This is a genomic window from Xanthomonas sp. LMG 8993 (genome assembly GCF_009835065.2).
Lineage (GTDB): Bacteria > Pseudomonadota > Gammaproteobacteria > Xanthomonadales > Xanthomonadaceae > Xanthomonas > Xanthomonas arboricola.
This window is the reverse complement of the sequence record NZ_QVIF02000002.1, coordinates 57,672-115,342: the sequence shown is the minus strand read 5'-3', so window position 1 is coordinate 115,342 and position 57,671 is coordinate 57,672. Positions and strand designations below refer to the sequence as shown.

Sequence of the window (57,671 nt, the reverse complement as noted above, 5' to 3'; positions counted from 1 at the left end):
TGCGCGCATGAACCACACCCGCTCCCACGCCCTGTTCGCCCAGGCGCAGACGCTGCTGCCCGGCGGCGTCAACTCACCGGTGCGTGCATTCAAGTCGGTCGGCGGCGAGCCGTTCTTCGTGGCGCGCGCCGATGGCCCGTATCTGTACGACGTGGACGACAACCGCTACATCGACTACGTGGGCTCGTGGGGGCCGATGATTGCCGGCCACAATCACCCGGCAGTACGCGAAGCGGTGGAGCGCGCGATCCGCGACGGCCTGTCCTTCGGTGCGCCGTGTGCGGCCGAAGTCACCATGGCCGAGACGATCCACCGGCTGGTGCCGTCCTGCGAGATGGTGCGCATGGTCAATTCCGGCACCGAAGCCACGCTGTCGGCGGTGCGCCTGGCGCGCGGCGCCACCGGGCGCAACCGCATCGTCAAGTTCGAAGGCTGCTATCACGGCCATGGCGACTCGTTCCTGGTCAAGGCCGGCAGCGGCATGCTGACCCTGGGCGTGCCGACCTCGCCGGGCGTGCCGTCCGGCCTCAGCGAGTTGACCGCCACCCTCAGCTTCAACGACTTCGAAGGCGCCACCGCCCTGTTCGACGAGATCGGCGCCGACGTGGCGGCAGTGATCATCGAACCGGTGGTCGGCAACGCCAACTGCATTCCGCCGCAGGCCGGCTACCTGCAGCATCTGCGCACGCTGTGCACCCGGCATGGCGCACTGCTGATCTTCGACGAGGTGATGACCGGTTTCCGCGTCGCGCTCGGTGGCGCGCAGGCGCATTACGGGGTCACGCCGGACCTGAGCACCTTCGGCAAGATCATCGGCGGCGGCATGCCGGTGGGTGCGTACGGCGGCCGGCGCGACTTGATGGAGCAGATCGCTCCGGCCGGCCCGATCTACCAGGCCGGCACCTTGTCGGGTAACCCGGTGGCGATGGCGGCCGGCCTGGCGATGCTGGAGCTGGTGCAGGAGCCCGGCTTCCACGCCCGCCTGAGCGAGGCCACCAGCGTGTTGTGCGAGGGACTGGAAGATGCCGCGCGCGCGGCCGGCATTGCCGTCACCACCAATCAGGTCGGCGGCATGTTCGGGCTGTTCTTCACCGACGAGATCGTGGAGAGCTACGCGCAGGCCACTGCCTGCGACATCACCACCTTCAATCGCTTCTTCCACGCGATGCTGCAGCGGGGCGTGTATCTGGCGCCGTCGGCGTACGAGGCCGGCTTCATGTCCAGCGCGCACGACGCGGCAGTGATCGAGGCCACACTGGCCGCCGCGCGCGAGGCGTTTGCGGAAGTGGCGCACTGAGGCGTCTTTAGATGTGGCGTTGCCTGCATGCTGGCACGGGCACGCTGACCTTGTGTGGCGTTGAAAGCCAGGCGTGATCGCGTGCCTCGCGATGCTCACCGATGGCGCTGGCCGCAAGGCTCGCGGCACCGATGATGCCTGATGTGTATCTCGACTCCGCGCCGACGCTGAACAGGCGCGGCGCCGGCGTCGTGTCCGGGCCCATGGCGTCCGGATGGACTCGGCTGTTGCCTGGCGCTTGCACGCACCCTGCGCCATCGCTTGCGCCATTCAGGCGGCGGCGCAACGACAAGCTTTGCTTTTGTCTTGTGGCTGTCATACCTTTCTGAAAGGTGTCCACGGATGGGCATGGGTGGGGACCCTCGAAGCAGCCGATATGACGTTGTCGCCGGTCACGGTGACGCCATCTGCATCGCCGCTGTTTCATCACGATCTGCAGCGTGTCGAGCCGGCGCGCTGCCGACGCTTGCCAGGGCCGCCCTCGCCTCATGCTCAAGCCTGTTGCGTTGCTCACACCGCGCCCCTCACCGTCGCGCGATTCCGCCCTTCCCGATTGGCTGCTTGCCAGCAAGCTGGAGCCGCCGCTGCCGCGTACCGGTGCGGTGGTGCGCGGCGCGTTGCTGGCGGCGCTGGATCAGGCCCAGGCCCGGCCACTCACCCTGCTGCTGGCACCGCCCGGATTCGGCAAGACCACACTGCTGGCGCAGTGGCATGCGCAGCTGCGCGCACGCGAGCACGCGGCCGTGGCCTGGCTGTCGCTGGACGAAGAGGACGCCGATGCCGCGCGCTTCCTTGGCCATCTGGCGTTGGCGATCCAGCACGCAGGTGCCGATCCGGCGCTGTGCGCCGCAGTGCTGCACAACCGCGACCAGGATCCGCGCGAGGCGGTGACGGTGCTGATCCGCGCGCTGCGCACGGCGCCACGGCGCATCAGCGTGATTCTCGACGATTACGACCGGCTCGGCAGCGGCATCGTCGACGAGCTGGTACTGCGCCTGGTCGAACACGGCGGCGGACGCCTGCACCTGTTGCTGGCCACCCGGCGCGTGCCGGCACTGCCGCTGGCGCGGCTGGACCTGCAGGCGCAACTTAGCCGTCTCGGCAGTGCGCAACTGGCGCTGGACGAGCACGAGGCGCAGGCATTGCTGGGGCCCCAGGTCCCGGCGCCGGTGGTGGACGAATTGCTGCGCTACACCGAAGGTTGGCCGGTGGCGCTGCATCTGGCGCGCCTGTGGCTGGAGGGCGGCGTGCAACGTCAACAGGAGGTGGCCGCGCGTTTCTCCGGCCGCAGCGCACAAATTGCCGCGTACCTGGCCGAACAGGTGGTCAACGACCTGGATGCCGACACGCGCGACCTGCTGTTGCGAACCAGTCCATTGGAGCGCGTCAACGCAGCGCTGGCCGATGCGGTGCGCCAGCGCGACGACAGCGGCCGGCTGCTGGCGCGGCTGGAACATTTCCACGGCCTGCTGGTGCCCATGGATGGCGAGCGCGAATGGTTCCGCTATCACCCCTTGTTTGCCGACTTCCTGCAGCAACTGCTCGATCGCGAACATCCCGGCCAGGCCACGCACCTGCATCAACGGGCCGCACGCTGGTTTGGCGAGCATCAGCATCTGGCCGAAGCGGTGCGGCACGCATCGCGTGCCGAGTGCGGCGACCTGGCCGCCAGCTACATCGCGCGCGCCGGCACCTGGCAACTGGTGCTAACCCACGGCACGCACGAGGTGCGCGCACTGCTCCGGCATTTCGAACACCGCACCATCCGCGACACCCCGGCGCTGAATCTCACCCAGGCGCATCTGCACGCAAGGCTCGGCGAATTCAGCCATGCGCGCCTGCTGCTGGAACGCTTCCGCGACTTTCCAGCGGCGCTGCGTGAGCCCTTGCAGCGCGACTACACGGTGGTGGTGGCGCTGTTGCGCGATCGCCTCGACGAAATCTGCGGCAATCCGCATGGCCTGACCCAGATCGCCGCGCAGGCATCCGCGCTGGACGAAGACGATCATCTAGGCCGCGGCATGCTGCTGTGTATCTGCGCCACCACCGCCATTGCGCAGGGCGCCTTTGCATTGGCCGAACGCTACGCCCTGAACGCACGCGACGCGATGCAGCGCGGTGGCAGCGAACCGGGCGCAAGCCAGGCGTTGCTGGCGTTGGGCCAGAGCTTTTTCTACCGCGGCCAACTCGGCGACGCCGAAGCCTGTTACCGGCAGGCCCTGAACTGGTGCGCGCGCACCCCGCAGCTGGATCGCGTGCTGGAGGCCGCCGGCCAGTGCCTGCTCGCGCAACTGCATTACGAACGCGGCCACCACGACGATGCGGCCGACCTGCTGCATCCGGCGCTGGAACTGCTGGAACAGCACGACGGCGGCATGGACGTGCTGGCCTCCGCCTACGACACCGCGCTGGGACTGGAGCGTGTGCGCGACCACAGCGGGCGCAGTGCATTGGCGCTGCTCGAACACGTCGAACAGATCGCACACGGGCGCAAGCTGACACGCCTGTCCGAGCTGGCGGCAGCATGGCGCTTGATGCTGTTGCTGGAACATCCAGGCAATGCCGCCATCGATGTGGTAATCGCCCGTACCGGCGGCGAATCCGGCCTGGCGCATACGTTGCGCTCGCCGCACCGCTGGCGCGATCGCGCGGCGATGGGCTTTGCGCTGGCACGCTGGCACCGGCTGGCCGGACGCAGCAGCGCCGCGCTGACCATCCTGGGCCAGATCGAACAGGCCTGCCTGGCCAATGACAATCTGTGCCACCTCGCGCGTACCCGCGCACGCATCGCCCTGGTGCTGCAGCAGCGTGGCGAACTGGCCGCGGCGCTGCCGCATCTGTACAGCGCGCTCGATCATGTAGCGCTGACGCAGAGCTGGCAGGCGATCGTCGAACTCGGACTGCCGGCCAAGGCGATGCTGCGCTCGCTGCGTCAACACGACCCGCAGACCGTCGGCGGCACCACCCGCGCACTCACCATCCAGGCCCTGCTCGAACGCCTCAGCGGCGACGAGGACCCGGCCGGCGACATCTTCAGCGAGCGCGAGCTGGAAGTGCTCGCGCAGCTGGCACGTGGGTATTCCAACAAGCAGATCGCACGCTGTCTGCACCTGTCGGAAAACACGGTCAAGTTCCACTTGAAGAACCTCTATCGCAAGCTCGATGCACGCAGCCGCGAAAGCGCGTTGGCGCAGGCCTTGCAACGCGGGTTGTTGCGCGCAGCGGCCCCGCCCGGCAGTGCGGAGACGTCGCCAGGCTGACCGCCAGCGCCGGCACTGGCTTCCGTCGATAAAAATACATCATGTATGATGTATTTTTATCGGGAGCTCACAGCATGGCTGCTCGTATCCTTGTCACTGGCGCCAGCGTTGCCGGCACCACCACGGCCTGGTGGCTTGCCAGGTATGGCCGCGATGTTGAAGTCGTGGAGCGCGCGCCGGCGTTCCGCGACGGCGGACAGAACGTGGACGTGCGCGGCACCGCGCGAGACGTGCTGCGCCGGATGGGCCTGGAGGCGTTGCTGCTCGAACGCAGCACCCGGGAGCGCGGCACCGATTGGGTCACCGAAGACAATCACGTGGTCGGCCGTTTCGAAGCGGCGCACTCCGACACCGACGGCGGCCCGACTGCGGAGATGGAAATCCGCCGCGGCGATATTGCCCGGATCATCTACGAGGCCGCAGCGGCGCAAGGAGTGCGCTTCCGCTTCGGTGACAGCATCGAACACGTTGAGCAGCACGACGGCGGCGTCCAGGTCACCTTTGCCGGCGGCCATCAGGAAACCTATGCACTTGTAGTGATCGCCGAGGGCGTCGGCTCGCACACCAGGGAGCTGGTTTTCCCTGCAGAGAATCGGCCGCGCTGGATGGACCTGACGATTGCCTACTTCAGCATTCCGCAGATCGCCAGTGACGGCGTCTATGCGCGGCAATACAACACGCTGGGTGGTCGGGGAGCGGTGGTGAAACCTGCACGCGACGGCAAGTTGGGAGTCTATCTTGGCATCCAGAAGCGACCCGGTCACGAGAACAGCTGGAGCGTGGCGCAACAGCGCGCCTTCATTCGTGCGCAGTTCTCTGCGCTGGGCTGGGAGTTTCCACGCATCCTGGATGCGATGACGGACGTCGACGACTTCTACTTCGATGTGCTGCGCCAGGTACGCATGGACCGCTGGTCCAACGGTCGGGTGGTCCTGACCGGCGATGCGGCATGGTGCCCGACCGCACTGTCCGGCATCGGCACCACGCTTGCGATCGTGGGTGCCTACGTCCTTGCCGGGGAGCTTGCCAGGTCGGACACGCCGGCAACCGCCTTCGCTCACTACGAACGCATCATGCGCCCCTTCGTCAAGCAGGGGCAGAACATTCCCAAGCTGGTCCCTCGCCTGCTGTGGCCGCATACCCGCTTCGGCCTGGCCGTGCTGCGCAACGCCATCCGCCTGGCCAGCCGGCCCGCACTCAGGTCGTTCATCAACAACCATTTTGCACGGGACGCCAATGCCATCGCCTTGCCAAGCTACGAGTAGACCAACCGATTGACCGGGAAAGCCCGTTAAAAACGCAGACTACATCGCGCTCGGCGAAAGACGCTGATGCGCCAACGCCGGAACCAGAAGCAGCGTCCACGACGCTGGTTGGCGCTGCCGTCCGCTCCGCTCACGATTGCCCTGGAGCACGCGGCGTGACCGCGTGCCAGCTCCCTCGCCTATCGCTCCTGCCGCGGCCACGCGCCTGCGGCAGCTGATACCTCATCCAAAACTCAGCGTGCCCTTCATCATCGCCCAGTGGCCGGGGAACGAGCAGAAGAAAGTGTAATCGCCGCCCTTGCTCAACTTGCTGGTGGGAAAGCTCACCGTGGTGCTGTCGCCGCCGCCGATCACCTTGGTGTGCGCGATCACGCGCGCGTCGGCCTTGGGCAGATAGCTGTCGGCAATGGTGGAGCGTATGCCGGCATTGGCCACTGCCTGGAAGTCGGCGGACTTGGTCAGCACCCAGTTGTGCCCCATCACCGTGGCGGCCATCTTGCCGGAGTGCTTGAGCGTGAGGTCCACCTGCGTGCAGTCGGGCGCCAGCTTGATCGCGCTCTGGTCGAACTTCATCTGATCGTTGCCGGTGATGGTGACGGCGCAGGTACGCGCCCATGCCGAAGGCGCCAGCAGCACCAGACCAAGCACGGCAAATGTCGAAAACACTTTCAAGGGAACACTCCTGCATTAAGGGATGCGCGACGCCCAGCGCGCCTGGCCACACCAGCGCGTTCGCATGCGCCGGTGGTGCCAGAGTAACGCCTCATGCGTAACGGAAAAAAGCATCCATCGGATCATGCACCGCTGCCGTGGCGTCCGGCAGCGGCAACGGGCCGCGCTTGCCGGCGATCACCTGCACGAAGGCCTGCTTGAAGCGTGCCATCTCCGCGTCGGTGCCGACGGTGATGCGCGACCAGGTCGGCCATACCGGCCAGCTACGCCCGATGAACACGCCATGGGTGGCCATGTCGTCCTTGAAGCCGGCGGCCGGGCGCTTCACATCGACCATGAAGCAGTTGCTCTCCGAGGCGGTGCAGGCGTAGCCCTGCTTGACAAGAAACTCCATCACGTCCTTGCGTGTGGCCGCGGTACGTGCGCGGCGCTGCGGCACCAGTGCGGGATCGCGCAGGCTGGCCAGGCCTGCGGCGGCGGCGGTCACCGGCAGGCTGTTGACGCTGTAGAACATCAGCTTGGCCAGCAGGTCCGGGCGCGCGGCCGCATAGCCCAGGCGAATGCCGGCCATGCCGTAGAGCTTGGAGAAGGTACGCAACACCACCACGTCCTCGCCCGCTGCGACCATGTCGACCACGCTGCTGGTGCTCTGCGCAAAGTGGATATAGGCCTCGTCCACCACCAGCACGCTGCCCTTGGGCTTGTGCGCCAATGCGTAGTCCAGATCCTTGCGTGCGGTGACCGAGCCGGTGGGATTGTTGGGATTGCAGATGTAGATCACGCCGGGGCTGGCGTCGGCGGCGCACATCGCCTGCACATCGTGCGAGAAGTCCTTGCGCAACGGCACCTTGATCAGTTTTGCGCCATTGCGGGTGGCGGCGCGCCAACCGGATTCGTAGGTGGGGTCGGCAGTGACCAGCGCGGCGCTGGGCGAGGTGAACGCCAGCATCGTGTAGTCCAGCGGCTCGGTGGAGCCGGCGTAGGCCATCAGGTGATTGACCGGCAGCTTGAGCTCGGCGGCCAGGGTATCCATCAGCTCCATCTGCACATCGCGCAGGTAGCGTCCGCCTTGCGGTGCGATCTGCGCGATGGCCTTGACCGCGGCCGCCGACGGGCCATCGGGAAATTCGTTGGAGCCGATCATCACCGGCGACAGCGCACTGGCCGGTGTCGGCGCGACGGCGGCGGAACGTTCGGCAGCGCTGGCCAGCAGCGGCAGCGCACTCGCACCGGCAGCGCCGGCAAACAGCGCGGAATCGCGCAGAAACATGCGGCGCGAAAGAGCAGTTTTCATGACAACCTCCAGCAGGACGGCACGACGGATTCAGGGACGAACGGCGACCACTTCGATTTCCACCCGATATAGCGGATTGCCGAGCGCGGCGATCTGGAAGGCCGAGCGTGCCGGCAGGTTGGGCTGCTCCTTGGTGCCGAAGAACTGGCGGTAACCCTCCATGAATCCGTTGAAATCCATCTTGCCGCCCATGGCCGGATCGCCGACCAGAAACACCTGCATCTTCACCACATCGCCCATCCCCAAGCCGAGCGCTGCGAGTTGCTGCTTGATCTGGTTCAACACGCTCACCGTCTGCGCCTTGGTGTCGCCATAGGCGGCAGCCGAATCCTTGGGCGCACTGGCATCCACCACCGCCGGCACCTTGCCGCTGACATAGACGGTGGCCTTGCCGGCGGGAATTTCCACGGCGGCAGCGATGGGGAAATCGCTGTTGGGGATCTTGTGGCGGATCACCTCGGCGGCGTGCGCAGCGGTGAGGCCCGCAGACCACAACAGGGCAGCGGTGAGGACGGCTGTCACTGGACGGGACATGGCAACTCCTTGCATGAGAGGAAAAGGGGGCATCAGTGGCGCAGCAATTTGACGTCGTCGACGGTGACGCGCTCGGCGTGGTCGTTGCCGAAGTGCGTGCGCACATAACTCACCACTTCGGCCACCTGGCGGTCGTTGAGCATCTCGCCGAAGCCGGGCATGCCGGCGTGGCCATCGAGCACCATCATGGTGACGTAGGGTCCAGCGGCCAGCTTGGGATTGCCGGCAAGTGCCGGGTATTCGCCGGCACCTTGCGCGCCGTGCCCGGCCGGCATGTGGCAGCCCTGGCAGATCGCCTGGTAGACATCCTGGCCGGATGCCTTGGCAAAGCCCTGTTGCGGGAACAGCTGGGTGGCATCGGAACTCTGCGCCCGCGCATCGTATGCGCCAGGCGGCACCAGCAAGGCAGCCATCGCAGCGACGAAGCTGGCCGCGGCCAATCGTGGTAACAGACTCATGCGCGACCTCCTCCGGCCAGCACTTTGCGATGCAGACGGCCGACGACATCGTGCGCGGACAAGATCGCGCCCTCCTGCCAGGCCGGAATATAGGAGACGTGTTCACCGGCCAGCGCCAGGCGCCCGTCGATCTGGCACAGCGGCGTGTAGTGCTCGGCACGCGCCTGCTCGCTCCACATGCCGAAACAGCCATGCGTGAACGGCACGCGGTGCCAACCGACCGAAATGCCGTTCTCGAACTCGCGTGGATACTGCGGATGCAACTGCGTGCCGTATTCGACCGCCTTGCGCACGCGCTGCTCCGGGGGCATCGAGGTGAACTGGTAGGCGTCCAGTCCCCAGACGTAGGCACCGAGCAGCACGCCCTTGCCGGGGCTGTGATAGTTGGTGCTGGGATAGCTGATCAAGGTGATCGGCAGATCGGTATAGCTGATGCCGCCGTAGATGGCCTCGTCCTCTTCCCAGAAGCGGCGCTTGAACTGCAGGCCCACCTTCACCGATGCCGCGTACGGCACCTGGCCGATCGCGGTGGTCATCGCGTCGCCGGCGGTGACCGGAATACGACTGAGCACCGACAGCGGAATCGTGCAGATGCACCAATCGGCGCTGGCGATGCGTTCTTCGCCGCCGTGCGCGGCATCCTGCCAGGACACACGCACGCCGTTGCCGTCCTGATCGATCCTGGTGACCTTGGCGTTGTAGGTGATGGCATCGCCAAGCTGCTTCGCGAACGCCTTGCCGATCTGGTCCATGCCGCCCACCGGCTGGAACATGGTGGTCTGCATTTCGTAGTTGTTGCCGGCCGCCAGCGTGGTCCACAGACGCGAGCGCAACACGTCCTGCACGCTGAAGGGATCGGAGAACTCCGGCTTGCCCGACAGGCCGCCGCCGGGATACCGCGCAAAGCCGCGCCGCTCGCTGCTGTCCTTGCCTTTGACGTAGCCGAACTTGTGGTCGAGCGCGCCCCAGGTGCGCAAGGACTCCAACAGCACCTCCTGGTCTTCGCGGCTCACGCTCTGGTCCAGCGCCTGCTGCTGCGTGCACTTGGCCAGCAACTCGGACACATGGCCCTTGTAATCGGCATCGATGGCGCGAAAGCGCTGCGGTTCGCCGCCAAAGCCTTGCTGGCTGTGCAACAGCGCGTTGTAGTTGACCTGGTTGAACGCCTCCAGGGCCACACCGAATTGCTTGCAGTAACTCAGCACCGCCTTGTGGTGATGCGGAATGCGCCACGGCCCCGGATTGAGGTACAGCCCGTCGTCGAACTGGCAATGCTGGGTCGCCCCGCCGAGTTCGGTATAACGGTCGCCGCCGCGCAGCGTCCAGTTACGCCCACCGGGGCGGTCGTTGTATTCCAGCACCTGCACGCGGTACCCCGCCTTGCGCAGTTCGAAGGCCGCAGCCATGCCGGCCAGCCCTGCCCCCAGGATCAGCACCGAGGCGCCCTTCGGGTCGCCATCCAGTTGCAGCGGCCCCTTGAAATCGGATTCGGCGGCCATGCCCAGGCTGCTCATCGCCTGGTACATCATCGCGCCGCCAGCGGTCATGCCGATGCGCGCCAGCAGTTGCCGCCGCGTCATCGCCCCAGAATGATTGCCTTGCATCAACGCGTAGTCCTTGCATGTCGTGGAACGAGTGCGACTGACAAAACGCATGACGCGGCCGGCAACGCAGCCGGCCGCGTCACCGCCTCAGAACTTGTAGGACAGACTGGCGAACAGCTGGCGCGGTGCGATCAACTGGTACGAGCCGGAACTTTCGTTCGGGAACACCGCACCGATCGCATCGTCCTTGTCGAACAGGTTGTAGACCGACAACTGCAGCCGCCCACCGGCCAGGAACCCGGCATCCTCGCCCTGGTAGCCGACGCTGCCGTTGACGATGAAGGTGGCATCCACCTGGTCGGTATTGAGCGTGTCGCCGTAGCGCTTGCCGGTGTATTTGGTGTCGAGGTTGGCGAAGAAATGCTCGCCCTCCCAACCGCCATTGAGGCTGAACATCACCTTGGGCGAGTCCGGCACTTCGTTGCCTTCCACCTGCACCAGGTTGCCGCTGACCGGGCCGAAATAGTTGTCCTGGAACTCGGATTTGTTCCAGGTCAGCGACGCCCCCAGCCGCCAACCCGGTGCCGGCTTCCACATACCCGACACTTCCGCGCCATAGGTCTGCACGTCGCCGACGTTGGCGTAGATGGTGGGTGCGACCACCAATGGATCCGGATCGGTCAGCGCGATGATGCGGTTCTCGTAATCGATCTTGTAGGCAGCGACGTAGCCGCTCCACTGGCTGGATTCGGCGCGGATGCCGATATCGATATTGGTGGATTCCTCCGGCGCGATATCCGGATTGAATGCGCCCGAGGTCAACGCCAGCCGCGGCGCCGAGCTGAAGTTCTCCGCGTAGTTGGCGAACACCTGCACGCCCTCGGCGAGCTGGAAGCTGGCGCCGACCTGCGGCTGGAACCAGTCGCTGTTCTTGATGGTGACATCGCGGCGCACGCCGACATTAAAGTCATCGAGATTGGCGATGCCGTTGTAGTCGCGTTTGACATCCAGCCCTTTGGCGCCGAACTCCATGGTGAGCCGGTCATCGAGCAGGCGCAGCGTGTCCTTGATGTAGAGCTGCTTCACCTCGGTGGAGAAGTGGTTGTCGTAGTAGATGACGATCGGCAGCGAGCCCTTGAGCAGTGCGCCGGTGGCCGGGTCAAGGTTGTACAGCGGGCGCACCTGACCGAAGTCGTAGTTCTCGTACCACGCACCGACTTCGAGCTTGTTGTGCTCGGTCTCCCACGACACCGCAGTGGTCACGCCGTAGCGATCGCCGCCCATGATTTCCTCGCGTCGCGTCATCGCACCGACGCGGGTGACATTGCCGTTGGCATCGACGATCTGCGGGTCGTTGATGGCGATGTCGGTGCGCCCTGGCGTACCGGCGATGGCATCGTTGTACAGGCCAGTGGCCGTGCTCGGCGGCGTGCCGCCGACGCCGTAACCATGCTTGTTCTCGTAGTAGCCGGTGAAGGTGAAACCGATCGCATCGTTGAACAGGAAATCGCCGTGCAGGCTGAGCAGCGAGTCGCGGCGGCCGTTCTGCCATTCGCTGTAATGCTCGGCATCCACTTCCGGATTGCCGGTGATGCGTTCGTGCAGATCCCACGCGACCGAGCCGTCGGAGTTGTACGACTGCACGTCGTAGTCCTTGCGGTTGTTGTAGATCCAGCCCAGGGTCAGGTGGCCCACGTCCCAGGCCTGGCGGATCTTGGCTTCGAAGTGATCGCTCTTCTGCGTGGCCGGTTCCATGTCCCACACCCCGCCCTGCGTGCGCGAGGCAGACAGGTACGCGCTGGGGCCGCCTTCCCACCAGTCCGGCGTATCCAGCCGCACGAAGCTGCGTACCAGATCGTCCGAGCCGATGGTCTGGGTGAGATTGCCGCTCCAGCTGTCGCCGCCCTTCGGGGGCAGGCTGGTGTAGCGGATCGCACCGCCGAGTGCGTGGTACGACGGCTGGGTGACATCGCCGGAGCCGGCCGACACGGTGACGTCGAGCAGGTTCTCACTGGACACGTAGCGGGTGATCGGGCCGCCTTCGCGGGTGTCGAAGGTTTCGATCGGGATGCCGTCCAGGGTCACGCCGATCTGGTTGGCGGAAAAGCCGCGGATGGTCATCGAGTCGCCGAACTCGTACAGCCCGAATGGATCGGTGGTCTGCACATTCACGCCGGGCAGGCTCGCCAGCAACTGCTGCGGTGCCACGCCGGGCACCTGGGCCTGGATCTCGGCAACGGAGATGGAAGCCGTGGTGCGCGTGGAGCCGGTACCGACCACGCTGACCGCGTCCAGCGTGCGCGCTTCCTGTGCCAGGACGGGCAGGCTGTGTGCACCAGCCAGCACCAAGGTCATCGAAGCCAGCGTGCGACCACGCGTGGCAGTGGTGAGAATGGCGGCGACCGACGCCGCCAGTTGATCGGTGTTCAAGCGCTTGCGCATGCAATCGACCCCCTGGATGGTGTGACGTGCTGAGTGACCGGGCCCGCTCCCCAAGACCGGCTGACACCGCGGATGCGGCATGCATCGACCATACCCAGCACAGTTCCACCGCAAGCGCCGCGCGGAGGGTAGGGGCGGCGCGGGTGGGTAGGTTGCTGCCGAATTCAACGATCTGAATGGGTACCATCCCTACCCACCTGCGTGGATCCGGACATATCAGGTCTTGCACGCTTGCCATCCCGTGGCGAATCGACAACGCTGCCCCGCCACATCCCGAGTCCACCCATGCCGCCTGCAGCACCGTCCCTGTTACTGCTCGATTTCGACGGCGTACTGGCCAGCTATTCGCGGCCGCGCCGTGTGGCGGCCCTTGCCAATGCGGCGGCGTGCACGCCGCAACATGTGCAACAGGTGTTGTTCGAGCAGGGCCTGGAGCGCGCCTACGACGCCGGGGTGATCGACACGCCGGCCTATCTGGCCCAGCTCAGCGACGGCCTTGGCTGTACGATCGATCGCGCCACCTGGATCGCCGCACGCGTGGCGGCATGCCGCGCCGACCCGGCGGTGCTGACGCAGGTGCTGGCGGTGGCGGCAACCACCTCGGTGGCGGTGCTCACCAACAACGGGCCATTGATGGCGGAAGCGATTGAGCGGATCGTGCCGCCGCTGTTTCCGCTATTGCAGGGCCGCGTGCTGTGCAGCGGCGCGCTTGGCGGCCGCAAGCCCGATGTGCAGGTGTATCAGCGCGCGCTTGCACAACTGGATGCTAGTGCTGCGCGCACGTTGTTTGTCGACGATCTATTCGTCAACGTCCGCGGCGCGCGTGCCGCCGGCCTGCATGCGGACACGGTGCGCGATGCGCGGGCGTTGCGGCGGGTGTTGAAACGGTATGGGCTGGGGTGAGGAGCCGGGATTGGGGATTGGGGATTGGGGATTGGGGATTGGGGATTGGGGATTGGGGAGTCGGGAATCGGGAATCGGGAATCGGGAATCGTTGAGCATCGCGAAGCACTGATCACCCTCAAGGATTACGCAAGACGCTGCTCGCAGCGTTGAACGCGTCGGCGTCCACGGTCAGGTACAGCGTTGGCGCTTTGAGTTCGTTTCGGGTTAATGACGAACGCAAAAGCGAGCCCCTCTCCCGCCGGGTGACTTAGCGCCAATCAAGAAACGCAACGACCCGCGCCGCTTACCCCACCGCGCTTACCGTCGCGGCACCCGCCACGACGGCGCAGAAAGCGCAGGACTCCATCACTTCTGCGCCACGTACTCGGCAATGGCCAGGTGCAGGCGTTCCAACCCATCGGCCAGCTCGGCATCGGTCAGATTCAGTGCCGGCACGAAGCGCAACACATCCGGCCCGGCCTGCAGCAACAGCAGGCCATGCTTGGCGGCAAAATCCAGGATCGCCCCGGCCTGCCCGGCATGCGCCGGCGCCAGCACCGCGCCCAGCATCAGGCCACGTCCGCGAATCTGTGCGAACAGGCCGAACTCGGTGTTGAGCGCCTCCAGGCCGGCGCGCAGCGCCGCCGACTGACGCGCTACGTTCTCGGCGATCTGCGGCGAGGCCAGCTTGCGCAGCGCCACGCGCGCCACCGCCGCGGCCAGCGGGTTGCCGCCGAAGGTGGTGCCGTGCGCGCCGAACTGCATGGTTTCGGCCACCTTGGGGCCGGCCAGCGTCGCGCCGATCGGGAAGCCGCCACCCAACGCCTTGGCCAGCGTCACGATGTCCGGCGTCACCTGCTCCTGCCAATGCGCGAACAGCGTGCCGGTCCGGCCCATGCCGCACTGGATTTCGTCCAGCACCAGCAGCGCATCGTGCTGGTCGCACAGCGCACGCACGCGGCTCAGGAAGCCCGGCGCGGCCGGCATCACCCCGCCCTCGCCCTGGATCGGCTCGACCATCACCGCGGCCACATCGCCCGCGGCCATGGCCGCTTCCAGCGCAGCGACATCGTTGAAGTCCACATAGCGAAACCCGCCGGGCAGCGGCTCGTAGCCTTCCTGATACTTGGGCTGCGCGGTGGCGGTGACCGCCGCCAGGGTGCGCCCATGGAAGCTGCCGCGGAAGGTCACGATCACGCGCTTGTCGGCCTGGCGGCCCTGACTGCTGGCCCACTTGCGCACCAGCTTGATCGCCGCTTCGTTGGCCTCGGTACCCGAATTGCACAGGAACACCTTGTGCGCGAAGCGCGAGGCGGTGACCAGCTCTTCGGCCAGCTTCAGCGGCGGTGCGCTGAAGAACACATTGCTGGTGTGCCACAGCTTGCCGGCCTGTTCGGTCAGCGCGGCCATCAGGTCCGGATCGTTATGGCCCAGCCCGCTGACCGCGATGCCGGCGGACAGGTCCACATACGCGCGGCCCTGGTCGTCCCACACGCGACTGCCCTGGCCACGCTCCAGCACCACCTGGCGCGGGCGATACACCGGCAGGTAGTAATGCGCGAGGGACAGGGGCGAATCGGCAGCGGTGCTCATGATGGTGGGTCACAGAAGCGGAGGGAGAACGCGCATTCTCGCGCATTCGCCGGCCTGCGGCACAATGCGCGAATGCGCCCCTTCTCCGATCCCCAGCTCACTCCCGCCACCGATCACGGCTGGCGCCGGCAATGGTTCGACATCATCTACCGGCACGACACCCGCCCATCGCGCAATTTCGACCTGATGCTGGTGGTGGCGATCCTCACCAGCGTGGTGGTGATCATGATCGACAGCGTGCCGCGCATCCATTCGCATTCGGCGCACTGGCTGGTGCCGCTGGAATGGGCGTTCACGGTCCTGTTCACCGTCGAATACGCGTTACGCCTGGCGGTGGTGCGGCGCCCGCTGCATTACGCATTGAGCGTGTGGGGCGTGATCGATCTGCTCTCGATCCTGCCCAGCTATCTGTCGTTCTTCGTGCCCGGTGCGCAGACGCTGCTGGTGGTGCGTGTGCTGCGCATCCTGCGCCTGTTCCGCATCCTCAAGCTCACCCGCTACATCGAAGAAAGCGGGCAACTGGTGGACGCGCTGTGGCGCAGCCGGCGCAAGGTGCTGGTGTTCCTGTTCAGCGTGCTCACCATCACCGTGATCGCCGGCGCCACGATGTATGTGATCGAAGGCCCCCAACATGGGTTCACCAGCATCCCGACCAGCATGTACTGGGCCATCGTGACCATGGCCACCGTGGGGTTTGGCGACCTGGTGCCGCAGACCACGCTGGGCCGCTTCATCACCTCGGCCCTGATCCTGATCGGCTACAGCATCATCGCCGTGCCCACCGGCATCTACACCGCCGAGCTGGCCAGCACGCTGCGCGAAGGTGGCCACACCGGCAAGCGCGATGCGCGCAATTGTCCACGTTGCGGGCTGGAAGGCCACGCGCCCGACGCACGCTATTGCCGCCAGTGTGCCGAGCCGCTGCCGGAGATCTCCAACGGCTGACGCGGTGCTGCCGACGCGACGCAACGCCTGCGCCCGCCGAGAAGCGGAGGCAGCCGGCTTTGCGGTTCCCATCGGCATGCAACAAGGCTGACATGTGCGGTGGTCTTATTGATTTCGGAACCCCTGGCGGCAAGGATGCCGCTACGGAGCCTGCTGGCACGGATTCACGGCATGTCCCGCAAGCGGTGGAGGCATCGCGCCGTCGACTCGCCGAACTTTTGATCTCAGCAGCTGATCGCGCCTAAACACGGTCACGCTTCGAGGTCTCGACTTCTTTATGTGGTGTGTTTCGATGGACCTGGATAGTGCTGATGGATCAACCGTAGAACGAATGATCTGTTGCTTGGCCGCGGGGCCCTTGCCCGCCCACCATCGCAGGACACGCCGCAAGTACGTCCTTGTAGGCTCTTACGCGGCATCCATGCCGCGTAAGGTCCCGCGACGATGGGCGGGCAAGGACCTGTCGAGATAATCGGTGTGCACGGTAAAAGCAGTGCGCGATCCGCTTACACAACGCGACAGGAATGCCTGCACAGCATCAATGCGACATACGGTTGCTCATGTCGATCAGATCGTTGTAGCTGGCCAGCACGGCCTGGCGGGTGCCGCCCGGCGGCATCGAACCGCTTTCCAGCAGCATCTGCTCGCTCTTGTTCAATGGTGTCTTGGTGCGGATACGTTCGACCAATCGTCCCGACTCGCGTGCCAGCTTGTCGGCAGAGCGTTCCATGTGGCCCCACATCGCATCGCCCTGGCCGATCTTGGCTTTCTGCGCCTCTTCCAGAATGCCTTGGTAACGCGCGAGCTGGGACTGCGCTGCGGCAAGATCCGGCGTGTCGCTGTCGAGCACCTGCACCAGCTGCTTGCCTTCGCCGATGATCTTCAGGTGATACCAGGAGGCGCTGCGACCTTCTTCCTTTTCGATCGCATCGATCTGCGCCTGGCGACGCATGTCTTCGTTACGTTCGAGTGCGGCATTCATAGCTTCGCCGGCTTCGAAGAAGGCCTGATAGGCCTGCATCAACGGCGCGTGCAGCGCCTTCATGCCCTTGCCGTCGTCGCGCAGATAATCCTCGCGGTCGTAGTAGCGCACCGCTTCGCCGATACGCTCGTTGAGTGCGGTGAACCGTTCCTGATAGGTCTTGGCCACCGGATCGAGCTCGGGGTTGGCCGGCGTTTGCGCCAGCGCCGCGGTCATCGGCGCACCACATTCGTCCACGTGATGCGACAGTACCGTGCCCGGTGCATGGATACCGCTTTCCTTGCCGGTCGGGCCAGCCTCGGGGTCCTGCATCCACTCGATGTATTGCTGGTAGCTCTCGTGGATCGGCTGCTCAACGCCGTTGAAGCACGTGATGTAGGCATTGATCTTGTCGGCACCTTCCACTGCGGCGGCGGGTGCGTCTTTCTGGCAGCCGGCAAGCATCGCGGCGAAAGTCATCGCCGCGGTGAGCGGCGCATAACGAAGTCGAAGGGTCATCTTGGGTTCCAGTGATGGGTTGAACGAGGTGACTGCCGCAGCGTGCGGCCGAATGACATCTGGCGCGGCGCACCCTCGGTACGCGCGCGGCGGGTGCAGCGCGGCAATTACTGACGATTGCTTTCGAACACCAGCGCGTTGTACGTGTTGAGCAACTTGCGTGGCGAACCCTCCGGCGCCAGCGAGGGGTTGTCCAGCCAGCCCTGTTCCATCTTGCTATAGGGCGTTCGTTCGACCACGCGTTTCACCCGCGCCTTGGCTTGTCTGCGGAAGGTTTCCGCAGCGGTCTCGAAACTATTCCAGTCCAGCCTGCCCGGTTCCTGATCGGCCACCTTGGCATGCGCCTCGTCGGAGAGGCGGTTGAAGCCGTCCAGCAGCGTATTGACCCGTGGCACGTCGAACTGCTGCTCTTCCAGCGCATCGGCGATCTCCTTGGCGTCAAGCATCATCGCCAGCCGGTAGTATTCGCGCGTGCGGCCCTCGCCCTGCTCCAGCATCTTGAGTTTTTCGCGTTGCGCCGCGTCGTTTTGGGTGTCCAGTTCGGCGCTGAAGGCGGTACTGGCATCGGCATAGGTAGCCAGCACCTCCATCAGCTCCGGGTGCAGCTGCTTGCCCTTGGCGAACTGGTCGTCTTCGTAGTCCTGACGCGTGTAGTAGTCGGCTACCGCGTGACTGATCGGCTGCAGCGCCTTCAATGCCGCGCGGTAGTCGCGCGCCGCCTTGTCCAATGCAGGCAGCGACGGGTTCGCCGCAGCGGCGGCGCTGACCGGCGCATCGCACTGCTTCATGTCGTAGGCGTCGATATCGTACGGACCGGTCATGCCGGATTCGCGACCGGTGGGGCCGGCGAACGGGTCCTGCATCCAGCCGGTGTATTGCCTGGCGCCGGCGTGCACCTTCGCGTCGATGCGGTTGAAGCAGTCGATGTAGGCGCCGAGCTTTGCGGTCACGCCTTGCAGGGAGTCCGGCTGTTTTTCACTCGTCTTGGCATCGGTTGCAGGCGGCGACTTGCCGCCGCAAGCGGCCACCAGGACGGACACGGACGCCGCCAAAACGACTACACGGAACATCGAAGACACGCGCTGTACATCCCTGTTGGAAACGGTTTCAGCCGCGCACGATAGCAAACACGACTGTGAACTCCCTGTGCTCACGCCCGGGCGCCGACGGCATGGCTGGCACGCCGGGGCGCGGCCACTGGTCCGCCGCATCGATTTTTTCGAATCGCGCTGGCCGCATGCGCCGCTGACGGCGTAGCCGTATCAGGCCGGCTGCGCGCGCGGGCCGTTGGCCGCGCTCAGTCGAGAAACAGGTCCGGCAACAACGCACGCGACGGGTCGACCGCGTAGCCGCTCAGGTCGGTGACGCCGGCCTCGGCCAGCACCTGGTCGTCGTTCAGGAACTGGCCATGAAATCCGGCCGCCTCGCGCGTCAGCACCGCATGTGCCGCGTCGGCCATGATCTCCGGCCGTCGACACGCGGCTGCGTCCACGCCATCGATCATCTTGATCGCATCGGTGGCGATCACGGTGCGCGGCCATAGCGCATTGATCGCCACGCCTTGCGGGCCGAACTCGGCTGCCAGCCCCAGCGTCACCAGGCTCATACCCATCTTGGCCAGCGTGTAGCCGGTATGCGCGCCCCACCACGCCGGGTTCAAGGACGGTGGCGGCGCCAGCGTGAGGATATGCGGATTGGGCGCCTGCAACAGATGCGGCAGGCACGCCTGCGCGCACAGAAAACTGCCGCGCGCGTTGACCTGCTGCATCAGGTCGAAGCGCTTCATCGGCGTCTCCAGCGCACCACGCAACCAGATCGCACTGGCGTTGTTGACCAGGATATCGATGCCGCCAAACGCATCGACCGTGGCGGCTACCGCGGCACGCACCTGCGCTTCGTCGCGGATATCGCACTTGAGCGCCAGCGCCTGCCCACCGGCCGCAGTCACCGCCGCGGCCGCGCTGTGGATGGTGCCGGGCAACTTGGGATTGGCCACTGCCGATTTGGCCGCGATCGCCACATTGGCCCCATCCCGCGCCGCCCGCAACGCAATCGCCAGGCCGATCCCGCGCGAGGCACCGGTGATGAGGAGGGTTTTGCCGTTTAGGGTCATTGGATTGGGGATTGGGGATTGGGGATTGGGGATTCGCAAAAGCTTACAACCCGAGCAAGAACGGTGCGGGATTCGGGATTCGGGATTCGGGATTCGGGATTCGGGATTCGCAAAAGCGTATCGCCTCCCCCACTTGCATCGACCAACCCGCAGGCCCAAGCCATACGCTCTTACGAATCCCCAATCCCCAATAACCATTCCCCGCCCCTCAGGGCCTCGGCCCCCGCCCCTCGTTGTCTTCCCAATGCAGCACGCGGCGGGTCACGAAGCGGTAGACCGGCTTGCCGGTGGCGAACCACAGCTTGCGGACCCAGGAGGTGCGCTTGAGCACGCGACGTTCCACCGGGGTGATCGCGGCCGGGCAGTACATGCGCTTGTGCTTGAGCAGGTGCCGCAGGTCTTCGCGTGCAAGCAGACGCATCCAGGGCGCGCGCGGATTGCCGCGTACCGCCAGCTGGAAATCGATCACCGCCGGGCTGCCGTCGTCCTGCACCAGCCAGTTGGCTTCCTTGGCCAGATCGTTGTGTGCCACCCCGCGGCGGTGCAACTGCTGCAACAACCTGCGCGCACGGCGGAAGTAGGCCAGATCGCCGCGCGGCGGGCGCTGGTACATCGCGTCGCCGGCCAGATAGCTGCGGTCCAGATGGCGTCCGTCCCAGTGCAACAGACGCGGTGTCCGCGCCAGGCCATCGAGCTGGCGCAGCGCCAGGGCTTCGCGCCGCGCCAGCCACCAGGCCACCCCGCGCAGCAGCCATGGTGCCGCGCTCAGGTCGCGCCGCACGAACAGGCGATCGGCGTTGCGGATCAGCAGGATGCGCCCGAAGGTATCGGACTTCAGCGGCAGGTTGCCGGCGGGTTCGTCACTCATCCCCCATTGTAGGCGGGGCGCCCGCATCGCCACAGCGTGCGTTGCCTGCATGCCACTGCGGCGTGCGGCGTTGCCAGCCCGCAACCTGAGGTGAAGCGGACCGGGCGATGTGACGAGGGCGCAAGTCACCTCATCGCCATGCCCACCTATAATCGCCGGATGAATTCATGGATCGACGCCACGCTGGAGTGGATCGGACACCACCCCACCCTGGCTGGCGTGGTGATCTTTGCCATCGCATTTTCCGATGCGGTGATCGTGCTTGGCGCCATCGTGCCGGCGCTGCCGTTGCTGTTCGCCATCGGTGTGCTGATCGGGCTGGGTCAGATCAACGGGCCGTATGCGGTGGCCTGCGCCACCCTGGGCGCCTTCATCGGCGATGCGCTCAGCTTCTGGGTCGGCCATCGTTGGGGCCATCAGTTGCACACCTACTGGCCGTTTCGCCGCTACCCGCAACTGCTGGAGCGCGGCGAGCTGCTGTTCCGGCGCAATGCCTTCAAGAGCATCCTGATCGCGCGTTACGTGGGCGCGGTGCGGCCGTTCGTGCCGGCCATCGCCGGCATGTCGCACATGCCGTTCAAGCGCTATCTGATCGCCAGCGGCCTGGCCTGCATCTCGTGGGCGCTGCTGTTCCTGGTGCCCGGCTGGGTGCTGGGCACTGCCTACGACGCGGTGGCTGCAGTCGCCGGCCGCCTGTTCGTGGTGGTCGCCTTGCTGGCCGCAGTGATCGGCCTGGCCTGGGCGATGGTGCTGTACTCGTACCGCTGGTCGGCCGGCCACCTGGACGCCTTGCTGGCGCGCCTGCTGGAGTGGTCGCATCGGCATCCGGTGCTGGGCAACTGGTCGGTGAGCGTATTCGACCCGCGCCGTCGCGAGTCGGTACCGCTGGCGATGATGGCGTTGATGCTGTTGCTGCTGGGCTGGGGCTGGTTCGTGTTGCTGATGGTGGTGCTGGCGCACGGTGAGCCGCTGCGCGTGGACCTGGCCGTGCACGATCTGATGCTGGCGCTGCGCAACCCGCTGGCCGACTACCCGATGGTTGCGCTGGCCTCGCTGGGCGACTGGCAGGTGCTGCTGCCGGCGATCGCGGCGGCAATGGGCTATCTGGCCTGGCGGCGCCGCTGGATGGCGGTGGCGCATTGGGTGATCGCACTGGCCTTCGGCCTGGCGTTGACACAACTGCTGGGCGCCACCGTGCAGGTGGTGCGCCCGCCGGCGGCCAGCAGCGGTTTCGGGTTTCCGTCGGTGGCGGTCACCATGGCCACGATCGGCTTTGGCTTCTTCGCGCTGCTGATCGCGCGCGAGCTGCCGGGCCGGCGCCGGGTATGGCCGTATCTGGTCAGTGGCGCGATCGTGTCGCTGATCGGCTTCGCGCGCCTGTATCTGGGCGCGCACTGGCTCAGCGACGTGGTCGGCGGCATGCTGTTCGGCATCTTCTGGCTGCTGGTGCTGGGCATCGCCTATCGCCGTCGTGCCACCCGTGCGTTCTGGGTCAAGCCGGTCTCGTGGATCTTCTACGGCGTGTTCCTGACCTGCGCGATCGTGTTCGCACCGCGCAACCTGGGCACCAAACTGGCCAGGTTCGAACCACCGCCACCGTTGCTGATGGAGTTGCCCGCCAGCGACTGGTGGGATGGCCAGTGGCGCCTGCTGCCGGCACGCCGCAACGAATTCGACGACGACCAGCGCTGGCCGCTGGACGTGCAACTGGCCGGCCCGCTGGCACCGCTGCAGCGCCAGCTGGAAGCACGCGGGTGGCGCATGCAGCCACAAGCCGGCTGGGAGCAGGCGCTGCATCTGCTGGATGTCGGCGGCCGCCCGGACGAGGTGCCGATCCTGCCGGCCACGCTGGACACGCAGGTCGAAGCGCTGCTGATGGTGCGTCACGCTGCGCCCGGCCATGTGCATGTGTTGCGCCTGTGGCCGGCGGCCGCACGCCTGCAGCCCGGCGCGCAACCCTTGTGGGTGGGCAGCACGCAGACGCTGCGCTACAGCCGCCACTTCAGCCTGATCGGCCTGTGGTATCCGCTGCGTGGGGTCGACCCGGCGCTAAGCGCATTACGTGAAGCACTCGGCCCATTGCCGCATCGCGTCGAACAGCGTCGGCGCTCGCAGGTCCCAGTGATATTGATCGACAGCACGTCGGCAAATGCGCTGCAGCGAGAGGACAAAGACAGCGCTGCATCACAAACGGAAACCACCGCGTCCGATCCGGCTGCATCGGATCCGTCACGACAGCGTCCTTGATCAATCGGGCAGCAGCGGCGGCCAGCGAACGCGCCCTTCTGTAGACAGCAGCCGCCAGGAGAACTTCTTGAACGCTGTACCGATGGCGGCAACGCGCTCGCGTCGCGTGGATGCGGCCGAATGTTCAGCTCAACAGCCTGGTTGGTCGAGTGCGCGTTGCCTCACCGCTCGCGGGACCTTACGCGGCATAGGTGCCGCGTCCGCGCAAGAACCTACATGGACGGATTTGCAGCGTGTCCCGTGACGGTAGGCGGGCAAGGCCCCCTGCAGCCAGTCTGCAGATCAGCCGCCCTACAACCGACGCATCCGCAGCGTTCGATCAGCTCTCGAGCTGACCGAGAGCCTGCGCCTCAACGCCGTCTGGATACGCACAAACCGCATTGATGCAGGCGCGATGCACTCACCACAGCACGCCATCCACCGGCTGCATCGGCTCGGGCGCCTGTTCGCCGATCGCCTGCAAGGCGTCGATTTCCACCGTCCGGCACATGCTGTCCAGCGGCAGGTCGTGGATGGCATTGGCGAACGGGTCGACCAGTTCGTCGCCGATCTTGAGTACTGCCAGGAACATCAGACCTGCCACCGTCGACCCCACCGGCGTCGCATATTGCAGCGTCTCCACCAGGCCGATCGGCAGCAGCACGCAGAACAGCCGCGTGAACAGGTTCGGGTAGAAGCGGTATTGGTACGGCAACGGCGTATTCTTCAGCCGTTCCATGCCGCCCTGCGCGTTGGCGATATCCACCAGGATGCGCTCGACACTGGCTTGTTGAATGCTGTCGATCCAGCCATCGCGACGCGCCTGCTCGACGCTGCGTCCGGTGGTGTCGAGCAGGCCATTGGCGACATTGGTGCGGGTGATCACCGCGGCCACTTCGTCGGCATGCAGACGCGGCTCCAGCGCCATTGCCACCGGCAGCCGCCGCAGCTGGCAGCGCAACGCATTGACGTAGGCGATCTGGCGCAGCGCGATGGTGCGGCCCAGTGCTGCCGCTTCCGGCGCGGACAGGATGCTGACGCTCAGGCGGACCAGATTGCGCGATGCATTGATCATCTGGCCCCACAGCACACGCCCTTCCCACCAGCGTTGATAGGTCGAGTTGGCGCGAAAGCCCAGGAACAACGCCAGCGCCGAACCGAAGATGGTCAACGGCAATGCGGGCGCGCGGAACGGCAGCACGTAGTAGATGATCGTGATCAACACGTCCCACACGAACAATACCGCCAGGGTCCGCCAGACCTGACTGAACACATCCGCCACACGCGGTTTGACATCGATGATCAAGGCACACTCCGTGGATCGAAAACGGGTGACGCCCATGCGCGCATCCACTGCATGGATGCCATCGTGAGCGCACTCAAGCGTGGCGAGTGTGCCGTTGCAGGGGTGCAAGCGCGGTGACGGGTTACGCGCGCGCTTGGTTCACCGCGTCACGGCATCCAGGCCAGCAACTGGTCCAGGCGCCGATGCGGATCGTCCAGCTGCAACAGCGACAGACGCTGCTGCTCGGTCAGCGGCAGCAGTTCGGCCAGGCGCCAGCCGACCCATGCCGCCTGGTCCAGCAGTTCCGGCCCGGCAGAGGCGAATTGGCCGCCGACCTGTTCGAGCATGCGCTCGAGCACGGTCGCCAGCAGGCCATGCTCGGGCCGCAGTTCGTCATCGCTGTCGGGCTCGCACCAACTCACCTCGCCAACCACCAACCCGTTGTCGCGGATGCGCGAGCGCTGCACACGGAAGCGACGCGTGCCACGCAGGCGCAGCACCAACACGCCGTCGGCACCGACATCGAAATCCTCGATACGCACTTCGGTACCGAACGCAGCCGGTGTGGCCGGCACGCCGACTTCGCTGCCATCCAGGATCAGGCACACACCGAAGCTGCTGCCGGCGCGGCCGCTCTCGCGCACCAGGTCCAGATAGCGGCGCTCGAACACGCGCAAACCCATTGCCGCACCCGGCAACAGCACGTTGTGCAGCGGAAACAGCGGCAAGGCGCTGGTGTCGGCGGCGGTCGTGAGGCCGGTCATGAGGACAATTGCGTCAGGAAGCGACGCGGCGCGCCATCGAAACCGCCATTGGACATGAACACCACATGGTCGCCCGGCTGCGCAATCGCGCCCAGTGTCTGCAGCAACGCCTCCACGTCATGCGCCACGTGCGCGTCGCCGCGCACCTGCGCGATGATCGGTGCGGCGTCCCAGGCCAGTTCGGGGCGATGCAGAAACACCACCGCATCGGCATCGCGCAACGACGGCGCCAATGCCTGCGCATGTGCGCCCAGCCGCATCGAATTGCTGCGCGGCTCCATTGCCACCAGCACGCGCGCCGCGCCGACCTTCGCACGCAGGCCTTGCAAGGTCGTCGCAATCGCGGTGGGGTGATGGGCGAAGTCGTCGTATACGGTGATCTCGCGTGCCTGCCCCAACCGCTCCAAGCGCCGTTTGACACTTTGAAAGCGCGCCAGCGCCGGCATCACCGTTGCCGGATCCACGCCTACCGCATGCACGGCGGCCAGTGCCGCCAATCCATTGAGCACGTTATGCCGCCCGACCAGCGGCCACTGCACCTGGCCGATCTCCACCCCACGCTGCAGCACCGCGAATGCACTACCGTCGGCGGCGATCAAGCGTGCGCTCCACTCGAGAGAGGCATCGAAACCGAAGCGCTCCACCGGGGTCCAGCAGCCCATCGCCAGCACCTCGGCCAGGCGCGCATCCTCGCCGTTGACGATCAGCCGCCCGCGCGCCGGCACCGTGCGTACCAGATGATGGAACTGGCGCTGGATCGCGGCCACGTCCGGAAAGATGTCGGCGTGGTCGTACTCGAGGTTGTTGAGGATCGCCACCAGCGGCCGGTAATGCACGAACTTGCTGCGCTTGTCGAAGAACGCGGTGTCGTATTCGTCGGCTTCCACCACGAATTCGCGTCCCTGGCCCAGCCGCGCCGAGACCCCGAAGTCTTCGGCCACACCACCGATCAGAAAGCCCGGCGCGCGCCCGGCAGCTTCCAGCAGATAGCTCAGGATGGTGGTGGTGGTGGTCTTGCCGTGGGTGCCGGCGACGGCCAGGGTGTCGCGGCCCGGCAACACCTGCTCGGCCAGCCATTGCGCACCGGAGCTATAGCGACGGCCGGCATCGAGCACTGCTTCGACCGCCGGGTTGCCGCGCGACAAGGCATTGCCGATGACGACGTCGCTGGCATCGGCCGAAATATTGGACGGCGCGTAGCCTTGTGCCAGCGCGATGCCGAGGGTTTCCAACTGGGTGGACATCGGCGGATAGATGGCCTGGTCGCTGCCCTCTACCTGCCAGCCCAGCTCGCGCGCAAGGGCGGCGACACCGCCCATGAAGGTCCCGGCGATGCCGAGGATGTGGAGTTTGGTCATGGGGCGCATTGTCGCCGATCGCCGGAGTTGCCGGCCATTCCGCCTCGTTGCCGAGCGCAGTGTCAGGAAAGACCTACCGTACTGTCGGGAATTTCCCGATATGCGAACTGCGTCACATCCATCACTATGCTGAACGCCAGTCGCAGCACCCCTTTGGTCCTACTCCCCAAGAGGCCAAATCCCCAGGGAGCTCATGCTGTGGAGCTCTGAGCAAGCTCATTGCTGGCGTTATTCTGCCCCGGGCGTCTTGTACGTCCGGGGTTTTTCTTTTGCGCAATCAATGCGTTACGCAAGCCGCGACGGCTTCCAGCGCGGCGGATGGACCGGGCGCACGGCCCGGCCCGAACCGTCTCAGCGACCGAGCGCGGTGCCGATACGTTCCAGCACTTCATCCAGCGAGCCCACGCCGTCCACGCGTGCCAGCTTGCCGCGCTGTTCGTAGAAACCGATCACCGGTGCCGTGGAGTCGGTATAGACCTGCAGGCGCTTGCGCACCGACTCGGGATTGTCGTCCTCGCGGCCCTCGGCCTTGGCGCGGCCGGCGATGCGCTCGACCAGCAATTCGCTGGCCACATCCAGCTGCACCACCGCATCCAGCGGCTGACCGATCTTGCCGAGCAGGTCGTCCAGCGCATTGGCCTGCGCCACGTTGCGCGGATAGCCGTCGAGGATGAAACCCTTGGCGACATCGGCCTGACCGAGCCGCGCCTCCAGCATGCCGAGCAGGATCTCGTCGGAGACCAGATCACCGCGTGCCATCACTTCCTTGGCCTTCAGGCCCAGCGGCGAGCCGGCGGCCACTTCGGCGCGCAGCAGATCGCCGGTGGAAATATGCGGGATCTCAAACTTGTCTTTGAGACGTGTCGCCTGGGTGCCCTTGCCCGAACCGGGCGGTCCCAACAGAACCAATCGCATCAGTGGACTCCACTTTCGAATAAAAACGCGTTGCGGTTGGCGGCGTTAGACTCAGGTCTTCGCCAGCGCTGACCGTATGGTCGTGCAGCTTACCGCATCCGGGGAATGTCCCGGCACTGTCCCCTGCGCCATGTCCCATCGAGGAGCCCGCCCCCCTATGTCTACTGGCAACTTGCTGTATGCCCAATCCGGCGGCGTCACTGCCGTCATCAACGCCACCGCCGCCGGCGTGATCACCGAGGCGCGCGCTCGCAAGATCAAGGTGCTGGCCGCACGCAACGGCATCCTGGGCGCATTGCGCGAGGAGCTAATCGACACCTCAAAGGAGTCCGCCGCCACGATCGCCGCACTGGCGCAGACCCCGGGTGGCGCGTTTGGCTCGTGCCGCTACAAGCTCAAATCGCTGGAAGAAGACAGCGCCAAGTACGAGCGCCTGCTCGATGTGCTGCGTGCGCATGACGTGCGCTGGTTCCTCTACAACGGCGGCAACGACTCGGCCGATACCGCCTGGAAGGTCTCGCAGCTGGCCAAGGCCTATGGCTACCCGCTGCACTGCATCGGCGTGCCCAAGACCATCGACAACGATCTGGCGGTGACCGATACCTGCCCCGGCTTCGGCTCGGCGGCCAAATACACCGCGGTGTCGGTGCGGGAGGCGGCACTGGATGTCGCCGCCATGGCCGACACCTCGACCAAGGTCTTCATCTACGAGGCGATGGGACGCCACGCCGGCTGGTTGGCCGCTGCCGCAGGCCTGGCCGGCCAGGGCCCGGACGACGCACCGCAGATCATCCTGCTGCCCGAGCGGGCCTACGACCAGGCCGCGTTTCTGGCCAAGGTCAAGCAGGTGGTGGAAAAGGTCGGTTGGTGTGTGGTGGTCGCAAGCGAAGGCATCCAGGACGCGCACGGCAGCTTCGTCGCCGATGCTGGCGGCGCGGCCGATTCGTTCGGCCATGCGCAACTGGGCGGCGTGGCTTCGTTCCTGGCCGCGCAGGTCAAGCAGGAACTCGGCTACAAGGTGCACTGGACCCTGCCCGATTACCTGCAGCGTTCCGCACGCCATCTGGCCTCCAAGACCGACTGGGAGCAGGCACAGGCCGTCGGCAAGGCCGCGGTGCAATACGCGCTCAAGGGCATGAACGCGGTGATCCCGGTGATCGAACGCGTCAGCGACGCGCCATACCGCTGGAAGATCGTGCCGGCCCCGCTGCACAAGGTGGCCAACCACGAAAAGAAGATGCCGCCCAGCTTCCTGCGCAAGGACGGCTTCGGCATCACCGAGCGCGCCCGCCGCTACTTCGCCCCGTTGATCAAGGGCGAAGCGCCGCTGGCCTACGGCAGCGATGGGTTGCCGAAGTATGTGACGTTGAAGAATGTGGCGGTGTCGAAAAAACTGCCGACGTGGGCGGGATGAGCGTCGGCGTGGGCGACCGGAAGCGCTAATGGGCGCTGCACGCCCATACACCCACTCGCACCTCTGCCACAGTGCTCATGCACCGCAACACGGCATGCGGTCATCGATACAGCGCCCCGCCTGGTCGTCCAGGTTTTTGACGACATTGACCGACGGATGCGCCGCTGCGACGACGCATGTGACCTTGTGAAGCGTCATGCAGACAACCCCGGCCTTGGCCGGGGTTTGTCGTTGAATAGAATGACTGAAGCGGACGCCTGAGTTACTGACAGTCCTTGCCTTCCACCGTCATCTGCGCAGCAAACATCGGCACCTGCGGAATCTTTCCGGCGGCAGCCTGTTGCTTGGCATCTTCCAGATAGATGCGCGACTGGCCTTGGCCATCGAGCTGCGGCTTGGCATCCACCGGCTTGCGCCAGATGCGCACTACTGCCTGCTGCGCCGGGCAGGCTGCGCTGGGGACGCGGATCACGTCGTTGTAGATCCAGCCCGATGCGACGCTGGGCGTGGCCTTGGCGAAATCCACGAAGCGGGCGCGTGGCTGGCAGGTGGGACTGCTGCGCACCACCGACAACGTATACGGCTGCGCAGCATTGCCGGTGAACACGCCTTCCAGGCGCGCACAGGCTTCTGGAATCTGGCGCAGGGTGTGCACGGCACCGACCGCTTGCGCGGTGCCGGCCGGGCGCTGTTTCAGCTCCGGCGTCGGGTCGGCAGCGAGCGCATGGGCGCTGAGCAGCACTGCAGCGATGGTCACGGCATATGTTGACGCGGCATGGTTGGACATCGTCACTCCTGGATCGGCTCGATCACGTTGGCCGCAGGCTGTCATGCCGCGACTGAACGACGCGCCAAAGCCGCAGTGGTGGCAGCGGCGCAGGCCGCGGCGCATACTCGCCCGCAATCCGGCCACCCGAACATCGCGACGCGCATTGCGGCCTCCATGGCCGTCGAGTCCGTATTCGCCACCCCACTCGCTGCGTGCATCGCCCTTGGTTCGTCCCGACCGGACGACATCCATTCTCTGGGAGGGGTCATGCTGGAACACTACGGGTTACCACTTGCGCTGGGATGTGCGGTCCTGGCAATCGTCTATGGCGGTGTATCGGCACGCTGGGTGATCGCGCAGCCGAGCGGCAACGCACGCATGCAGGAGATCGCCGCCGCGATCCAGGAAGGTGCACGCGCGTATCTCAACCGGCAATACCTCACCATTTCGATTGCCGGCGGCGTGCTGTTCGTCCTGGTCGGGCTGTTTCTGAGTTGGTACACCGCCATCGGGTTTGCGATCGGTGCGGTGCTATCCGGGTTGGCCGGCTATATCGGCATGAACGTGTCGGTACGCGCCAACGTGCGCACGGCCGAGGCCGCACGCCATGGCATCGGCCGTGCGATGGATGTGGCGTTCCGTGGTGGCGCCATCACCGGCATGCTGGTGGTGGGGCTGGGATTGCTCGGGGTAGCAGGCTATTACGCGGTGCTGCAAGCGATGGGCCTGCCGCTGGAGCGCAACCTGCATGCGCTGGTGGGGCTGGCATTCGGTTCGTCGCTGATTTCGATCTTCGCGCGCCTGGGTGGCGGCATTTTCACCAAGGGTGCGGATGTGGGCGCAGACCTGGTCGGCAAGGTGGAAGCGGGCATCCCCGAGGACGACCCGCGCAATCCGGCGGTGATCGCCGACAACGTGGGCGACAACGTTGGCGACTGCGCCGGCATGGCGGCGGATCTGTTCGAAACCTATGCGGTCACCGTGATCGCCACGATGCTGCTCGGCAGCCTGACGTTGAGTGAAACCGGGCCGCACGCGGTGCTGTACCCGCTGGTGCTGGGCGGCGTCTCCATCATCGCGTCGATCGTGGGCGCCTCGTTCGTCAAGGTCAAAGCGGGCGGTTCGATCATGGGCGCGCTCTACAAAGGCGTGGTTGTTTCCGGCGTCTTGGCCGCACTCGCCTACTGGCCGATCACCCAGTCGCTGATGCGCGACAACACGCATGGCGCCACGGCCTTATACGCCTGCGCATTGATCGGCCTGGTGCTTACCGGCCTGATCGTCTGGATCACCGAGTACTACACCGGCACCCAGTACAAGCCGGTGCAGCACGTGGCCGCCGCAAGCACCACCGGCCACGGCACCAACATCATTGCCGGCCTGGGCGTCTCGATGAAATCCACCGCGCTGCCGGTCATCGCGGTGTGCGCGGCAATCTGGGGCGCGTTTCATTTTGGCGGTTTGTACGGCATTGCAACCGCAGCGACGGCAATGCTGTCGATGGCCGGCATGATCGTGGCACTGGATGCGTACGGGCCCATCACCGACAACGCCGGCGGCATCGCCGAGATGGCCGAGCTGCCGCCGGAGGTGCGCAACATCACCGACCCACTGGATGCGGTGGGCAACACCACCAAGGCGGTCACCAAGGGCTATGCGATCGGCTCGGCCGCACTGGCCGCGCTGGTGCTGTTTGCCGACTACACGCACAACCTGCAGGCGGCCAATCCCGGCGAGGTCTTCGCCTTCGACCTGTCCGACCACAGCGTGATCATCGGCTTGTTGATCGGCGGCTTGATCCCGTATCTGTTCGGCGCGATGGCGATGGAAGCAGTGGGGCGCGCGGCAGGCGCCGTGGTCGAAGAAGTGCGTCGCCAGTTCCGCGAGATTCCCGGGATCATGGCCGGCACCGCCAAGCCCCAATACGACCGCGCAGTCGACATGCTGACCCGCTCGGCGATCCGCGAAATGATCCTGCCTTCGCTGCTGCCGGTGGTGGTGCCGGTGGTAGTCGGGCTGCTGCTCGGCCCGCGTGCCCTGGGCGGCCTGTTGATCGGCACGATCGTGACCGGCCTGTTCGTGGCGATTTCGATGACCACCGGCGGCGGGGCCTGGGACAACGCCAAGAAGTACATCGAAGACGGCCATTTCGGCGGCAAGGGCAGCGAGGCGCACAAGGCCGCCATCACCGGTGACACGGTGGGCGACCCGTACAAGGACACCGCCGGACCGGCGATCAATCCGCTGATCAAGATCATCAACATCGTGGCCCTGCTGCTGGTGCCGCTGCTTTGAGACCGACCTTTCGCAAGCCGCGGGTCGATCGAAGCTGATGGAGGCCGGCCCCGGAACGTGCCGACTCACGTTCCGGGGCCCAGGCGCCGTACCCCGGGGCCGTGCGCCGGTGTGCGCCGCGTGCCGGCCTGCTACTGACCCGCGACAGGCCTGCGGTAATGATCCCGCGTGCCGCATCGGCTCGCACGTGCCGACGCCGGGCAGGTCCGGCGCCCGCATGCAATCGCTGCACCGGGCAACACACCGCGCCACGGCTTGCGGTGCAAGCGTTCCTCAGAGGCAGCCGATCAAGCCGTCATAGATCGGTGGCGCCCCACCGGGCAGTGGCTCGAACAGCGGATTGTTCACCGCCAGGGTGCGGTACATCTCGTCCAGACGCGTCCCTGCCTTCAGCGGCGCCGTGCAGCGCCAGACCCGACTGTCCGAGCGCAGGTACCCGCTGCCGGGGTCGACGCTGACCTCGCTGGCCCCGAAGGTCCAGATGCAGCTGCGCACCACGCCGCTAACCCGGTGCACCGAGCAACGCAAGCGCAGCGGGTGGTAGTCGCTGAACTCGCCGCCGCAAAAGGTGTCGCCGCAGATGTTGTCGAAATCCTGCTCCAGCCGCTGCTCCAGATCGACAAAGGCCTCCCAGCCTTCGCCATTGGCGGGCCAGTCCACCGCATCGACGAAGGTCGGCGCCGGCGTCGCCGCAGAGGCGAGCTGGCAGGCACCGGAGAGCAGCAGCACAACGAGCAAACGCACAGGCTTGAACATGGCAGTTCCCGAGCAGTGGATGAGTCTGCAGCGTGCGCCGCGCCGCGGGCCGCAACGATCGGAGAGCTCCCCGGGATGAATGCGGGCTATGCCGCACACGGCGGTCAGAACATTGCCCATTCAGTGTCGCTGCACCGCAACAGCCGAACGCGTAGAATCGCGCTCCACACACTAGATGACGCCTCGGGAGTTACGCGCATGGGTCTTGAACTGGTCACCTCCGGCAAGAATCTGCCGGAAGAAATCAACGTCGTCATCGAAATTCCGAAGGATTCGGAGCCGGTCAAGTACGAGGTGGACAAGGCCAGCGGCGCGATCTTCGTCGACCGCATCCTGTCCACCCCGATGCGTTACCCCTGCAATTACGGCTATGTGCCCAACACCCTGTGCGGCGACGGCGACCCGGCCGACGTGCTGGTGGTGCTGCCGCTGCCGCTGGTGCCTGGCTCGGTGGTGCGTTGCCGTCCGGTGGGCGTACTGCGCATGAGCGATGAGGCCGGCAGCGACGAAAAGATCCTGGCGGTGCCGATCGAGAAGATCTTCTCCGGCTACGCGCATATCGAGGACATCAACCAGGTGTCCAGCCACTGGATGGAGCGCATCGGCCATTTCTTCGAGCATTACAAGGACTTGGAGAAGGGCAAGTGGGTCAAGCTGGATGGCTGGGGCGGCGCGGCAGAGGCCAAGCGCATCCTGGTGGAGTCGGTGGAACGCTATAATTCCGACGCACCCTGATCCAACGACCGTGACGCAGCCCCGCAACCGCGGGGCGATCGGGATCACGCTTCCGGCGTGATCCCGGTGACCGCCGGCGGCAGATTGGGTACATTGCCGACAGCGTTTGGCCGGTGTCTGTCACCGGTGACTCTTGGGGAAGTGTCTTGCGTATTCTGTTTGTTGGGGACGAAGCCAGTCTTCCGTCCGAATTGAGCGACTATGTCGCCGATCTGGGTGATCAGTGGCAGGTGCAGCAGGTGGCCGACGGCAATTCGGCGATCGAGGCGGCCGCGTTATCGCCGTTCGACGCGGTCATCGTCGCCCCCGTCCTGCCCGATCTCACGTCCGCCACGTTGCTGGGGCAGATCCGTACGCTGCGCCCGGACACCATCCGCATCGCCCTGATCGATGCCCAGGATGGTCAGCGCACCCCGCCGGCTCGCATCATTGGCGTGGCGCACCGCTTTCTGCCGGTGCCGCTGGCCCCGGAAGTCCTGCTCGAAGCCATCACCAGCCTGGAAGAACTGCGCGATCTGCTCGGCAATCCGCGCTTGCGCGCCGCCATCGGCCGGATCGAAAAACTGCCGTCGCCGCCGCATCTGTATCTGAGCCTGATGCATGCACTGGAAGAAGACGATGGCGCCGACGCGGCCGATATCGCCAAGCTGATCGCCGGCGATCCGGCGATTGCCGCCAAGGTGCTGCAGCTGTGCAATTCCGCATTCTTCTCCGGCGGCCGCAGCATCACCGATCTGCGCACGGCAGTGACCCGCCTGGGCGTGGCCACGCTGCGCGACCTGGTCCTGGCCAGCGAAGTGTTCTCGGTGCAGACGCTGACCCCGGCCGAGCGCAATGCGATGCAGCGCCGCGCCCTGCTCTCCTCGCGACTGGCCGCCAAGGTGTTGCCGCCGACCAGCGCAGAACTGGGCTCCACCGCCGCGCTGCTGGCCGATATCGGCTTGTTGCTGCCCGGCGTGCGCGACGAGCGCGAACCGCCGCTGGAAGGCGGCGACGACCGCCTGGGCCATACCGAAGCCGGTGCTTACCTGCTCGGCCTGTGGGGCCTGCCGATGCCGATCATCGAAGCGGTGGCCTTCCATCGCCACCCGCAGCGCTCCAGCCTGCGCAGTTTCTGGGTGACCGGCGCGGTGCATGTGGCGACCGCATTGGCCAGCGGCGAAACCGTGGACGAAGAGTACCTGTCCAAGGTCGGCGTGCTCGCCCGCCTGCCAACCTGGCGCGAACAGGCCGATACCTTGCTGGGGCTTGCCGAGGCTTGAGCTGCCTGTGAATGAAAAAAAACGCGGCGAAAGCCGCGTTTTTTTTGCCGCATCACTGCAACAAGGCCGCACTGAAACGCAGCCGCTGAAGTGCAGCCGGCACCTCCTTTCCGATCGGCGGCTCGCCACACCAGTGCAGATGTCATCAGTGATGGCAGTGGCGTCGGCTGACCGTCGCCACGGTCGCTTTGATCATGAGGGCCGCAGAGGCCTGCATCGCATCCACCTCACCATAAAAAAAGGACGGGCCTTGCGGCCCGTCCCTCATGCTACAGCGCGTCGATGGATCAGAAACGCTGGGTGTACTTCATGTACACGAAGCGACCGATTTCGAAGCCGCCGTAATAGGCAAAGCTGCTGTTCGGTGCCGAGTACTGCAGCGGACCGCGGTGATCGAACACGTTGTTCGCGCCGAGTGCGATCGTTGCGTCCCACGGTGCCTTCCAGTTGACCTGCAGGTCGTGGAAGGTGTTGGAACCGGTGTGGCGCAGCGGATCGGATTCGCCGTTGGCGAAATGGTCGGGGGCGTCGCAATAGCCCTCGGCCAGCGTGATGCAGCTTTCCTTCATGCCCGAGTAGTAACGCAGGGTGTAGTTGACGCCGAAATCACCCAGCGCCCAGTTCACGCCAACGTTGGAACGCACGCGGAAGATGCCCGGCTCGCCGACGCGGCCGATCATGATGGCGTTGCCCGCGCTGTCCTGGCCGGCTTCGTCGTACTTGCTGACGTAGCTGGTCTGCCAATCCAGGGTGAAAGAGCCGATTGCAGTTTCCGGCAAACGGTACTTCACGCCCAGGTCGTAGCCTTCGGTTTCCATCTGGCCGAGGTTGGCCACGCCGTAGGTCATCGAGGAGATATGGCCGTCGGCTGCACGCGTCACGCCTGCGCAGCGCTCCGAATTGCCCAGCACGTAGCAGTCGCGCAGGATACGGTCGACGCTATCGGCGATGATCATGTCGTTGATCTCGTAGCGGTACCAATCCAGCGAGATATCCAGGCCCTGCACCCAACGCGGGCTCCACACCAGACCAGCGGTCTTGCTGGTGGAGGTTTCCGGCTTCAGGTTCGGGTTGGCACCGCTGACGAATTCGTCAGGCGTCTGGCACGGGTAGGTCGTGCAAGGCACGAAGCCCTGACCCAGCTGGGTGTAGCCCAACGGTACGCCGGCATTGGTGCAGGCCGCATTGCCGTTGACGCTGTTCGGGGCACCGACGCCGCAGGGGTCGATGTAATCCTCGAAGCTGCTGCTCAGGCCGCCGTACAGATCGCTGATGGTCGGCGCACGGAAGCCTTCCGCATAGGTCGCACGCACCAGCAGGTCTTCCAGCGGACGCCAGGTCAGGCCGAACTTGGAGTTCAGCGTGTCGCCGAAGTTGCTGTAGTCCGAGTAACGCGTCGCAGCGTTGAAGGTCAGTTCCTTGGCGAATGCGACGTCGCTCAGCAGCGGCACATTCAATTCGAGGTAGACCTCGTCCAGCGAGTATTCGCCCTGCGTGGTCTTGGCACCCAGGCCCGTGCTCTCGCCCGACTGCGCGAATGCGTCAGGAGAGAAGCGACCTTCTTCCTTGCGGTGTTCATAGCCGACCGCAATGCCCAGGTCGCCAGCCGGCAGTTCAACGATCGAACCGGACAGGTTGGCAGTGAAGCTGGTGGTCTTGGTCAGGCCGGTGTCGGTGAAGGTGGGGAACAGGAATTCCTGCAACGCCGGATCGGCGAGCGAGCCCTGACCTGCAACGTTGTACGGCAGCAACGGGTTCCACGGACGGCACGCCGACAGCGGGGTCGGGTTGGCAGCGGTACCGCACTGTGCAACGCCCTGGCCGTTGATGAAGGACGGGCCCAGTGCCTGACGCGATGCGATCAGGCTCATGTCGCCACGGCTGCGCTTGGTGTTCTCGTTGCGATTCCACAACGCGCCAACGTCCCAGTCCCAGGTCTTGCCACCGAGATCGAAGTAGCCGCTCAAGGTCGGCGCAAAGCGCAGGGTCTTGAGCTGGTTTTCGGTGGCGCGCGGCACTTCCCAAAGGCGGCGACGGAAATCGACGTCCTGGCCAACCGGATTGAACGCGCTGCCGGCTTCCAGCGGCGTGCCGAACGAACCGGACTGGTACGGATAACCCGCGATCTGTCCGTCGGTCGTGCGCTCGTTGTAAGCGATGTCGGCGTTGAAGGTGATGGCATCGGCAACGTCGTAGTTGACGTTGGCAAACACCGACTTCCGCTCGATACCGGTCTGCACCATCATCTGCTGGTTCGAGTTGGCGTACTCGGCCGGGGTGATGGGGTGATAGTCGGCCGGGTTGTTCGGGTTACCACCGGCATTGAGGGTCTGCCACACCGCGGTGTCCGGATCTGCGCAGTCGACCTGCAGCGGATTGCACCACGAGCCGTTCTGGCTGATCGGGCTCCAGCTGTTCGGGGTGGAGTTGGGACCACGCGAGCCATCGCGGCTGAACCAGCGGTTCTTGGCGAACACCGGATCCTGCTTGGAGTACTCGGCCGACAGCGTCACGCCGCCGCGCTCGCCCTGCGAACCGACAGTGAAGGAGTACTGCGTGGTATCGCCGTCGCCCTGACCGAACTGGCCGAACTGCACACTGGCTTCAGCGCCGTCGAAACGCTTGCGGGTGATGACGTTGACCACACCGGCAATGGCATCGGAACCGTAGATGGACGAGGCGCCATCCTTCAGCACTTCGATACGCTCGATTGCCGACATCGGAATCTGGCTGAGATCCTGCAGACCGGAGGTCGATGCACCCAGACGCTTACCGTTCACCAGCACCAACGTACGCTGCGCGCCGAGGTTACGCAGATCGACGTAGTAACCGCCGACGTCTTCGCCCGACGACAGCGCATCAGCGCGCGAGATCGCCGGCGAACCAGCGGAGGTCAGGTTCTGCAGCACGTCGGCGACGGAGGTCAGACCCTGCTTTTCCAGTGCCTGACGGTCAAGCGTCAAAATCGGCTGCTGGGTCTCGACATCGGCGCTGCGGATGCGCGAGCCGGTGATCTCGATACGGTCCAGCGTGGTGGTCGATTCTTGCGCGACGGCAAATGCCGGCGTCAACGCGATCGCAATACCGGCGGGCAACAGGCCCAGCCGCACTGCGGAGGTGCGAAGGTTCATCAATCTCTCCAGGGTTCGTTAGTGGCGCGTTAAGCGCCCCTGTGCAAATTACGATTGCGTGAACATCGTCGCTTTGCGCGTCACGCTCCGTGGCTTTGCCGAATCTGGCGGATTTGTCGTTTGGTCGCGGTAATGCGATGCGGAGACACCGAAACGCGCACGAAATGCACGCGCAAAGCTGCAGCAATTGTCGAACCCGCTTGCGGCCGCAACCTCACCGATCATCATCGAGGTATCGCGCAGCAGATCGGAGGCGCGTTCCAGGCGCAGGCGCGCCGACAGGGCCTGCGGGCTTTCCTCGTACAGGCTCTGGAACGTCTTGGACACATACCAGCTGGAGAAGTTGGTCAGCTGCGCCAGCTCAGCGATGCGCACCACGCGGTCGCTGTTGCCTTCCAGATACAGCCGCGCGCGTTGCATGCGACCGAAGACCTGACGGCGACGGCTGCGCGAACGCCCAGGGCAGCGCTGCTCCTGCGCGATGAAGTCGCGCTGCATCGCAGCCAGATGCAGCAACAACGGGCGTGCCGATGCACCGCCGCTCTGCGCAGCCGCGTTACGCCACAGACGCAATGCAATGCGCAGATCGCCACGCGACAGCTGGCTGCGTCCCGGATACAACGTGGCGTCGGTCAACTCGGCCAGCGACTGCAGACTGTCGCCATCGAGGCTGACGCCGACACAGAGCGCGCTGCGGTCGGCCTGTACGGTGGGATGCGATTCCTTGTCGAAGGCGATCCAGTCGCCGGCGCGCAGACGGAAGCGCCCTTCCTTTGACTCCACCCAGGCGCGGCCGCGCAACTGCACCCACAGCGTGAACGTGGCCGCGGCGGTCCGGATGCTGCCCAGGCGGGAGACCGCCAGACAGGTCGTCGACGTCGGCTCGCTGGCACCGTCCAAGCAAAGTGCGAGCCCGCGATCTGCGGTGATGACCTGTTGCATGGTGGCAGCCCCCTGTACAAAAGAGGGCGTAGTGTTTTGCCGAATCTGGCGTCAGTCAGGAAGTTCCGACGAAGGTCTGCCGAAATTGCCACGAAGTCTTTCCGAAGAACTTACGAAGCGATTTTCCTCAACACGATCAACAGGTTGGATATCACACCCAACGGCGTGGCCAGGCGCTCCGGCAACGCCATGAAGGCAATCGAGCTGCCGTCTTCTTCTGCCAATGCCACATACAACGCGCCGCTGCGCTGATCCACGCTGAAACCATTGATGGTGGTGTACTTGGCCGCATCCATGCAGCGCCCGACACCGCCGCGCAGGTCGCTGTCATAGGTGGCACAGGCGTCGGTGGACGACAGGTAATGCAATTGCCCGCGCGCGCCGGGAGCCCAGCTGCGATAGCGCCAGCGCGATGGCTGCTGCGGATCGACCGGTCGCAAGGTGTCGGCGGCCAGCGACGGGGCGACCTGCCATAGCCCGCCGCCGGTCAGACGCGTCAGCAATACCTGGCCGCTGGCGCGGTCCAGCCGCAGCTGCGAGACGTCCTGCAGCGACGCCAGCGCGCGCCATGGAGCACTGCGTCTGTCGTAGAGCGTGGCAAAGGTGCGCCCGTCATCGGCGGCAGCCACCACCAACAACTGATCGGGATCGGGAACATGGATCGCCTGCAACGGTCGCGGCTGCGGCACCGGGAGCCGCAGCGCCTTGCCGGTACTCGGGGTCACTTCGAACAGTGCCGCATGCCCGTGCGCATCGCTGCCGCTGACCAGCACGTGTTGCGAGTCGGCCGACCAGTCGGCGGCCTGGCGCGCATCCGGCCGCAGGCCTTCGATCAGGCGCACCGAGCCGGGCTTGCCGACATCGCCCCACCACAGGCCGTACGCACCGGAGCGATTGGAGGCAAAGATTAACTGGCGCCCGTCCGGCGCAATCATCGGCTGATCGTCGCGCCCGCTGGAAGGAAACAGCCGGCGGCGAATGTAGCCGCCATTCATGGGGTCGTGAATGACCTGATACACGCCAAATTGCGGTTTGCGCTGCACGAAGACCAGATGACCATGCGCCACATCCGGTGCCTGCGCATCGTCCACACCGAAGTCATGCAGGCTGCGGTCGACCAGATCGAGCCGGTAGAGCCGCGCTTCGCTGTCCACACGACGCCCGAAGATCAGCCCGCTGCCGTCGGGCAACCAGCTCCAGCCACGGATATCGGCGTTGTCGTGGGTCAGCCGCTCGGCGGTTCCGCCGCTTGCCGGAATGCGCCACAGATCGCCAAGCTGCGGATTGCGCAGAAACACGATCCAGTGCCCGTCGGGCGAATAGCGCGGCGTGTAGTCGAAGTCGCTCGGTTGCGCGCTGTAGCGCAGCGGCTGCCATTGGCCGGTTTCCAGATCCAGCCGCCGCATGCGCGGCGACCCGTGCATGCCGGTCATGCTGCCGAACAGCAGGGCACGGCCGTCCGGCGACCAACTGAAACTCAGCATGTCCGCGCCATCGCAGCGCGCCACCTCGCGTGCGGCAGCCGGGCCGTTGGCAGCAGCGATCATGATGCGGCAGCTGCCATCGGGCGCCTGCCGCGAGAAGGCGATCTCGCGCCCATCCGGTGACCAGGCCGGCAGCCGATCGGAAATACCGGCCGCCGGCGTGTCCAGCACGCGCGGGTAGGCGTTGTTGGTGGTCTTGACCAGGATCGAGGTGCCTGCGCGATCGCTGGTCAGCGAGGCATAGGCCACCATCGCCCCGTCCGGCGACAGGCTGGGCATGAGATCGAATCCGCCGCCCGCGGTGATGATCTGGTACGGGCGCTTGGGGCTGCCGAGCACTGCCGAGGCCGCTGCCGCGTCGCGATCCGGCGCGCGCATCCACAGCGTCCGCGCCGCCAGTCCCAGCACCACCAATAAGGCCACGCTGGCCACTGCCAAGGCCATCCATCGGCGCTGCCGCACTGCAGCCGACGCAGGCGGAACCGATGCTGGAGGCTGCCGGGTGACCGGGCTGCGCTCCACTGCAGCAGTCGCGGTGACGCCGGCGGTGCGGTTGCGCTCGCCGGGCTCCTTGTCCGATGCAGTCACCGCCGTCGCGGGCGCGGCAACATCGGCCGGACCGTCCGACGGCTGCTCCCACGCAACCGGGGCCAGCAGCCGATAGCCGGTCTTGGCAATGGTCTCGATATGCTCGAAGCGCTGGCTGCCGTTGCTGGCCAATGCCTTGCGCAGTTGCGTGACCGCCTGGGTCACCACGTCGTTGGTCGGCAAGGTGTCGGGCCAGACCTCGGCCAGCAGTTGCTCGCGCGTCACCACCTGGCCCGGCTGCCGCGCCAGCGTCAGCAATACCGCCAGGGATTTCGGCGCCAGACGCGCGGCGCGCTTGGCGCCGGGCGCATGCACTTCGCGCGAGGCGACGTCGACCACGCATTGGCCGACACGTAACCGGCCCGATGGCAAGGCATTAGCGGGAGTAACACTCATCGGCAAGAAACACGCATCGGCATGCAAGACTACAAAGAACGCAACACGCACTTCGCGCGAAACGCCAAATTCAGCAAAGGACCACAACCAACTGTGTCATGCATCCATTTGGTGCAAATTTTACTCTATGCCTCGTTGCTTCCCTACGACAGGTGGCGACGTCAGGCTCTCTCTCTCTCGCCGACGAATTCAAATAATTACGATGTCCCCTTCGCGCCTCTGGCGCGATTTTTTTATCTGCGATTCAGGAAAATGCCGCGAAATGCTTGCGGGCTGTAACCGCTTGCAACGCAGTCACCGCGCGGCACTTGCGTACCGCGCTGCGATCTGACTAAGCCGAAGCTGAATTTTTCCTAAGCAGCCAGTCGGTCTGCTGCAACGTGACGATGCTGCCGCATGTCACGTGGCGCGATACACCTGCGCGCCTTGCGCCAGAAACTGCGCCGACTTCTCTTCCATTCCCGCCGACAAGGCATGCGCCTCGCCCATACCGTGCTCGGCCGCGTAATCGCGCACGTCCTGGGTGATCTTCATCGAGCAAAAATGCGGCCCGCACATCGAGCAGAAGTGCGCCAGCTTGTGCGCCTCCTTGGGCAGGGTTTCGTCGTGAAACTCCCTGGCCTTTTCCGGATCCAGCCCGAGATGGAACTGGTCGTCCCACCGGAATTCGAAACGCGCCTTGCTCAAGGCGTTGTCACGCACCTGCGCACCGGGATGCCCCTTGGCCAGATCCGCAGCATGTGCGGCGATCTTGTAGGCCATGATGCCGTCGCGTACGTCCTGCCGGTTGGGCAGGCCCAGATGTTCCTTGGGCGTGACATAGCAAAGCATCGCAGTACCGAACCAGCCGATCATCGCCGCACCGATGGCGCTGGTGATGTGGTCGTAGCCGGGCGCGATATCGGTGGTCAGCGGCCCCAGGGTATAGAACGGCGCCTCGCCGCATTCGCGCAGCTGCTTGTCCATGTTTTCCTTGATCAGCTGCATCGGCACGTGCCCCGGACCTTCGATCATGGTCTGCACATCGTGCTTCCAGGCGATCCTGGTCAACTCGCCCAGCGTTTCCAGCTCTCCGAACTGGGCTGCATCGTTGGCATCGGCAATGCAGCCCGGGCGCAGGCCATCGCCCAGCGAAAACGCCACGTCATAGGCTTTCATGATCTGGCAGATGTCTTCGAAGTGCGTGTAGAGGAAGTTTTCCTTGTGATGGGCCAGGCACCACTTGGCCAGGATCGAGCCGCCGCGCGAGACGATGCCGGTGACCCGCTTTGCCGTCAGCGGCACATAGCGCAGCAGCACGCCGGCGTGGATGGTGAAGTAATCCACGCCCTGCTCGGCCTGCTCGATCAAGGTGTCGCGAAAGATCTTCCAGGTAAGCTCTTCCGCACGCCCGTCGACCTTTTCCAGCGCCTGATAGATCGGCACCGTGCCGATCGGCACCGGCGAATTGCGGATGATCCATTCGCGCGTTTCGTGGATGTGCTTGCCGGTGGACAGGTCCATCACCGTGTCGCCGCCCCAGCGGATCGACCACACCAGCTTTTCGACCTCTTCCGCAATGCCGGACGACACCGCACTGTTGCCGATGTTGGCGTTGATCTTGGTCAGGAAATTGCGACCGATGATCATCGGCTCGCTTTCCGGGTGATTGATGTTGTTGGGCAGGATCGCGCGGCCGCGTGCGATTTCGTCACGCACGAATTCCGGTGTGATGCGTTGCTGGATCGCGGCACCGAAGGCTTCGCCCGGATGCTGCTTGCGCAGCATCGCGTCGGCCACCGCTTCCAGGCGCTGGTTTTCGCGGATCGCCACGAACTCCATTTCCGGGGTGATGATGCCGCGCCGCGCGTAATGCATCTGGGTGACATTGGCACCCTCGCGCGCCACGCGTGGCAGGCGCCGCGCAGGAAAGCGCACCGCATCCAGGCGCGCATCGTGCTCGCGGCCGCGGCCGAAGCTGGAACTCAGGCCATCCAGTGCCACGGTATCGCCACGCTCGGCGATCCAGCGCGCGCGCAGCGGCGCCAGACCGACGGCAAGATCGATCGCGGCATGCGGGTCGGTATACGGCCCGGAGGTGTCGTAGACGCTGAGCGGCGCATTGTCCTCGCCACCGAACAGGGTTGGTGTGCGGGTCAATGCAATCTCGCGCATCGGCACCTGCAGGTCGGCGCGCGAACCCTGCACGAAGATCTTGCGGGAGCCTGGAATCGGCTGGGTCACAGCCTCGGACAGCGACTGGGCTTGTTGCTGCAAAACGGTCGGCGCGGCATTCATGGCGTTCGTCCTGTGTGCTGGAAGACCAGCACCCACGGCGCTGGCCCTGCGAAGGATTCGCAGGCGGACGAAGCGGCGGCGCTCAATGGCGATGCGCCCGTACAGGCACGGACCATCGCATCTAACGAAGCTTCCCTACGCCGGTATCAGCCGGATCAGGTTCGAAGGGACTATCTCAACCGCAGCGCACTGCGGTACCCCCACTTCGGCGGCGATTAAACCACATCGCACCCTGCGCGGCTGAAAAAAATATCGCGGGGCGTCGGCAACGCGCCCGCACCGACTGCGCCAGCGGCGCATGCCGTTCTGGGCAGCGAACGCTGCCCACCTGGCAGAGCGTGCAGCAGTAGCCTCGCCTTCCACAGCGACATATGTCTCCGCCTGCCACCGCAGGTCGGCGGTGCACATGCACGGCCTCGCCACGGCATTGCATGGCGCGCCCGCGCACTGTGCGCGACGGAGCGCAACAAGGCGCCGATTGGCGAAAAACGGTGGCGACACCCGCTCGTTAAATTCCCGCTAAGCCTGCGTGTCGTGTCGATGAAGACGTACATGCGCAGGTGCCATCCAACGGGGATCGCGCTGTCGTTCCTCCTCTACCGGGAATCGCCGTACACATGACTATGTCCACGCTCCACCCGACCCTGCGTCGGGGCTCGCTCGCGATCGCCATCGGCCTGTGCATCACCACCAGTGCCGTTGCCCAGGAACAGACCGACAAGAGTCCGACCAATCTGGACAAGATCGAAGTCACCGGCTCGCGCATCCGCTCTGTCGATGTGGAAAATTCGCAACCGGTGCTTGTGCTCACGCGTCAGGACATCGAGAAGCAGGGCCTGACCTCGGTGGCCGACGTGCTCAAGCGCATCCCCTCCAATGGCGCAACGATGAACTCCACCGTCAACAACGGCGGCGACGGCTCGGCCACCGTGAGCCTGCGCAACCTGGGTGCCTCGCGCACCCTGGTCCTGGTCAACGGACGGCGCTGGGTGTCGGGCCTGTCCGGCTCGGTGGATCTCAACACCATCCCGTCGGCCATCGTGGAGCGGGTGGAAGTGCTCAAGGACGGCGCCTCGTCGATCTATGGCTCCGATGCCATCGCCGGTGTGGTCAACATCATCACCCGCAGCGATTTCGATGGTGCCGAAGTCAATGCCTACGTCGGCCAGTACGGCCAGGGCGACGGTCAGCGCACCTCGTTCGATGCCACCGTGGGTGCCACCAGCGAGCGTGGCAACCTGGTGATCGGGCTGTCCAGCGTCAAGGAAGATGCGGTGATGGCAGGCGACCGCGAGATCTCGGCCGAGCCGGTGTATGGCGCAGGGTCGTCGGCATACAGCAGCTACTCGGCAAGTGGCCGTCTGCGTGCAGGTGGCAACAGCGGTGCCTGGACCGTGTTGCCCGGCAGCGCAACCGCCAGCGGCGACAGCAATTATCCGCGCTACGGTCTGGACCAGTACACCGCCTTCAATACCTCCGACTACGGCTACAACTACGCCAAGGACAATTACCTGGTCACGCCGCAGAAGCGCGATGCCTTGTACGTGCAAGGCAACTACGCACTCACCGACAACGTGCGCTTCAAGTTCGATGGGCTCTATAACCGCCGCCAATCGTCGCAGCAGCTGGCCGGCTTTCCGCTGGCCTCGGTCAACACCGGCATCCTGATGAGCGGCGACAGCTACTACAACCCGTACAACAGCGTCTACGGCGGCGACGGACGCGATGTGGGCTGGTCGCATCGGTTGACCGAATTCGCGCGCACCTACCAGCAGGACGTCAAGACCTCGCACGTGTATACCGGGCTGGAAGGCGACTTCCAGTTTGCGGACAGGCAGTTCAGTTGGGATGTGGGCTTTGCGCACAATCAGACCGACCAGACCGAAACCCAGTACGGCGACGTCAATCTGCTCAACCTGGGCAATGCGCTCGGCGCATCCGCCATCGTCAATGGCACCCTGTCGTGCCTGGACAGCGGCGGCGCAGTCATTGCCGGCTGCGTGCCATTCAACCCACTGTCGCCGGCCGGTGGCGTGACTCAGGAGATGCTGGACTACATCCTGTTCACCGCGCACAACACCTATCAGTACAAGAACAGCAGTTTCACCGCCAACCTCACCGGCGATCTGTTCGAGCTTCCTGCCGGCTGGATGAGCTTTGCCGCCGGCGTCGAGCATCGCGAGGAAAGCGGCTTCTCCTCGCCGGATGCGTTGATTTCGGCCGGCTACACCTCGGGCAATTCGTTTACGCCCACCTCCGGCTCGTACACGCTCAACGACTACTACACCGAAGTGGCGATTCCGCTGCTGAAGGATGTGGCCGGTGCGCAATTGCTGGAATTGAGCGCAGCCGTGCGTTACTCGGACTACAACACCTTCGGCAGCACCACCAACAGCAAATTCGGTTTCAAGTGGAAGCCGGTCGCCGACCTGTTGATCCGTGGCAACTACGCTACCGGCTTCCGCGCGCCATCGATCGAAAACCTGTACCTGGGCGCATCGGACAGCTTCGATACCTATTCCGATCCCTGCTCGACCAACAGCACCTCCTACACCGGCGCGATTGCCGCCGCGTGCGCGGCCGGCGGCGTACCGGCCAATTACGTGGCCGAGTACAACAGCGCCAGCGGCAACTCCGGCCAGACCATCTATCCGTTCACCTACACCAGCAACGCCAACCTGCAGCCGGAAAAGTCCAAGAACGCCACGCTCGGTTTCGTCTACAGCCCCGCCTCGGTGCAAGGCCTGGATGTGTCGCTGGACTGGTGGAAGATCAGGATCACCGACGCCATCACCGAATTCAGCGCCAACCAGATCCTGTCGCAGTGTTATCAGTTCAATGTCTCGGCGTTCTGCGACCTGGTCACCCGCGATGCCACCGGCGCCATCACCGGCCTGGTGATCCAGCCGGTGAACGTCGGCGAGCAACGCATGCAGGGCTACGATTTCACCGCGCGCTACAAGCTGCCGCAGACCGCGATCGGCCAGTTCATGCTGACGCTGGATTCGACCTACGTGGCCGTCAACGAGCAGAAGCAGGACGACAATTCGGCCTGGGAAAGCTACAACGGCATCTACCACACCGATAACCCGAACTGGCGCACGCGCGGCACGCTCACCCTGGACTGGAGCTACGGCAACCTGGCCGCCAACTGGGCCGTGCGGTACTACTCGGGCATGAAGGACTATGACTCGGAGCTGGACGACACCGGCAACTATCGCCACGTCGCGGCGACTGCGTTCAACGACATGCAGGTGTCTTACCAGCTGCCGTGGAATGCAACCGTGCGCGTGGGTTTGAACAACGTCTTCGACCGCGACCCGCCGGTGGCGCTCAGCGCTTCTGCCAATTCGTTCGATTCGGCCTATGCCATCCCGGGACGCTACAGCTACCTGCAGTACACCCAGCGCTTCTGATCGCGCGCCCTTGGGCCGCCGGGCCCGCTGGCTGGATACGCCGGTTGTCACAACGGCCTCCCTCGGGAGGTCGTTGTGCATGTGCCAGGGCTGACACGCAGGCGGCCGCCTGGCACGCAGCACGCCAGCGGCGCCATGCAGGGACATTTCCACGGCACATCACCCCGCTAGCCTGCAGTCACTACAACAAGAAACCCGCTCTCTCTCCCTGCCGCCGATCTTCGGCGGCTTTTTTTTTGGACCTACTTGCCACAGCCGTCGCCGGTTCGTTATCGTTCTGTGAAACAGGGGATGGACGACGCAGATGCAGGGGATGCACCGGTTTGGCTGGGCGGCAGTGCTGCTGACGGGAATATTTTCAGGGACCGCGCAGGCCGCCTCTGCGCCGCCTGTCGAGGCATTCGTCGAATCCGGTCCGATCACCTCGCCGGCGATGTCACCCGATGGAAAGCATCTGGCGGTCAGTGCGGATCTGGGCGATGGCAACTACGCGCTGGTGGTCTACCGCATCGCCGGCATGCAATCCACCACGATGCTGCGCTTGCCGCGCTATGAATTGCCGGTGCGCATTGCCTGGGTCAGCGACCGGCGGCTGGTGATCGGCAAGGGGCGCAAACTCGGCTCGCTGGAAGAACCCGTGCCGATGGGCGAGATCATCGCCACCGATCTGGATGGCAGCAATCAGCGCTATGTGTACGGCTACCTGCAAAGCACGCGCAATGCGGGCCTGGAGCGCGGATTCGGCTATATCGAGGGCCTGCCGAGTCGCCGCAACGGGCACTTCTACATGCGGCGTCTGTCACTGGACTCGCGCCACTCGATGCTCTACGACGTCGACGCCAACACCACCACCCATCGCCTGATGGCCGACATCGACGTCCCCGATCTGCGGTTCGTGCTCGACCACGATGGCGTGGCGCACTACGCGTACGGCACCGACGACAACGATAACCCGTTGCTGTTCCGCCGCTCGGGCAATGGCTGGTCGCCAATGACCCAGGTCCAGGCCAGCTGGCGACCGATCGCATTCGCGCGGCAGCCGGGCCGCCTCTATGGCTGGTACAGCGACGCGGGTGGCCCTGCAGTCCTGGTGGCCACCGATCCCGATGGCCAGCAGCGCAGCGTGCTTGCGTCGGACCCGTTCTACAGCGTGGATGACCTGCAGTGGGGTTCGGCGCCGCAAACGCCGTTTGCTGCACGGTTGGGGCCAGGACGGCCGACACTGCGCTATTTCGAGCAGGACACCGCCGAAGCGCAACTGCACCGGAGCCTGAGCCAGACCCTGGCCGGCCAGTACGTGGACTTCATCAATTTCACCGAGGACGGCAATGGCCTGCTGCTGAGGGCCTACAGCGACCGCGATGCCGGAGCCTGGTACATCTTCGACCGGCCGAGCAATACGCTCAAACTCGTCATCAAGGCACGCAATGCATTGCAGGCGGCGCAGATGAGCGAGCGGCGCATGGTGACCTTTCAAGCCAGCGACGGCTTGACCCTGGACGGCGTGCTCACCGTTCCCGGCAACGCCGCAAACGGGGTGCGCATGCCGATGGTCCTGCTGCCGCACGGCGGCCCGCACGCAGATGGCGATGGCTGGGCCTTCGATACCGACGCCCAGTTCCTGGCCAGCCGCGGGTATCTGGTGCTGCAGGTCAACTATCGCGGCGGCCTGGGTCGTGGCAACCGGTTCGAGCGCGCCGGGTATCGCCAGTGGGGCGAACGCATCCAGGACGATCTGATCGACGGCGTACGCTGGGCAGTGGGCCAGGGACTGGCCGATCAGACGCGCATCTGCAGCTACGGCGCCAGTTTCGGCGCGTATGCCGCCATGATGGTGCAGGTCAAGGCGCCGGAGTTGTTCCGCTGCGCGGTCGGTGTGGCCGGCATCTACGATCTGCAGATGATGTACAGCAAGGGCGACATCAATCGCAGCGAGTACGGCCTGAATTATCTGGAGCGCGCCATCGGCCGTGATGCCGCCGAACTGGCCGCGCACTCCCCGGTGATGTTGGCCGAGCGCATCAAGGTGCCGGTGCTGCTCGTGCACGGCGAAGAGGACGAACGCGCCCCGTTTGCACAGGCCAAGAGCCTGCGCGCGGCATTGACGCGCAGCGGCAACGCGCCGCAGTGGATGGCCGTTGCCAAGGAAGGCCACGGTTTCTACAAGGAAGCCAATCAGATCACCTTTTACCGCACCCTCGAACGCTTTCTTGCCGAGCAGTTGGGTGACACCACCACAGCGACGACGTCCAGTGCCGTATCCGCCGCGCCGCAGTGACCACGCAAGCTAGTCCAGCGTATAGCCCACCCGCAAACCACCCCAGTGCTTGCGGCCGACGTAGATCGGGGCCGACAGGTCGAACATGATCTGGCCGGTGTCGCGGCGGTAGACCTGCAGGCGATACGGGTCGGTGTGCGCGCCCACGCTGCGGCCGACGCGGTCGGTGAACTTGCGCTTGGTGCGGTTGCCGACCAGATCGCGCTTGGGATCGCCGGTCAGCGGCTGGGTGAAGCGCAGATTATGCGTGGGCACATAGCCGTCGGGATTGGCGCAGATGGCGAACACGATCCACGGATGCGCATCCAGCAGCGGCTCCTGCAAGGCCGGCAATACCTCGTCGCAAAGCGCATCGAAGTCGGTAGTGAACTTGGCCGGCTCCACGCCGGCAATCGGCGTGTAGGTGCGGGCGAACAGCGCCGCTTCGTCGATCTGGCCGCGTGCGATGGCCTGCGCCAGGGCAGTGCCGATACGAGCGGCGGTCGCCACGGCGAGTTCCTTGACGCGCGCGTGCCGAGGCACTGTCAGCGGGTCGGCCGGCAGACGGAACAGGCCCACGCAATCGCGCAGCGTTTCGGTACCGCGCTCCAGCGCCTCGCTGCGTTCGGCCACGTGCGCGGCATGCTGCAGGTTGCTGCGACCCAGCGCCACCACGCCATCGACGGCACGTTCGATGCCGCGAATCTCGCCGTCCTGCGCCTGGATCCGCCCGGCCACCGTGGTCATCGCGCTGCTGGCCTGGCCGAGCACGCGGGTGATGCCGTCGAGTACCGCTTCGGTGCCGCGCGCGGAGGCCGCACCCTCGCCCACCGCGGCGCTGGTTTCGGCCAGGATCGCGCGCACGTCGCGCGCAGCCGCTGCCGCCCGTTCGGCCAGGCGGCGGATCTCGGTGGCGACCACCGCGAACCCGCGCCCCGCATCGCCGGCATGCGCGGCTTCGATGCCGGCGTTGATCGACAGGATATTGGTCTGGAACGCCACCGAGTCGATGACTTCGATGACCTCGCCGGCACGCGCGGCGCGACGTTCCACTTCGTGCATGGCCTGGCCCAGCGCATGTGCGGCGGCGACGCCCTGACGTGCGCTGTCGTCGGCACTGGCGGCCAGCGCAATCACCTGCGTCAGATCGGCGTTGACGTCCTGCAGGCTCGAAGAGAGCCGCTGCACCGCCGTGCGGGCGCCATCCAGTGCATCGGCCTGCGCCTGCGACTGACGCACCATGCCGTCGTTTTCGGCCACCAGCGGCGGCACTTCGGCGGCGATCTGCACCGACAACGCCACGGCCTGGCGGATCGCTTCGGCCAGATTGCCGAAGCCGGCCTGCAGCCGGCGCCCCATGTCGGTCTCCGCCAGACCGGGCGGCAGCAGCAGTTCCAGTTCGCAACCGGCCAACGCGTTGGCGGTGCGCTCCAGCACGGTGCGGTCTTCGTGTTCGGCCTGCAGGCGCGCCACCAGCGGCTGCAGCAGCGGCGAGATCGGCACCGGCCGGCTGTCGTCGGCCAGGCGGGTGGCTTCGCGCAGCAGGATCGCGGTTTCCACATGCGGCAACGACAGCATCCAGCCACCGTGCTCGCGGTCGCGCACATAGCGCACGCGCCGGGCCGGGTCGTCGCCCGGGGCCGCCCAGACGCCGTCTTCGCCGATCAGATCGGCTGCGGACAATCCCCACAACACCGACGCCGGTGCGCCCTGCAGCTCGCCGGCGGTCTTGCCCAGGACATCCAGGCCTGCGCGGTTGCAGGCCACCACGCAGGCCTCGGCCGATAGCCGCAACAGCGCGACCGGTGCATCGGGGAGCAGCGCCGCATGCGTTTGCGACGGCGGATCGGGCTGTTGCATCGAGCTCATGGGCTTTCCTAATCCATCACCATCATTAGCGGCGCACTGCGGTTGCAATTGAGCGGCGCCACGCACCGCAAGCGCCCGCTCAGTAGCCGGCGGCCTGCCCGTCCTTGCGGCTTTCCGAAGCGCCGTAATACACCCCGCTGGCCGGGTCGCGCGCGATCGCCTGGTACCCGCCATACGGGCCATCGGCAAAGATCACCCGGTGGCCTTTGCGCATCAGCGCGCGAATGGTGTCGTAGGAGAAGCCGGTTTCCAGGTTGACCTCGCCGCCGTCGCTCATCGCGGTGGCCTGGCCGGTCGGCTCGGTGGAGCCTTCATGCTGGATGCGTGGCGCGTCGCCGGCCTCCTGCAAATTCATATGGAAGTCCACCAGGTTCATCACGATCTGCACGTGCCCCTGCGGCTGCATCGCCCCGCCCATCACCCCGAAGCTCAGCCACGGCTTGCCGTCCTTGGTGACGAAGGCGGGAATGATGGTCTGGAACGGCCGCTTGCCCGGCGCGTAGCCGTTGGGGTGATCCTTTTTCAGCACGAACATCTCGCCGCGGTCCTGCAGGATGAAGCCCAGCCCGGGCGGGGCCATGCCGCTGCCCATGCCGCGGTAATTGGACTGGATCAGCGACACCATCATGCCGTCGGCATCGGCCACGGTCATGTAGATGGTGTCGCCTTCTTCCAGCTGCTTGGGCGTGCCCGGCTGCACTTCCTTGAGCGCCTTGTCCATGGAGATCAGCGAACGACGCTGCGCGGCGTAGTCCTTGGAAATCAGCCTGGCCAGCGGCGCCGGCTGGAACGCCGGGTCGGCATAGAAGCGCGCGCGGTCGGCGAAGGCCAGCTTCTTGGCTTCGGTGAACAGGTGCACATGCTCGGCCGAGCCATACGGGATCTTGGAGAAATCGTAGCCCTCCAGGATATTGAGCATCTGCAGTGCGGCGATACCCTGGCTGTTGGGCGGCAACTCCCAGACGTCATAACCACGGTAGTTGGTGGACACCGGCTCCACCCACTCGCCGGTGTGGCTGGCCAGATCCTCGTAACTCAGGTAGCCGCCATTGGCCTTGAAATAGGCGCCGATGGTGCGGGCGATGTCGCCCTTGTAGAACGCATCGCGGCCGCCGTCGGCAATCTGCTGCAAGGTGTTGGCCAGGTTCGGGTTCTTCCACAGCTCGCCCTTGCGCGGGGCATGGCCGTCGATGGTGAACTGCTCCTTGAAGCCTGGGTACTGCGACAGCCGCGGCACCGAGCGGTCCCAGTAATAGGCGATGGTCTCTGCTACCGGATGGCCCTCACGGGCGTAGCGGATCGCCGGGGCCAGGTTCTGCGCCATCGGCTTGCGCCCGAAGCGCTCGTGCAGCGCGAACCAGCCATCCACCGCGCCCGGCACCGAGACCGGCAACGGGCCGGTCGGCGGTATGTCCTTCAGCCCACGGCGCTGGAACTCGGCCAGAGTCAGCGACCTGGGCGAGCGGCCCGAGCCGTTGTAGCCGTAGAGCTTGCTGGTCTTGGGGTCCCAGACGATCGCAAACAGATCCCCGCCGACGCCGTTGCCAGTGGGCTCCATCAGGCCCAGCGCGGCATTGGCAGCAATCGCCGCGTCCACCGCCGAGCCGCCCTCCTTCATCACATCCAGCGCGATCTGGGTGGCCAACGGCTGCGAGGTCGCCGCCATCGCATGCGGGGCGATGACTTCCGAGCGGGTGGCGAACGGCTGCCCGGTGATCCGGTCGGCAGCAGTGAGGGGCGGCGCGAGCAGCGCCAAGGCAGACATCAACAACACAGGTACGCGACGCATGACAGAAGATCCCCGGACACCACAGATAAGTGGCCAACCATACCAGCGGGTCGGGCCGCCTCGCTCGACAAGCGCTGCCTGTCAGCACAAATACCGCGCATTTAGTGACTCGCATCGCCCGTCACCACCCTGCAACGATGCGGTTTCAACAGCAACCATGCTGCTGCCACGCGGTTTCGCGCGGCACAGCGCCGATTGATGCGGCCGTTTCATGCGCAAGGGTTGACACCCCACCTGCAGCGATGGTTATCTCAGTCACATGTCGCACCGCCACACCACCTCGAACGCCCCAGTGTCCGCGCCGATCGGCGCGTCGGCAGCGTCGCTTCTCGTGCTCGTACTTATTACCTCGCCAACCGGTGCGGGACGGGACTTCGTGTAGGCAACAGACACACAAGGCTTCGATCAGACCCCGCACCGGCAACGGCGCGGGGTTTCGCGTTTCAGGGACCACCAAAAGTTTCGAATGACATGAACGACATCACCGACATCGCCACCATCTGCCCTACCCGCGCCGACCACTGCGCTGGTGCAGTGCCTGCGTGGCCGGTGCCGTCGTCCATCCCCGCTTTGCTCGGCCGGCCAGCCCCTGACGCTGCCGGCTGATCCTTTTCCCACTGCCAACCCCGCAAGGACTACTCCATGAGCAACGACACCCAACCGAAAATCGCGATCATCGGCTACGGCAGCCAGGGCCGCGCGCATGCGCTGAACCTGCGCGATTCCGGCTTCGACGTCACCGTCGGCCTGCGTGCCGGTGGCCCGACCGAATCCAAGGCTCAGGCCGACGGCTTCACCGTGGTGGCGCCGGCCGAGGCGGTCAAGAGTGCCGACCTGGTCGCGATCCTGACCCCGGACATGGTGCAGAAGAAGCTCTACGAAGAGGTCATCGCCCCGAACATGAAGCAAGGCGCCTGCCTGCTGTTTGCGCATGGCCTGAACGTGCATTTCGACATGATCACCCCGCGCGCCGATCTGGACGTGGTGCTGGTCGCGCCGAAGGGTCCGGGCGCGCTGGTGCGTCGCGAATATGAGATCGGCCGCGGCGTGCCGTGCATCTACGCGGTCTACCAGGACACCAGCGGCAAGGCCGAGCAGTTCGCGCTGACCTATGCCGGCGGCCTGGGCGGCGCGCGCGCCAACATCATCAAGACCACCTTCAAGGAAGAGACCGAAACCGATCTGTTCGGCGAGCAGGCCGTGCTGTGCGGCGGCGCCTCGTCGCTGGTGCAGGCCGGTTTCGAAGTGCTGGTGGAAGCCGGCTACCAGCCGGAGATCGCGTACTACGAAGTGCTGCACGAACTGAAGTTGATCGTGGACCTGTTTTACGAAGGCGGCATCACCCGCATGCTGGAATTCGTGTCCGAAACCGCGCAATACGGCGATTATGTCAGCGGCCCGCGCGTGATCGACGCCAGCACCAAGGCGCGCATGAAGGACGTGCTGACCGATATCCAGAACGGCACCTTCACCAAGAACTGGGTGGCCGAGTACGAAGCCGGCCTGCCGAACTACAACAAGTTCAAGCAGGCCGATCTGGAGCACCCGATCGAGGAAGTGGGCAAGAAGCTGCGCGCCAAGATGGTGTGGCTCAACGGTCAGCAGCAAGCCGCCGCCGCACCAGCGAATCAACAAGCGGCGTAATGGCGCCGCACCCCCACCGCTAACACCGAAGGTCCGCAACGCATGAACACCTCCGCACACAGCACGCCCCGCAACGGCGCGCGCTGGCTGACGCAGGCCCTGGAAGCCGAAGGCGTGGAAACGCTGTTCGGTTATCCGGGCGGCACCATCATGCCGTTCTACGACGCCCTGGTGGATTCCAGGCTCAAGCACATCCTGGTCCGTCACGAACAGGGCGCCGCCCTCGCTGCCAACGGCTACGCCCGTGCCAGCGGCCGGGTCGGCGTGTGCGTGGCCACCTCCGGCCCGGGCGCGTCCAATCTGGTCACCGGCATCGCCGATGCGATGCTCGATTCGGTCCCGATGGTGTGCCTGACCGGCCAGGTCGCCACGCCCCTACTGGGCACCGATGCGTTCCAGGAACTGGACGTGTTCGGCATGACCATGCCGATCGTCAAGCACAGTTTTCTGGTGCGGCGTGTGGAGGATCTTCCGGAGATGGTGCGCGAAGCGTTCCGCATTGCGCGCGAGGGACGCCCCGGGCCGGTGCTGATCGACCTGCCCAAGGACGTGCAGATCGCCGATGCCTCGCATCTGCCCGATCATGTGCCGGCGGCAGTGTTGCCGCCTCCGGCCCCGGAAGATGCGAAATTGGCCGAAGCGCTGGCGGCCATCGCCAGCGCCGAACGCCCGGTGGTGTACGGCGGTGGCGGCATCGCCCTGGCCGGTGCGGTGGAGGCATTTCGGCGCTTTGTCGAAGCCACCGGCATTCCCACCGCGCTGACCTTGCGCGGCCTGGGCGCGCTGCCGCATGCGCATCCGGATTATCTGGGCATGCTGGGCATGCACGGCACCCGCGCGGCCAATATGGCGATCCAGGAATGCGATCTGTTAGTGGTGGTCGGCGCACGCTTCGATGACCGTGCCACCGGCAAGTTGAGCGAGTTCGCACCATTCGCGCGCGTCATCCATCTGGATGCCGATGCGTATGAAATCTCCAAGCTGCGTACGGCCGACATCGCCGTGCCCGGCGATGTGGCGGTCAGCCTGAAAGCACTGAGCGCGGCACGTGGCAATTGCCAGGCATGGCGTACGCGCTGCTTTGCCAACCGCGAAAAATTCGGCGCGCGTTACGACGCGCCCGGCACCGATATCTACGCGCCGGCGCTGCTCAAGCGCCTGAGCGAAGTAGCCCCGGCCGACACCATCATCGCGTGCGATGTAGGTCAGCATCAGATGTGGGTGGCCCAGCATTGCCGCTTCAACGATCCGCGCAATCACCTCACCAGCGGCGCGCTCGGCACGATGGGCTTCGGCCTGCCGGCGGCGATGGGCGCGCAGTTCGCCTGCCCCGACCGCACCGTGGTGCTGGTCTCCGGCGACGGCAGTTTCATGATGAACGTGCAGGAGCTGGTGACGATCGCGCGCTGCAAGCTGCCGGTCAAAATCGTGTTGCTGGACAACAGCTCGCTGGGCATGGTGCGGCAGTGGCAGGAACTGTTCTTTGCCGAGCGTTACAGCGAAATCGATCTGTCCGACAACCCGGATTTTGCCGCCCTGGCGCAGGTCTTCGGCATCCCGGCCAAGCGCATCATCGCGCGCGGCGATGTCGATGCCGCGCTGGCCGAACTGCTGGCGCAACCCGGCCCCGGCCTGCTGCATGTGGCCATCGACGCGCGTGCCAACGTATGGCCGCTGGTGCCGCCCAACAACGCCAACAGCACCATGCTGGACAGCAATCCCGCACACGCGGCCAAGGAGACATCGCATGCGTTACCGGCTTGATCTGGTGCTGAAGCCGGCCGAAGGCGCATTGGTGCGCGTGCTCGGCATGACCGAGCGACGCGGCTTCCGCCCCTGCGCCATCCACGGCGCCAGCGCCCCGGACGATGCCGGCCGCTGGCATCTGCAACTGGACGTGGACAGCACCCGCCCGCCGGAGACGCTGCGCCTGCAGCTGGAGAAGGTGTACGACTGCGAGTCGGTGACGATCACCGCGCTGGACTCGGTCGAGGTCGCGGCGTGAACGCCCGGACCTCGCGCGAGCATGAAACTGCTGTCCGGAGGTGTCTTCTCCCGGATCGGCCGTGCGCGTGCCGCAATGCCTGATTCCGGCCGCCCCTCCCCGCAGGAGCCAGACGTAGGCGACGTGGCGGTCAGCGTGGCCGACGTTCTGGCCGCGCAGGCCCGTCTGCGCAAGTATCTGTCGCCCACGCCGCTGCATTACGCCGAGCGCTTCGGTGTGTGGTTGAAGCTGGAAAATCTGCAGCGCACCGGCTCGTACAAGGTGCGCGGTGCATTGAACGCCTTGCTGGCGGGGCTGGAACGCGGCGACGAGCGCCCGGTGATCTGCGCCTCGGCCGGCAATCATGCGCAAGGCGTAGCGTGGTCGGCGTACCGGCTGGGCGTGCAGGCCATCACGGTGATGCCCTACGGCGCGCCGCAGACCAAGATCGCCGGCGTCGCGCACTGGGGCGCCACCGTCCGCCAGCATGGCAACAGCTACGACGAGGCGTTTGCGTTCGCGCGCGAGCTGGCCGACCAGAACGGCTACCGTTTTCTGTCCGCCTTCGACGACCCGGATGTGATCGCCGGGCAAGGCACGGTCGGCATCGAGCTGGCCGCGCATGCGCCGGACGTGGTGATCGTGCCGATCGGCGGTGGCGGGCTGGCCTCCGGGGTGGCGCTGGCGCTGAAATCGCAAGGCGTGCGCATCGTCGGCGCGCAGGTGGAAGGTGTCGACTCGATGGCGCGCGCCGTACGTGGCGATCTGCGTGAAATCTCTCCCGTCCCCACCCTGGCCGACGGCGTGAAGGTCAAGATTCCCGGCTTTCTGACCCGCCGCCTGTGCGCGAGCCTGCTCGACGATGTGGTGATCGTGCGCGAGGCCGAATTGCGCGAAACGCTGGTGCGCCTGGCCCTGGAAGAACACGTCATCGCCGAGGGCGCTGGCGCGCTGGCCTTGGCCGCCGGTCGCCGCGTTTCAGGGAAACGCAAGTGTGCGGTGGTCTCTGGCGGTAATATCGACGCAACTGTTCTGGCCACACTCTTGTCCGAGGTGCGGCCGCGGCCGCCACGCAAGCCGCGTCGTCGCAACACCGAGCGACTTCGCAACGAACGCAGCGCCAAGTCACTTCCCGAAACACCCGTTCTTTCCCGCCCATCCGCAGTCGCTCCAACGCCTGTCACCGCCATCGCCGTAGAGGAGTCTTCCTGGTGAACACGACCGTATCCAACCAGACCCCGCGTATCCGAATTTTCGACACCACCCTGCGCGACGGCGAGCAATCCCCCGGCTGCAGCATGACGCCCCAGCAAAAGCTGGTAATGGCGCGCGCGCTGGACGAACTCGGCGTGGACATCATCGAAACCGGTTTCCCGGCCAGTTCGCATTCGGACCGCGAGGCCGTCGCGATGATCGGCCGCGAGCTGCGTCGCCCCACGCTGGCGGTGCTGTCGCGCTGCCTGCA

General features: G+C 65.5%; 40 protein-coding genes and 1 riboswitch (1 of these 41 only partly in view). Of the genes, 17 read left to right on the top strand and 23 right to left on the bottom strand.

The window, feature by feature from the left end:
* Positions 1–7 precede the first annotated feature (7 nt).
* The 3 genes from hemL to DYQ94_RS03680 all read left to right on the top strand — a co-directional run bounded on the left by hemL (position 8) and on the right by DYQ94_RS03680 (position 5,822).
* Positions 8–1,297 (top strand): glutamate-1-semialdehyde 2,1-aminomutase, encoded by a 1,290-nt coding sequence (gene hemL, locus DYQ94_RS03690; RefSeq protein ID WP_024938103.1) that lies wholly within the window; start codon positions 8–10, stop codon positions 1,295–1,297.
* A 488-nt stretch (positions 1,298–1,785) separates the two neighbouring features.
* The gene (locus tag DYQ94_RS03685) at positions 1,786–4,557 is read left to right on the top strand and encodes a winged helix-turn-helix domain-containing protein (protein WP_126966760.1); all 2,772 of its coding nucleotides are present in this window, start codon (positions 1,786–1,788) and stop codon (positions 4,555–4,557) included.
* A 74-nt stretch (positions 4,558–4,631) separates the two neighbouring features.
* Complete coding sequence (locus DYQ94_RS03680; RefSeq protein ID WP_126966759.1) at positions 4,632–5,822, top strand: FAD-dependent monooxygenase; 1,191 nt, start codon at positions 4,632–4,634, stop codon at positions 5,820–5,822.
* 222 nt (positions 5,823–6,044) lie between these two features.
* Here the strand turns inward: DYQ94_RS03680 and azu are convergent, their stop codons facing one another.
* The 6 genes from azu to DYQ94_RS03650 all read right to left on the bottom strand — a co-directional run bounded on the left by azu (position 6,045) and on the right by DYQ94_RS03650 (position 12,754).
* The gene (azu, locus tag DYQ94_RS03675) at positions 6,045–6,494 is read right to left on the bottom strand and encodes an azurin (RefSeq protein WP_016903022.1); all 450 of its coding nucleotides are present in this window, start codon (positions 6,492–6,494) and stop codon (positions 6,045–6,047) included.
* 91 nt (positions 6,495–6,585) lie between these two features.
* Positions 6,586–7,788 carry a pyridoxal phosphate-dependent aminotransferase gene (locus DYQ94_RS03670; RefSeq protein ID WP_126966758.1) on the bottom strand — a complete coding sequence of 401 codons (1,203 nt, stop codon included), beginning with the start codon at positions 7,786–7,788 and terminating at the stop codon, positions 6,586–6,588.
* Between the two features lie 30 nt (positions 7,789–7,818).
* Positions 7,819–8,322, bottom strand: coding sequence for a RidA family protein (locus tag DYQ94_RS03665; protein WP_039519172.1), 504 nt, complete (start codon positions 8,320–8,322; stop codon positions 7,819–7,821).
* 32 nt (positions 8,323–8,354) lie between these two features.
* Complete coding sequence (locus DYQ94_RS03660) at positions 8,355–8,780, bottom strand: c-type cytochrome (RefSeq protein ID WP_126966757.1); 426 nt, start codon at positions 8,778–8,780, stop codon at positions 8,355–8,357.
* Positions 8,777–10,384 carry a flavin monoamine oxidase family protein gene (locus tag DYQ94_RS03655; RefSeq protein ID WP_160955200.1) on the bottom strand — a complete coding sequence of 536 codons (1,608 nt, stop codon included), beginning with the start codon at positions 10,382–10,384 and terminating at the stop codon, positions 8,777–8,779. The genes DYQ94_RS03660 and DYQ94_RS03655 overlap by 4 nt, the downstream gene beginning before the upstream one ends.
* Positions 10,385–10,471: 87 nt before the next feature.
* Positions 10,472–12,754, bottom strand: a complete 2,283-nt coding sequence (locus DYQ94_RS03650) for a TonB-dependent receptor (protein WP_184429113.1) — start codon at positions 12,752–12,754, stop codon at positions 10,472–10,474.
* A gap of 297 nt (positions 12,755–13,051) precedes the next feature.
* On the opposite strand from DYQ94_RS03650, the gene DYQ94_RS03645 reads away from it, so the two are divergent.
* Positions 13,052–13,669 (top strand): HAD-IA family hydrolase, encoded by a 618-nt coding sequence (locus DYQ94_RS03645; RefSeq protein ID WP_126966754.1) that lies wholly within the window; start codon positions 13,052–13,054, stop codon positions 13,667–13,669.
* Positions 13,670–14,017: 348 nt separating this feature from the next.
* On the opposite strand, the gene DYQ94_RS03640 is transcribed toward DYQ94_RS03645, so the two are convergent.
* Positions 14,018–15,244 (bottom strand): acetylornithine transaminase, encoded by a 1,227-nt coding sequence (locus tag DYQ94_RS03640; RefSeq protein WP_126966869.1) that lies wholly within the window; start codon positions 15,242–15,244, stop codon positions 14,018–14,020.
* A 72-nt stretch (positions 15,245–15,316) separates the two neighbouring features.
* Between DYQ94_RS03640 and DYQ94_RS03635 the strand changes: the two genes are divergently transcribed.
* On the top strand, positions 15,317–16,189 hold the full coding sequence (locus DYQ94_RS03635) for an ion transporter (protein WP_024938093.1): 873 nt from the start codon (positions 15,317–15,319) through the stop codon (positions 16,187–16,189).
* A 538-nt stretch (positions 16,190–16,727) separates the two neighbouring features.
* Here the strand turns inward: DYQ94_RS03635 and DYQ94_RS03630 are convergent.
* The 4 genes from DYQ94_RS03630 to DYQ94_RS03615 all read right to left on the bottom strand — a co-directional run bounded on the left by DYQ94_RS03630 (position 16,728) and on the right by DYQ94_RS03615 (position 20,650).
* Entirely contained in the window at positions 16,728–17,669 is a 942-nt protein-coding gene (locus tag DYQ94_RS03630; protein ID WP_184429081.1) for a YiiG family protein, read from the bottom strand.
* Positions 17,670–17,776: 107 nt separating this feature from the next.
* Complete coding sequence (locus DYQ94_RS03625; RefSeq protein WP_126966871.1) at positions 17,777–18,748, bottom strand: YiiG family protein; 972 nt, start codon at positions 18,746–18,748, stop codon at positions 17,777–17,779.
* Between the two features lie 218 nt (positions 18,749–18,966).
* Positions 18,967–19,782 carry an SDR family oxidoreductase gene (locus tag DYQ94_RS03620; protein WP_126966872.1) on the bottom strand — a complete coding sequence of 272 codons (816 nt, stop codon included), beginning with the start codon at positions 19,780–19,782 and terminating at the stop codon, positions 18,967–18,969.
* Positions 19,783–19,990: 208 nt separating this feature from the next.
* A complete protein-coding gene (locus tag DYQ94_RS03615) occupies positions 19,991–20,650 on the bottom strand; it encodes a serine/threonine-protein kinase (protein ID WP_104555305.1) in 660 nt (219 codons plus the stop codon).
* A 159-nt stretch (positions 20,651–20,809) separates the two neighbouring features.
* Between DYQ94_RS03615 and DYQ94_RS03610 the strand changes: the two genes are divergently transcribed.
* A complete protein-coding gene (locus DYQ94_RS03610; RefSeq protein WP_024938089.1) occupies positions 20,810–22,897 on the top strand; it encodes a bifunctional DedA family/phosphatase PAP2 family protein in 2,088 nt (695 codons plus the stop codon).
* A 400-nt stretch (positions 22,898–23,297) separates the two neighbouring features.
* Here the strand turns inward: DYQ94_RS03610 and DYQ94_RS03605 are convergent, their stop codons facing one another.
* From DYQ94_RS03605 to DYQ94_RS03590, 4 genes are all read right to left on the bottom strand, one after another.
* Positions 23,298–24,182, bottom strand: a complete 885-nt coding sequence (locus DYQ94_RS03605) for a bestrophin family protein (protein ID WP_024938088.1) — start codon at positions 24,180–24,182, stop codon at positions 23,298–23,300.
* Positions 24,183–24,328: 146 nt separating this feature from the next.
* Entirely contained in the window at positions 24,329–24,925 is a 597-nt protein-coding gene (locus DYQ94_RS03600; RefSeq protein WP_126966873.1) for an LON peptidase substrate-binding domain-containing protein, read from the bottom strand.
* Positions 24,922–26,292, bottom strand: coding sequence for a UDP-N-acetylmuramate:L-alanyl-gamma-D-glutamyl-meso-diaminopimelate ligase (gene mpl, locus DYQ94_RS03595; protein WP_184429083.1), 1,371 nt, complete (start codon positions 26,290–26,292; stop codon positions 24,922–24,924). Before mpl ends, DYQ94_RS03600 begins: the two co-directional genes overlap by 4 nt.
* A gap of 342 nt (positions 26,293–26,634) precedes the next feature.
* Positions 26,635–27,198, bottom strand: coding sequence for an adenylate kinase (locus DYQ94_RS03590; protein ID WP_024940086.1), 564 nt, complete (start codon positions 27,196–27,198; stop codon positions 26,635–26,637).
* A 157-nt stretch (positions 27,199–27,355) separates the two neighbouring features.
* On the opposite strand from DYQ94_RS03590, the gene DYQ94_RS03585 reads away from it, so the two are divergent.
* Positions 27,356–28,612 carry a 6-phosphofructokinase gene (locus DYQ94_RS03585; RefSeq protein ID WP_126966875.1) on the top strand — a complete coding sequence of 419 codons (1,257 nt, stop codon included), beginning with the start codon at positions 27,356–27,358 and terminating at the stop codon, positions 28,610–28,612.
* A 262-nt stretch (positions 28,613–28,874) separates the two neighbouring features.
* Here the strand turns inward: DYQ94_RS03585 and DYQ94_RS03580 are convergent, their stop codons facing one another.
* The gene (locus DYQ94_RS03580; protein ID WP_126966876.1) at positions 28,875–29,399 is read right to left on the bottom strand and encodes a hypothetical protein; all 525 of its coding nucleotides are present in this window, start codon (positions 29,397–29,399) and stop codon (positions 28,875–28,877) included.
* Between the two features lie 249 nt (positions 29,400–29,648).
* Here DYQ94_RS03580 and DYQ94_RS03575 point away from each other — a divergent pair, with 249 nt between their 5' ends.
* On the top strand, positions 29,649–31,676 hold the full coding sequence (locus tag DYQ94_RS03575; protein ID WP_046344188.1) for a sodium-translocating pyrophosphatase: 2,028 nt from the start codon (positions 29,649–29,651) through the stop codon (positions 31,674–31,676).
* 273 nt (positions 31,677–31,949) lie between these two features.
* Here DYQ94_RS03575 and DYQ94_RS03570 read toward each other — a convergent pair whose 3' ends face one another.
* Positions 31,950–32,432 carry a hypothetical protein gene (locus DYQ94_RS03570; RefSeq protein WP_126966896.1) on the bottom strand — a complete coding sequence of 161 codons (483 nt, stop codon included), beginning with the start codon at positions 32,430–32,432 and terminating at the stop codon, positions 31,950–31,952.
* 198 nt (positions 32,433–32,630) lie between these two features.
* Between DYQ94_RS03570 and ppa the strand changes: the two genes are divergently transcribed.
* Positions 32,631–33,167: an inorganic diphosphatase gene (gene ppa / locus DYQ94_RS03565; RefSeq protein WP_005990841.1), complete on the top strand. Its 537-nt coding sequence runs from the start codon at positions 32,631–32,633 to the stop codon at positions 33,165–33,167.
* Positions 33,168–33,280: 113 nt separating this feature from the next.
* Positions 33,281–34,429 carry an HDOD domain-containing protein gene (locus DYQ94_RS03560; RefSeq protein ID WP_024940091.1) on the top strand — a complete coding sequence of 383 codons (1,149 nt, stop codon included), beginning with the start codon at positions 33,281–33,283 and terminating at the stop codon, positions 34,427–34,429.
* 287 nt (positions 34,430–34,716) lie between these two features.
* Here the strand turns inward: DYQ94_RS03560 and DYQ94_RS03555 are convergent, their stop codons facing one another.
* The 4 genes from DYQ94_RS03555 to thiC all read right to left on the bottom strand — a co-directional run bounded on the left by DYQ94_RS03555 (position 34,717) and on the right by thiC (position 43,247).
* The gene (locus tag DYQ94_RS03555) at positions 34,717–37,560 is read right to left on the bottom strand and encodes a TonB-dependent receptor plug domain-containing protein (RefSeq protein ID WP_024940092.1); all 2,844 of its coding nucleotides are present in this window, start codon (positions 37,558–37,560) and stop codon (positions 34,717–34,719) included.
* Positions 37,561–37,608: 48 nt separating this feature from the next.
* Positions 37,609–38,502, bottom strand: a complete 894-nt coding sequence (locus DYQ94_RS03550; protein WP_126966877.1) for a helix-turn-helix domain-containing protein — start codon at positions 38,500–38,502, stop codon at positions 37,609–37,611.
* 110 nt (positions 38,503–38,612) lie between these two features.
* The gene (locus DYQ94_RS03545) at positions 38,613–40,946 is read right to left on the bottom strand and encodes a winged helix-turn-helix domain-containing protein (protein WP_126966897.1); all 2,334 of its coding nucleotides are present in this window, start codon (positions 40,944–40,946) and stop codon (positions 38,613–38,615) included.
* Between the two features lie 423 nt (positions 40,947–41,369).
* A complete protein-coding gene (gene thiC, locus DYQ94_RS03540; protein ID WP_126966878.1) occupies positions 41,370–43,247 on the bottom strand; it encodes a phosphomethylpyrimidine synthase ThiC in 1,878 nt (625 codons plus the stop codon).
* A 114-nt stretch (positions 43,248–43,361) separates the two neighbouring features.
* A riboswitch (TPP riboswitch) is annotated at positions 43,362–43,459 on the bottom strand.
* A gap of 432 nt (positions 43,460–43,891) precedes the next feature.
* On the opposite strand from thiC, the gene DYQ94_RS03535 reads away from it, so the two are divergent.
* Positions 43,892–46,663, top strand: a complete 2,772-nt coding sequence (locus DYQ94_RS03535; RefSeq protein WP_160955120.1) for a TonB-dependent receptor — start codon at positions 43,892–43,894, stop codon at positions 46,661–46,663.
* Positions 46,664–46,967: 304 nt separating this feature from the next.
* Positions 46,968–48,941 (top strand): prolyl oligopeptidase family serine peptidase, encoded by a 1,974-nt coding sequence (locus DYQ94_RS03530; RefSeq protein WP_126966879.1) that lies wholly within the window; start codon positions 46,968–46,970, stop codon positions 48,939–48,941.
* A 9-nt stretch (positions 48,942–48,950) separates the two neighbouring features.
* Here the strand turns inward: DYQ94_RS03530 and DYQ94_RS03525 are convergent, their stop codons facing one another.
* Both DYQ94_RS03525 and ggt read right to left on the bottom strand, forming a co-directional pair.
* Positions 48,951–50,789, bottom strand: a complete 1,839-nt coding sequence (locus tag DYQ94_RS03525; RefSeq protein ID WP_160955118.1) for a methyl-accepting chemotaxis protein — start codon at positions 50,787–50,789, stop codon at positions 48,951–48,953.
* Between the two features lie 79 nt (positions 50,790–50,868).
* Positions 50,869–52,578 carry a gamma-glutamyltransferase gene (gene ggt / locus DYQ94_RS03520; protein WP_126966880.1) on the bottom strand — a complete coding sequence of 570 codons (1,710 nt, stop codon included), beginning with the start codon at positions 52,576–52,578 and terminating at the stop codon, positions 50,869–50,871.
* Positions 52,579–53,220: 642 nt separating this feature from the next.
* Between ggt and ilvC the strand changes: the two genes are divergently transcribed.
* The 5 genes from ilvC to DYQ94_RS03495 form a co-directional block, all read left to right on the top strand.
* On the top strand, positions 53,221–54,222 hold the full coding sequence (gene ilvC / locus DYQ94_RS03515; protein WP_039519112.1) for a ketol-acid reductoisomerase: 1,002 nt from the start codon (positions 53,221–53,223) through the stop codon (positions 54,220–54,222).
* Positions 54,223–54,264: 42 nt separating this feature from the next.
* Positions 54,265–55,986 (top strand): acetolactate synthase 2 catalytic subunit, encoded by a 1,722-nt coding sequence (gene ilvG / locus DYQ94_RS03510; protein WP_016902671.1) that lies wholly within the window; start codon positions 54,265–54,267, stop codon positions 55,984–55,986.
* On the top strand, positions 55,970–56,227 hold the full coding sequence (locus tag DYQ94_RS03505; RefSeq protein WP_054591287.1) for an ACT domain-containing protein: 258 nt from the start codon (positions 55,970–55,972) through the stop codon (positions 56,225–56,227). The genes ilvG and DYQ94_RS03505 overlap by 17 nt, the downstream gene beginning before the upstream one ends.
* A 123-nt stretch (positions 56,228–56,350) precedes the next feature.
* Complete coding sequence (locus DYQ94_RS03500) at positions 56,351–57,421, top strand: threonine dehydratase (RefSeq protein WP_425519426.1); 1,071 nt, start codon at positions 56,351–56,353, stop codon at positions 57,419–57,421.
* Positions 57,418–57,671, top strand: the 5' portion of a protein-coding gene (locus tag DYQ94_RS03495; RefSeq protein ID WP_024940104.1) for a 2-isopropylmalate synthase. It continues 1,309 nt past the right edge of the window; only the first 254 of its 1,563 coding nucleotides appear in the window; its start codon is at positions 57,418–57,420; the stop codon falls past the right edge of the window. The genes DYQ94_RS03500 and DYQ94_RS03495 overlap by 4 nt, the downstream gene beginning before the upstream one ends.

What these genes read in the sequence shown, in the direction of transcription:
- hemL (WP_024938103.1), top strand. Translation starts at nt 8, where the DNA reads ATGAACCACACCCGCTCCCACGCCCTGTTCGCCCAGGCGCAGACGCTG.
- DYQ94_RS03685 (WP_126966760.1), top strand. Translation starts at nt 1,786, where the DNA reads ATGCTCAAGCCTGTTGCGTTGCTCACACCGCGCCCCTCACCGTCGCGC.
- DYQ94_RS03680 (WP_126966759.1), top strand. Translation starts at nt 4,632, where the DNA reads ATGGCTGCTCGTATCCTTGTCACTGGCGCCAGCGTTGCCGGCACCACC.
- DYQ94_RS03670 (WP_126966758.1), bottom strand. Translation starts at nt 7,788, where the DNA reads ATGAAAACTGCTCTTTCGCGCCGCATGTTTCTGCGCGATTCCGCGCTG.
- DYQ94_RS03665 (WP_039519172.1), bottom strand. Translation starts at nt 8,322, where the DNA reads ATGTCCCGTCCAGTGACAGCCGTCCTCACCGCTGCCCTGTTGTGGTCT.
- DYQ94_RS03660 (WP_126966757.1), bottom strand. Translation starts at nt 8,780, where the DNA reads ATGAGTCTGTTACCACGATTGGCCGCGGCCAGCTTCGTCGCTGCGATG.
- DYQ94_RS03655 (WP_160955200.1), bottom strand. Translation starts at nt 10,384, where the DNA reads ATGCAAGGCAATCATTCTGGGGCGATGACGCGGCGGCAACTGCTGGCG.
- DYQ94_RS03645 (WP_126966754.1), top strand. Translation starts at nt 13,052, where the DNA reads ATGCCGCCTGCAGCACCGTCCCTGTTACTGCTCGATTTCGACGGCGTA.
- DYQ94_RS03640 (WP_126966869.1), bottom strand. Translation starts at nt 15,244, where the DNA reads ATGAGCACCGCTGCCGATTCGCCCCTGTCCCTCGCGCATTACTACCTG.
- DYQ94_RS03635 (WP_024938093.1), top strand. Translation starts at nt 15,317, where the DNA reads ATGCGCCCCTTCTCCGATCCCCAGCTCACTCCCGCCACCGATCACGGC.
- DYQ94_RS03630 (WP_184429081.1), bottom strand. Translation starts at nt 17,669, where the DNA reads ATGACCCTTCGACTTCGTTATGCGCCGCTCACCGCGGCGATGACTTTC.
- DYQ94_RS03620 (WP_126966872.1), bottom strand. Translation starts at nt 19,782, where the DNA reads ATGACCCTAAACGGCAAAACCCTCCTCATCACCGGTGCCTCGCGCGGG.
- DYQ94_RS03615 (WP_104555305.1), bottom strand. Translation starts at nt 20,650, where the DNA reads ATGAGTGACGAACCCGCCGGCAACCTGCCGCTGAAGTCCGATACCTTC.
- DYQ94_RS03610 (WP_024938089.1), top strand. Translation starts at nt 20,810, where the DNA reads ATGAATTCATGGATCGACGCCACGCTGGAGTGGATCGGACACCACCCC.
- DYQ94_RS03600 (WP_126966873.1), bottom strand. Translation starts at nt 24,925, where the DNA reads ATGACCGGCCTCACGACCGCCGCCGACACCAGCGCCTTGCCGCTGTTT.
- mpl (WP_184429083.1), bottom strand. Translation starts at nt 26,292, where the DNA reads ATGCGCCCCATGACCAAACTCCACATCCTCGGCATCGCCGGGACCTTC.
- DYQ94_RS03590 (WP_024940086.1), bottom strand. Translation starts at nt 27,198, where the DNA reads ATGCGATTGGTTCTGTTGGGACCGCCCGGTTCGGGCAAGGGCACCCAG.
- DYQ94_RS03585 (WP_126966875.1), top strand. Translation starts at nt 27,356, where the DNA reads ATGTCTACTGGCAACTTGCTGTATGCCCAATCCGGCGGCGTCACTGCC.
- DYQ94_RS03580 (WP_126966876.1), bottom strand. Translation starts at nt 29,399, where the DNA reads ATGTCCAACCATGCCGCGTCAACATATGCCGTGACCATCGCTGCAGTG.
- DYQ94_RS03575 (WP_046344188.1), top strand. Translation starts at nt 29,649, where the DNA reads ATGCTGGAACACTACGGGTTACCACTTGCGCTGGGATGTGCGGTCCTG.
- DYQ94_RS03570 (WP_126966896.1), bottom strand. Translation starts at nt 32,432, where the DNA reads ATGTTCAAGCCTGTGCGTTTGCTCGTTGTGCTGCTGCTCTCCGGTGCC.
- ppa (WP_005990841.1), top strand. Translation starts at nt 32,631, where the DNA reads ATGGGTCTTGAACTGGTCACCTCCGGCAAGAATCTGCCGGAAGAAATC.
- DYQ94_RS03555 (WP_024940092.1), bottom strand. Translation starts at nt 37,560, where the DNA reads ATGAACCTTCGCACCTCCGCAGTGCGGCTGGGCCTGTTGCCCGCCGGT.
- DYQ94_RS03550 (WP_126966877.1), bottom strand. Translation starts at nt 38,502, where the DNA reads ATGCAACAGGTCATCACCGCAGATCGCGGGCTCGCACTTTGCTTGGAC.
- thiC (WP_126966878.1), bottom strand. Translation starts at nt 43,247, where the DNA reads ATGAATGCCGCGCCGACCGTTTTGCAGCAACAAGCCCAGTCGCTGTCC.
- DYQ94_RS03530 (WP_126966879.1), top strand. Translation starts at nt 46,968, where the DNA reads ATGCAGGGGATGCACCGGTTTGGCTGGGCGGCAGTGCTGCTGACGGGA.
- DYQ94_RS03525 (WP_160955118.1), bottom strand. Translation starts at nt 50,789, where the DNA reads ATGAGCTCGATGCAACAGCCCGATCCGCCGTCGCAAACGCATGCGGCG.
- ggt (WP_126966880.1), bottom strand. Translation starts at nt 52,578, where the DNA reads ATGCGTCGCGTACCTGTGTTGTTGATGTCTGCCTTGGCGCTGCTCGCG.
- ilvC (WP_039519112.1), top strand. Translation starts at nt 53,221, where the DNA reads ATGAGCAACGACACCCAACCGAAAATCGCGATCATCGGCTACGGCAGC.
- ilvG (WP_016902671.1), top strand. Translation starts at nt 54,265, where the DNA reads ATGAACACCTCCGCACACAGCACGCCCCGCAACGGCGCGCGCTGGCTG.
- DYQ94_RS03505 (WP_054591287.1), top strand. Translation starts at nt 55,970, where the DNA reads ATGCGTTACCGGCTTGATCTGGTGCTGAAGCCGGCCGAAGGCGCATTG.